This window comes from Micromonospora sp. WMMD754 (assembly GCF_049315235.1).
Lineage (GTDB): Bacteria > Actinomycetota > Actinomycetes > Mycobacteriales > Micromonosporaceae > Micromonospora > Micromonospora sediminicola.
Window position 1 is genome coordinate 227,938 of the sequence record NZ_CP186058.1, and the last position, 57,671, is coordinate 285,608.

Consider the following 57,671-nt stretch of genomic DNA (forward strand, 5'->3'; position numbering starts at 1 on the left):
GCTGGAGACCCCGGGCGGCCCGGGCCTGGCGCTGCGCGCCCAGCACACCCTGTTCGACAAGCTGGTCTACGGCAAGCTGCGCGCCGCCATGGGCGGGCGGTGCCGCGACGCCATCTCCGGCGGGGCGCCGCTCGGCGCCCGGCTCGGCCACTTCTTCCGCGGCGTCGGGGTGACCATCTGCGAGGGGTACGGCCTCACCGAGACCTCGCCGGCCGCCGCCGCCAACCTGCCCACCGGCACCCGGATCGGCACGGTCGGCCGGCCGCTGCCCGGCGTGACCATCCGGATCGACGACGACGGCGAGATCCTGATCTCCGGCGACATCGTCTTCCAGGGCTACTGGCACAACGAGGCGGCCACCGCCGAGGCGCTGACCACCGACGGCTGGTTCCGCACCGGCGACCTGGGCCAGCTCGACGAGGACGGCTACCTGAGCATCACCGGCCGCAAGAAGGAGATCATCGTGACCGCGGGCGGCAAGAACGTCGCCCCCGCGGTGCTGGAGGACCAGGTCCGGGCGCATCCGCTGGTCAGCCAGTGCGTGGTCGTGGGCGACCGGCAGCCGTTCATCTCGGCGCTGGTCACCATCGACGAGGAGGCGCTGCCGAAGTGGCTGGCCGCGCACGGGCGCCCGGAGACCACCACCGCGGCCGAGCTGCGCGAGGACGAGGCGTTGCGGGCCGAGGTGCAGAGCGCGGTCGACCAGGCCAACCTGTCCGTCTCCAAGGCCGAGGCGATCAAGGTGTTCCGGATCCTGCCCCAGGACTTCACCGAGACGACCGGCGAGCTGACCCCCTCGCTGAAGGTCAAGCGACAGGTCGTGCACAAGACGTACGCCACGGAGATCGCGGAGATCTACCAGCGCTGACTACCATCCGTCAGGTGCCCGCCTCCACATCCGGCCAGCCGCAGACGCAGCCCCTCGCGGTCGCGGCCCGCGCGGTCCTCCTCGCGCTGGTCGCCGCCCTGACCCTGTTCGCCACCCGCGACGCCAGCCAGCTCTGGTGGATCGCCCTGCTCGGCGTCGCCGGCCTGCCCGCCGTGCTGGCGCCGCAGCACCGGCTGCTCGCCCCGATCAGCCGCTTCGCCGAGGTCGTGGTGCTCGGCCTGGCCGCCAGCCAGGTCGCCGCCGACACCCAGCTCACCGGTGTCACCGGCGGGCTGGGCGCCTCGGCCGTGCTGCCCTACCTCGCCGTTCCGGTCACCGTGACCGCGCTGCGCCGCCGGTTCCGCGAGGGCGCCGCGCTGCTCGCCGTGGCGGCGGCCACGCTGCTGGCCAGCGCCGCGTTCACCGAGGTGGGCGGCGAGCCGCAGCTCGGCCAGCTCGGCTACCTCGCGGTCTGCGCCCAGTGGCTGATCCTGGCCGGCCTCGGCCTCTACACCGCCGGCACCCTGCAACGCGTGATCCGGGTCCGCAACGCCGGCAAGCCCCAGCCGTACGCGGAGGCCACCCGCCTGCTCACCCAGCTGCGGACGGTCGCCCGTCAGCTGCCCGGCGCCACCCTGGACCCGGGCGGCATCTCCGAGCACCTGCTGGAGGAGCTGCGGGTGGTGGCGAAGACCGACCGCGGCGCGGTGCTCTCCGCCAGCGGCGGCGGCCGGCTGGTCGTGCTCGCCCAGATCGGCGCGGACCGGGTCGACTGGGAGACGACGCTCGACGCCGACTCGGCCATCGCCGACGCCTGGGCCAGCCAGCAGCCGACCGTCTCGGCCCGCTCGCAGGCCCGGTCCCGGCGCTCCGGCGAGGTCTCCGCGCTGATCGTGCCGCTGGTCGCCGGCGTGCGCACGGTCGGCCTGGTGGTGGTCGAGGCGGACACCGCCGCCGCGTACCCGCCGCCGGTGGTGTCCCGGGTGACCGCGCTGACCGGCCCGGCCGCGCTGCGGCTGGAGGCCGCCCTGCTCTTCGACGAGGTGCGCTCGCTGGCCACCAACGAGGAGCGGCAGCGACTGGCCCGGGAGATCCACGACGGGGTCGCCCAGGAGCTGGTCATGGTCGGCTACGGCATCGACAACGCCCTGGCCACCGTGCACGACGACGCCGAGGAGACCGCCGAGTCGCTGCGCACGCTGCGCCACGAGGTCACCCGGGTGATCACCGAGCTGCGGCTCAGCCTGTTCGAGCTGCGCAGCGAGGTGGACCGGCACGGCGGCCTGGCCGCGGCCATCGCCGAGTACGCGCGCACCGTCGGCGCGGCCGGCGGCCTGCGGGTGAACCTGTCGCTGGACGAGTCCACCGCCCGGCTGCCGGCCGCCACCGAGGCCGAGTTGCTGCGCATCGCGCAGGAGGCGGTGACCAACGCCCGCAAGCACGCCGGCGCGTCGAACCTCTGGGTCACGTGTGAGGTGGATCCCCCGTACGCCCGAATCGAAGTGTCGGATGACGGTCACGGCATCGGTGACCAGCGCCCGGAGGGGCACTATGGTCTTGCGATCATGGCGGAGAGGGCGGAACGTATCCGGGGCCGGTTGGAGATCAGGCCGCGGCAACCCAGCGGCACAACCGTGGCGGTGGTACTCGGCTCGTCGCCCCGGCGCGATAAGGTGCGCGGCAGCGCCGCAGCAGCAGAAGGGGAGTAACCCGAGGATGACCACTAGCCCGACACCGGCCACCCGTACCAAGGTTCTCCTTGTCGACGATCACGACCTGATCCGCAAGGGTCTGCGGCACGCCTTCGAGAGGGACCGGCAGTTCGAGGTCGTGGGCGAGGCCGCCACGGCCGCGGAGGGCGTGCGCCAGGCCGGCGCGCTCCAGCCGGACGTGGTGATCATGGACCTGCGGCTGCCCGACGGCAGCGGCCTGGAGGCGACCCGCGCGCTGCGCAAGTCCAGCGCGTCGATGGGCATCGTCGTGCTGACCATGTACGCCGGCGACGACCAGCTCTTCGGCGCCCTGGAGGCGGGTGCCAGCGCGTTCGTGCCGAAGACCGCGCCGGCCGACGAGGTGGTGGCCGCCGCCCGGCACGCCGCCTCCTCCCCCAGCGCGTTCACCGCAGCCGACCTGGCCGAGGCGATGAAGCGCCGGCTCGCCCCGTCCGGCCCGCAGCTGTCCCCGCGCGAGGGCCAGGTGCTGCGCCTGCTCGCCGACGGCATGAGCGTCGCCGGCATCGCCAAGCAGCTCTTCGTCAGCGAGTCGACCGCCAAGACCCACATCTCCAAGCTCTACGAGAAGCTGGGCGCGGCCAACCGCGCCCAGGCGCTGATGACCGCGCTGCGGCTGGGGCTGCTGGAGGCCCCGGACGCGCCGAAGTTCTGACGCCGTCGCCGGAGAGGCCTGAGTCCGCACGCCGGACGCGGGCCTCTCCGGCATTCCGGGCGCACGTGACCGCGTACGGTGAAGGGCCGGACGCGTAGCGACGGCGGTCTTTGCAGCACGACGGCGGGCAGGCAGAATACCCGGGTGATCCGCGCGGCGGTGACGGCCGCGCGTCGCCGACACCCAAAGGGCAGGGACATGCAGCGGCCGGACTGGGCACCCGAGACCATCGACATCGAGCGCCCCAGCGTGGCCCGCATGTACGACTACTACCTCGGCGGCTCGCACAACTTCGCGGCCGACCGGGCCGCCGCCCGGGCGATGGTGGAGGCGGTGCCGGAGGCCCCGCTGATGGCCCAGGCCAACCGGGCCTTCCTGCGCCGGGCGGTGCACTACCTCGCCGAGGCCGGCGTACGCCAGTTCCTGGACATCGGCTCCGGCATCCCGACCGTGGGCAACGTGCACGAGATCGCCCAGCGGATCGACCCCGAGTCCCGGGTGGTCTACGTCGACGTGGACCCGGTCGCGGTGGCGCACAGCCAGGAGATCCTGGCCGGCAACGAGCGGGCCGCGGTGGTGCGCGAGGACCTGCGCGACCCGGAGGCGATCCTGGGCCACCCGGACGTCAACCGGCTGCTCGACTTCTCCCAGCCGGTCGCCGTGATGATCGTGGCGGTGCTGCACTTCGTCCCCGACGCCGACCGCCCGGAGGAGATCCTGCGGACGCTGCGCGCGGCGCTGGCCCCCGGCAGCCACCTGGTGCTCTCCCAGGCCAGCGACGACGGCCGGGACTGCACCGGCGAGCGGGCCGAGGCCGAACGGGTCTACCGGCGCACCGACAGCCAGCTGTTCATCCGCGGTCGGGCCGAGCTGACCGCGCTCTTCGACGGCTTCGAGCTGGTCGACCCGGGCGTGGTGTGGGTGCCGCAGTGGCGTCCGGATGCCCCCGACCAGGCGGAGAACGCCGAGCGGGCGGTCTTCATGGGCGGGGTCGGGCGGCTCGGTGGCTGACGACGTGGCCGCCACCGCCGGCCGCCACCGTCCCAGCGTCTTCGCCCGCGCCTGGGCCAAGGCGGTCTCCGGCACCAGCTACCTGCCGATGACCCAGGCGCAGCTGGAGGAGGTGCTCCAGCGGCTCACCGAGCGGCTCGCCCAGGCGCTGCGGGCCGACCCGTTCGACCTGCGGATCGGCCAGCAGGTGGGCGCGGAGCTGGTGCAGTCGCACATCGCCTCCGCCGAGGGGTTGGGCCGCACCGTCGAGGTGATCCAGCTGCGCCTGGTCCGCGACCTCGACCTGGTCGTCGACGACGTCGAGGACCGGATGGCCCGGCTGCTCGCCACCGTCGCCACCGGGTACGCCCGCGCGCTGCGCGACCGTACGCTCGACGAGCAGGAGTCGATCCGCCGGGCCGCGATGATGGCCCGGGCCCACGCCGAACGGGCGCTGCGCGACAGCGAGGCCCGGTTCCGGCACCAGGCCACCCACGACCCGCTGACCGACCTGCCCAACCGGACGCTGTTCACCGAGCGGCTGACCGCCGCGATCGACACCCCGGGCCGGGGCGCCGACCGGGTCGGCGTCTGCTTCCTCGACCTGGACCGCTTCAAGGTGGTCAACGACTCGCTCGGCCACCAGGTCGGCGACTCGTTGCTGGTCGCGGTGGCCCAGCGGCTGCGCCGGGCGCTCGGCGAGCACATGGTGGCCCGCCTGGGCGGCGACGAGTTCGTCGTCCTGGTGGAACGCACCGCCGGCACCGACGACGCGGTCAAGGTGGCCGAGGCGGCGCTGGCCGCGGTGCGGGAGCCGGCGCTGGTCGACGGGCACGAGCTGACCGTGTCGGCCAGCATCGGCATCGTGGAGCGGCCCGTGGCCGGCACCTCCCCGATGGAGCTGATGCGCGCGGCGGACAGCACGCTGCACTGGGCCAAGGCCGCCGGCGGGGCGCGCTGGTCGCTGTTCGACGCCGACCGCAACCGCCGCGAGCTGGCCCGGTACGCGCTCTCCGCGGCGATCCCCGCCGCGCTGGACCGGGGCGAGTTCTACCTCGACTACCAGCCGCTCACGTCGCTGCGCGACGGCCGGGTGCTCGGCATGGAGGCGCTGGTGCGCTGGCGCCACCCGGAGCTGGGTGTGCTCCGGCCGGACAGCTTCATCCCGCTGGCCGAGGAGACCGGCCTGATCGTCCGGCTCGGCAGCTGGGTGCTGGCCGAGGCGTGCCGCGAGGCGGGCACCTGGCGGGCGACGGACGGCGCCGCCCCGTTCGTCAGCGTCAACCTGGCCGTCCGCCAACTGCACCGGGCCGATCTCGTGCCGGAGGTGCGAGGCGTGCTCGGCCGCACCGGCCTGGCGCCGGAACGGCTGCAACTGGAGATCACCGAGAGCACCATGATGAGCACGGTGGTCGAGCCGGTGCGGGCGCTGCGGGTGCTGGGCGACCTCGGTGTCCGGGTGGCGATCGACGACTTCGGCACCGGCTACTGCAACCTCGCCTACCTACGGGACCTGCCGGTCGACGAGCTGAAGGTGGCCGGTGAGTTCGTGACCGGGCTGCGGGCCCCGGCCGGCGACCCGGGCGGCCGTACCGACGAGCGGATCCTCGGCTCGCTGGTCTCGCTGGCGCACGCGCTCGGCCTCACCGTCACCGCCGAGGGGGTGGAGACGGCGCACCAGGCGGACCGCCTGCGCGCGATCGGCTGCGACGCCGGGCAGGGCTGGCACTTCGGCCGCCCGGGACCGGCCGTGCAGCACCTCAGCCACGCGCCCGCCGCGTAAGGAAGGGCCCCCTCTTAACGCCTGCGGCATAGGAGGGGGCCCTGCTTGACACGTGAGGGCGCGGGGCCCCACGCCACACCGCGGCGCGGTCAGCTCGGAAGGCGTCGGGTGTCCGCTCCGTCCAGGTAGGCCAGGACCGCCAGCACCCGCCGGTTGTCGTCGCCGGACGGCGGCATCCGCAGCTTGCTGAAGATGCTGTTGATGTGCTTGTCGACGGCCTTCTCGGTGACGAACAGCCGGGCGGCGACGGCCGCGTTCGACCGGCCCTCGGCCATCAGGCCGAGCACCTCCCGCTCACGCGGGGTCAGCTCGTCGAGCGGCTCCGCGCCGGCCCGGCGGGCCAGCAGCTGCGCGACCACCTCCGGGTCCATCACGGTGCCGCCGGCGGCGACCCGGCGCACCGCGTCGACGAACTGGTCCACGTGGGACACCCGGTCCTTGAGCAGGTAGCCGACCCCGCCGCGCCGGTCGGCGAGCAGCTCCCGGGCGTAGAGCTGCTCGACGTGCTGGGACAGCACCAGCACCGGCAGCCCGGGCAGCTCGGCGCGGGCCCGCACCGCCGCCTGCAGCCCTTCGTCGGTGAACGTCGGCGGCAACCGGACGTCGATGACCGCGACGTCCGGCCGGTGCGCGGTCAGCGCCGGCAGCACCGACGGTCCGTTGTCGACGGCCGCCACCACCTGACAGCCGAACGCCTCCAGGATCCGGGTCAACCCGTCCCGGAGGAGGGCGAGGTCCTCGGCGATGACAACTCGCACGGCAGCTCCATGCTGATGACGGTGGGCCCACCCACCGGACTGGTCACCGTCATCGTCCCATCGAACGCGGCCAGCCGACGCCCCGTCCCGGCCAACCCGCCGCCCGCCGCCGCCTCCGCGCCGCCCCGGCCGTCGTCACCGACCACGACCGACAGCCGTCCGCCGGCGTGCCGCAGCTGCACCCAGGCGCGGGTCGCCCCGCTGTGCTTGCCCACGTTCGCCAACGCCTCGGCCACCGCGAAGTACGCGGCCGACTCGACCGGGGCCGCCGGCCGGCCGGGCAGGTCGACGGTGACGTCCACCGGCAGCGGTACGGCCAGCGCCAGCGCCCGTACCGCGCCGGGCAGGCCCCGCTCGGCGAGCACCGGCGGGTGGATGCCGCGCACCAGCCCACGCAGCTCGGCCAGCGCCTGCCCGCTGCTCTCCCGGGCCTCGGCGAGCAGTCGACGGACCGCCTCCGGGTCGTCGCGCACCAGCTGCTCGGCCAGGCCGATGCTCATGCTCAGCGCGACCAGCCGGGCCTGCGCGCCGTCGTGCAGGTCCCGTTCGATCCGGCGCAGCTCGGCGGCCTGCGCGTCCACCGTCTCGGCCCGGGTGACGGTCAACTGCCGCACCCGCAGGGCCAGCTCGGCGCTGCGCGTCGGCGGCAGGAAGAACCCGGCGAACGTGACGTGCAGCCAGACCAGCCAGCGCCCGGCCGCAACGCCGACGGCCAGCAGCAACGCGCCGAGCGGGAAGCAGAGCAGCGCCTCCACCAGGTTGTCGACCGGCCAGAACGGGCCGTAGCCGTACCAGACGTCGACGGTGTGCAGCACCAGCGGGACGCCGACCAGCCCCTCCAGGCCGTACAGCGGGAGGGCGAACGCGGCCAGGCACACCGCGCCGGTGACCGCGCCGGGCAGCAGCCAGGCCAGGTCCCGCCAGGTCGCCGGGTCGGCCACCACCCAGCGGAACCGCCGCCACGTGCCGAACTGCGCGCCGGCCGGCGCCGGCAGGTACGGCGTGGCCATCCCGACGCCGCCCCACCCGGCCAGCCGACGGTGCAGCCCGGCGCAGACCCGTACCCCGGCGGTGACCACCGGGAAGAGGGCGAAGCCGACGCCGAACGCCGGGATCAGCACCAGCGCGGCCAGCGACAGCACGAACAGGGCCACGTGCGTGGTCAACGACAGCAGCGCGATCAGCAGCCCCTGGGCGGCGGTCACCGCGCCGGGCCGCAGCCAGGTCCGAAGCAGTACGCGCACCGATGCGTCCACGGACCTCATTCTCCGGCACCGCCGCCGCGGATCCGGTGGTGCTGGCCCCACCCGTGGAGTCGGGGCGGCACCCCTGACCGGTGGGCCGCCGGCGGCGAAGGATCGCAGACAGGGCCCGCGGTCCGCGCCGGGCACGAGTGAGAGGAAACCGGATGTCCCCGTACCGAATGGCCGGGCTGCCCGCCGGCCGCCGCGGCAAGTACGCCGTCCTCGTCCTCTGGTTGGTGCTGCTCGCGGCCGCCGGGCCGCTCGCGCTGAAGCTGGGCGAGACGCAGGACAACTCGACGCTCGGCGCGTTGCCGCCCGGCGTCGAGAGCAGCCGCGCCGCGCAGCGGGCCGAGGCCGCCTTCCCCGAGGCCCGCCGGCAGCTGGCCGTCGCCGTCTACGTCCGCGACACCGGCCTCACCGCCGCCGACCGGGCCCGGGTCGACGCCGACCGGGCGGCCTTCGCCGGGTACGCCGACGGCGGCGCGGTCTCCCCTCCGGTGCCGAGCGCGGACGGCCGGGCGCTGCTGTTCTCGCTGCCGGTCACCGCCGACGAGCAGCGGCGCGCCGACGCGGTGAGCGCCATGAAGGACCGCCTCGCCGAGGGCGTGCCGGGGCTGCGGACCGCGCTGACCGGCGACGCGGCCGCCGAGAGCGACATCTGGGACGCGTTCGACGGGATGGACGGCGCGTTGCTGCTGGCCACCGCCGTCACCGTCGCCCTGCTCCTGCTGGTCACCTACCGCAGCCCGGTGCTGTGGCTGGTGCCGCTGCTCGCGGTGGGCGTCGCCAACCAGCTCGCCGGCGCCACCGTCTACCTGCTGGCCCGGCACGCCGGCCTGGCCGTGGACTTCCAGAGCCAGACCATCCTCACCGTGCTGGTCTTCGGCGTCGGCGTGGACTACGCCCTGCTGCTCATCGCCCGCTACCGGGAGGAGCTGCGCCGGCACGCCGACCGGCACGCCGCGATGGCGGTCGCGCTGCGCCGGTCGTACGGCGCGGTCTGCGCCTCCGCGGCGACCGTCGCGCTCGGCCTGCTCTGCCTGGTCGCGGCGGACCTGCCCGCCACCCGCGGCCTGGGACCGGTCGGCGCGGTCGGCATCGTGGCCGCGCTGCTGGCGATGACCACGTTGCTGCCGGCGGTGCTCGTCCTGTGCGGCCGGTGGCTGTTCTGGCCGTTCGTGCCGCGCCACACCCCCGGCGCGGACGAGCGGGACCGCACCGCCGACCACGGGGTGTGGCGGCGGGTCGCCGGCCTGGTCGGTCGCCGGCCGCGCCTGGTCTGGGTGGGCACCGCCGCGGCCCTGGTCGCGCTGACCCTCGGGATCGGCAACCTCGCCCTCGGCCTGCCCGACGACGAGTCCTTCACCACCGAGGTCGGCTCGGTCACCGGCCAGCGGCTGGTCGCCGCCCACTACCCGGGCGGGTCGACCGCGCCGGTCGAGGTGCTGGCCGCCGCCGGCGCGGCCGACCGGGTGGTGGACGCGGTCCGCGCGGTGCCGGGCGTCGCGGAGGTGGGCGGCCCGCGGCGGTCCGCCGACGGCCGTTGGGTACGCGTCACCGCGGTGCTCGCCGCCGCCCCGGACAGCGCCCCGGCCCGGGACACCGTGAGCCGGCTGCGGACCGAGGTGCACGCGGTGCCCGGCGCGCAGGCGCTGGTCGGCGGGCGCACCGCGACGCTGCTCGACGAGCGGCGCACGGTGGACCGGGACAACCGGGTGGTCATTCCGCTGGTGCTCGCCGTGGTCCTGGTGATCCTGGTGCTCCTGCTGCGCGCGCTGGTCGCGCCGCTGCTGCTGATGGCGAGCGTGGTGCTGTCGTACGCGGCGGCGATGGGCGCGGCCGGGCTGCTGCTCGACGCGCTGGGTCACCCACGGCTGTTCGTCGGGGTGCCGCTGCAGGCGTTCCTGTTCCTGGTCGCGCTCGGCGTCGACTACACGATCTTCCTGATGACCCGGGCCCGGGAGGAGACCGCGTCGATCGGGCACCGGCCCGGGATGCTGCGGGCGCTCACCGTCACCGGCGGTGTGATCACCAGCGCCGGGGTGGTGCTGGCGGCCACCTTCGGCGCCCTGCTGGTGCTGCCGCTGGTGCCGTCGGTGCAGATGGGGGTGATCGTGGCGGTCGGCATCCTGCTCGACACGCTCCTGGTGCGCAGCCTGCTGATCCCGGCGCTGACCCTGGACCTGGGCGCGCGTACCTGGTGGCCGGGGCGGCTGTCCCGTCGGCGGGTGGCCGCGGCACCGTCGCCCGCGGCCGAGCGGGCCGCGCTGCGGGTCTGACAGTTTGGTGGCCGCGCTGGTCAGCCGGCGAGCAGGGCGGCCATCCGCTCGGCCTGGGTCTCCCAGCGCCACTCCCGCTCCACCCAGGCGCGTCCGGCCGCGCCGAACTGTTGCGCCAGGTCGCGGTCGGCGAGCAGGGTGGACACCCGGTCGGCGAGCTGGGCCACGTCCCGGCCCCGGACCACGTACCCGGTCTCCCCGTCGCGGACGGCGTCCGGCGCGCCGCCGGAGTCACCGGCCACCACCGGCAGCCCGGTCGCGCTCGCCTCCAGGTAGACGATGCCGAGGCCCTCCACGTCCAGGCCCCGGTTGCGGGTGCGGCAGGGCATCGCGTAGACGTCACCGGCCGCGTAGTGCGCGGGCAGCTCGGCGGTGGGCACCGAGCCGGTGAAGACCACGTCCCGCTCCACCCCGGTCTGTCGGGCCAGCTTCTCCAGCGTCGCCCGGTAGGGCCCACCGCCGACGACCAGCAGCGCGGCGTCCGGCACCCGACGGCGGATCTCGGGCATCGCCCGGATCAGCATGTCCTGTCCCTTGCGCGGCACCAGCCGGGACACGCACACCACCACCGGCCGATCGGCGAGCCCCAGCCGCAGCCGGACCTGCCCGCCGTCCACGCCCGGGTGGTAGGTGTCCACGTCCACCCCGGGCGCGAGCCGCCGCAGCTCGGTGAGCCCGTCCAGCGCCCGGGCCAGCCGGACCCGGGTGTACTCGCCGAGGTAGGTGGTCACGTCGACGCCCCGGCCGATGCGGCGCAGCGCGGCGCGGGCGCCGGGCAGCGCGGCCCAGCCGACCTCGTGCCCGTGGGTCAGCGCCACCGCCCGGCGGATCCCCGCCCGCCGGCGCAGCCCGGACGCCAGCAGCCCCAGCGGGGCCGCCGCGCCGAACCACACCGTGTCGCAGCCGTACGACCGGGCCAGTCGAGCCGCCCGCCGCGCCACCAGCGGGGTGGGCAGCAGCACCTTGGTGCGTTCGCGAACCACCTCGAACGGCTGGTCGGCGTCGAACTTCTCCGCGCCGCGCCAGCTCGACGCGTAGACCACCACCGAGCCGGCGGGCTGCCGTACGGCCAGGTTGTGCACGAAGGACTGGATGCCGCCGGGGCGGGGCGGGAAGTCGTTGGTGATCAGCAAGGTGCGGCTCATCGGCCGGTCTCCCTGGCGTAGGCGCGGGCGGCGGCCATCCGCTCCACGGTGGACGGGTGGGACGCCGACCACAGGTACTCCCAGCGCGGCGGGTCGGGGTCGGACAGGTTGACCCCGGCCAGGCGGCGCTGCATCGCCTCGAACGTCGTCGGGTCGCCGGTGAGCGCCAGCGCATGCGCGTCGGCGCGGGCCTCCACCCGGCGGGAGACCAGCGCCTGCACCGGGGTCGCGAGCAGACCTGCCACCGTGACCAACGCGATCAGCAGCGGGAACGCGCGGGGCTGGGCGATGGACTCGACGCCGGCCAGCCGCAACAGCGGCGTCCACGAGCCGACCAGGTAGAGGGCCACCACCGCGGCGGCGGCGCCGAGCGCGCCGAGCACGGTGCCGGTCCAGACGTCCCGGTCCTTCGCGTGCCCCAGCTCGTGCGCGACCACGCTGGTCACCTCCGCCGGCTCGGCCTCGCGCAGCAGGGTGTCGTAGACCACGACCCGCCGGGTCGGTCCGAGCCCGGAGACGTAGGCGTTGACCGCCCGGGTCCGTCGGGAGGCGTCAGCGACCAGCACGTCGCGCACCGGGACACCGTCCCGGGCGGCCATGCTGGTCAACTCCGTACGCAGCGGGCCCGGCTCCATCGGGGTGAACCGGTTGAAGACCGGCTCGACCAGCACCGGCAGCACGAACGACAGCACGACCACCAGGGCGGCGGCGCCGGCCGCGCCGAACGCCCACCACCAGCGGGGGGCGAGCCGCACCACCGTGTAGAAGCCGAGCAGCACCAGCGCCCCGATGACCGCGCTGACGGCGTACGACTTGAGCAGGTCGACCGCCCAGCCGCCCCAGCCCTGGGTGCTCAGCCCGTAGCGGACCAGCACGGTGCGGCGCCAGGCCGAGAAGGGCAGCGTGAGCAGGTCGGCGAGGAACATGACGGCCAGCCCGCCGAGCACGGCCTGCGCGACCCAGTGGCCGCCGAAGGGCCGGCCGGCCAGCTCGACCAGGCGCCCACCCAGCGGGGTGAGTCCGAGCAGCAGCGCCACCACCAGCCCGACCGCGAGCGCCGACCAGCCGGCCGGACGCAACGCGTCGTGAAACGCCCGACCCCGGGCGACCTGGTCGACCGGGAGCGACCGCAACGCCGCGAGCTGGTCCGCCCGTGGGGCCGGCGGCCGGCCCCACGGCACCAGCAGCACGACGGCCACGACCAGCGCGACCGCCAGCCCGGCCAGGCTCAGCACCGCCCAACCGCGCGGGGTCACCAGCCCACCCCGCCGTCGCGACCCGTCCGCGTCATGCCGCTCCCCTCCACCGTGACCGCCCATCCTATTGCCCGATCCGAGCGGATCCGCTCCGGTGCCCGACCGCACACCGCCGCCGCCCACCCCGCCCGGTCACACCCGCCCCGCCCCGGCCCGCGCCGGCGCACGTCGCCCCGCTCCCCGCGTCAGCCCTGGGGCGGCAGCGGGCAGCGGGCAGCGGCTGACGGCGGTGGCACGGCAGCGGGCGACAGGAGCCGGCGGCATGCGCGGACGCGGGCGGTGGGCGGCAGGTGGCCGGGGCGGGGACAGGCGTCCCGGGCCGAGCGGCCGGCGCGGGTGGTGGGTGACCGACGCGGGTGGGGGTGACCGGCGCAGGTGGGGGTGACCGGCGCGGGTGCGGGCGGCCGGCGCAGGTGGGGGCGGCCGGCGCAGGTGGGGGCGGCCGGCGCAGGTGGGGGCGGCCGGCGCAGGTGGGGGCGGCCGGCGCAGGTGGGGGCGGCCGGCTCGGGCAACGGCTCCGGACTACTGGCGCTCGGGCGACGGGCGCTCCGCGGCGCGTCGTGGGCGGGTCGCATGCGCGGGCGGCGAAAGGCAGGGCCCGAGAGCGATATGCCTCTGAGTCATATTTATGACCAGGAGTCATATCGCTCCTGATGCATGCGTCTGGCGGGCGCGACACGCCCAAGGGAACCGGGCTCGGGATCATGCCGGAGGGAACAGCCAGTCGACAGCAGCGGAGCGGACCCGTGGCGGGCTGAGCCGGGGCCGGCCGGCAGGACAGCGGCGCCGCCGACCTCGCGATGGGCGGTCATCGCCGCAAGCCGGAAGCAGCAGCAGCGGCAGCAGCAGCGGCAGCGGCAGCAGCAGCGGCAGCAGCAGCAGCAGCAGCGGCAGCAGCAGCAGCAGCAGCGGCAGCGGCAGCAGCAGCGGTAGCGGCACGTGCAGCCCCATGTCGGGGTTGGCAGCCGCGCGTCCACGCCCGACGGCGCGGTGGCGCGAGGTCGACAGTGGTCCGCCCGGCAGGATCGGCCGTCGGCCGTCGGCCGTCAGCCGTCAGCCGTCAGCCGTCAGCCGTCAGCCGTCAGCCGTCAGCCGTCAGCCGTGGGCCGTGGGCCGTGGGCGGTGCTCGGGCGCCGGACCGGCGAGGCCGGCGGAGTCGGCCCGAGGGCCGGCCGTCACGGGCTCAACCCGGAGTGCCCGCCCGGCCGGCCTGGAACGCGACGGACTCAGCGAGCCGGACCGATGGACGGGGAGAGTCCGGGCGCGGGGGTCGGGCCGCCCGGAGGCAGGCGGTGGTCAGGCGACGCGGCGGCGGGCGGAGCGGCGGGGCGCCGGGGCCGGCGCGGACGGCAGCACCTGCACGTCGAAGCCGGCCCGGGCGAACACCTCGACCGCCCGGTGCTCGGCGGGGCCCAGGTCGGCCGACGGCGAGTCGGGGTCGAGCAGCGCGGTCACCAGACAGCCGGAGCAGCCGGCGCCGCGGATGCCGCAGGTGTCGCAGTCGATGAGCATCAACGCCTCCTGACGGGTCGCCGGTGGCGGTCGGGGAAGGGACCACCACCGTCGGTCACCGAAAGGCTATGCCTGGGGTGTGACAGAATCGGACAACGAGGCAGTACCCATCTCGAAAACGATCATCCGGCCACCAGTACGCCGAAGTGGCGCGATCGGAACGCCGCCGTCGAGTCGGGTCAGGAGCGGGCGAGGCGGCGCAGCAGGGAGTCGGCCCCGAGCGGGTACGCGCCGTGGCGGCGGACCCCGTCGGCGACCTCCCGGTCCGAGGAGACCACCACCACCGGGCGGCCGGCCGGCTCGGCGCGGACCAGCCGTCGGATCAGCTCGTCGGCGGTCTCCCCCTTGCGGGAGAAGAGCACGCGTACGCCGCGCGGCGCCGGGGGCAGGCCGTGGATCCGCTCGGCCCCGTCGAAGACGACGGTGACCTCGTCCCCGGTCTGCGCGGCGATCCCGCCCAGGCCGGTGATCAGCCGCTTGCGCTGCTGCTCCAGCGACATCTCGCCGAAGCCGCGTTTGGTGACGTTGTAGCCGTCCACCACCAGGTGTGCCCGGGGCAGGGCGAGGAGCTGGTCGAGGCGGGCCGGGTCGTCCGTGTCGCGGGCCCGGGTCGCGGCGCCGGCCGGCGCGGCTCCCGGCTGGTCGGCGAACGCGTCGGCGACGAAGTCGGCCGGCAGCGCGTCGACCGGGTCGAGCGCCAGCTCCCGGCGCAGCCCGACCGCGGCCTGACCGATCGTCTCCAGCAGCAGCCACAACCGGGCGTCGTCGACGGAGCGGGCCTCCTTGGCGCTGGCCCGGGCCACGCCGGCGGCGGCCTCCGCCTCGGCCAGCCGGGCCCGGGCGCGGCGCAGCTCGGCGTCCGCGTCGGCCGCCGCGCGGGCCGCCCGGCCGCGCTCGGTGGCCAGCAGTTCGCTGGCCTTGCGCTCCCGGGCCTGGGTCTCCCGCAGGGTACGGGCCAACTGGCGCGCCTCCTCGCGGAGCTGGCCCAGTTCCTCCCGGACCCGGGCCAGCTCGTCGCGCAGCTTGTCGGCCTCGACCCGGGCCACCGCCCGGTCGTGCTCGGCCCGGGTGGCCCGCTGTTCGGCCTCCCGCACCAGCTCGGCCACGACCGCGCTGTCCGCCTCGGCGCGTACCGCCTCGCCGCTGGCGTCGATGAGTTCCCGCCAACCCCTGGGTCGGGCCAGGTAGGCCAGGGCGGCCACCTCGACCGGGTCGGCCGCGGCCGGCGCGGTGCCCTCCACCACGGCCGCGCCGAGGTCGCCGGCGTCGGCCAGCACCCGGGCGGTGACCCGCTGCCGGAACAGCGGGTCGGCGGTGAGCTGGGCGGCGATCACCGGGGCGCCGAGCCGGGCCCGGCGGTTCGGGGCGAACTTGGCGACCCGGCGCAGCGGCACCGGCACCTCGTCGGCGGGCAGGCCGGGCAGCACGGCGGCGGTCAGCGTGACGATCCGCTGGCGGACCGGCTCGGGAAGGGTGGGCTCGGGCTCGACCGTGGTCGACGGTTCCTCACCGGCTCCGGGCGCACCGACCACCGGCTCCTCCGGGGAGGTGCGGTCGTCGTGCGGCTCGGTGAGGGGCATGTGGCAAGTCTCCCACCCCGAACGGGCCCACCGCCCGGTGAGTGAGCCGATCTCTCATCGTACCCCCGTGGTAACGGAAGGGGCCGGAGTGACCGGAGTGTCGGACCGTGCCGTTACCGTCCGGCGGGTGACGCGAGCGGAGTACGTCCAGGAGGCGTTGGCCGGTCTGGACCGGGCGGCGGGCAGCGGGGTCGACCCCGCGTTGCCGCTCTACGCGACCACCTTCGTGGTGGTCGACCTGGAGACCACCGGCGGCGCGCCGGACGGCGGGGGGATCACCGAGATCGGCGCGGTGAAGGTCCGTGGCGGCGAGGAGCTGGGCGTGCTCGCCACGTTGGTCAACCCCGGGGTGCCGATCCCGCCGTTCATCACCGTGCTGACCGGCATCACCCAGGCGATGCTGCTGCCCGCCCCGCCGATCGAGCAGGTGTTGCCGAGCTTCCTGGAGTTCGTCACCGACGCCGTGCTGGTCGCCCACAACGCCCCCTACGACGTCGGCTTCCTCAAGGCCGCCTGCGCCAAGCACGGCTACGCGTGGCCCAACCCCCGGGTGCTGGACACCGCCGCGCTGGCCCGGCGGGTGCTCACCCGCGACGAGGTGCCCAACCGCAAGCTGGGCACCCTGGCGGCCTACTTCCGCACCGCCACCCAGCCCACCCACCGGGCCCTGGACGACGCCAAGGCCACCGTCGACGTGCTGCACGGGCTGATCGGCCGCCTCGGCGGGCACCGGGTGGACACCGTCGGCGAGGCGATCGAGTTCGCCCGCGCGGTCACCCCCACCCAGCGGCGCAAACGGCACCTGGCCGAGGGGCTGCCGAAGGCCCCCGGGGTCTACATCTTCCGGGCCGCCGACGACCGTCCGCTCTACGTGGGCACCTCCGGCGACATCGCCACCCGGGTCCGCAGCTACTTCACCGCGGCGGAGAAGCGGGCCCGGATCTCCGAGATGCTGGCCGCCGCCGAGCGGGTGGAGGCGGTCGAGTGCGCCCACTCGCTGGAGGCGGAGGTCCGCGAGCTACGGCTGATCGCGGCGCACGCGCCGCCGTACAATCGCCGGTCGAAGTATCCCGAGCGCCAGGTGTGGCTGAAGCTCACCGACGAGGCGTACCCCCGGTTGTCGATCGTGCGCGACCTCGCGCCCACCGACTCGGCCTACCTCGGCCCGTTCCGGTCCCGGCAGGCGGCCGAGCTGGCCGCCGCCGGCTTCCACGACGCGGTGCCGCTGCGCCAGTGCACCCACCGGCTCTCCCGGCGCACCACCATGCCGGCCTGCGCGCTGGCCGAGCTGGGTCGCTGCCCGGCGCCCTGCGAGCACCGGATCACCCCGGAGGAGTACGAGCACCGCGCGGCCACCCCGTTCCGCACCGCCACGCGCGACGACCCCGGGGTGGTGGTCGAGGCCCTGCTCGCCCGGATCGAGGTGCTGTCCGCGGCCCAGCGCTACGAGGAGGCCGCGGTGGCGCGGGGCCGGCTGGTCGCGGTGCTGCGCGCGGCGGTCCGGATGCAGCGGCTGGCCGCGCTGACCGGCATCGCCGAGCTGGCCGCCGCCCGACCGGCCGCCCGGGGCGGCTGGGAGCTGGCGCTGGTCCGGCACGGCCGGCTGGCCGGGGCCGGGGTGTCCCCGCCGGGTGTCCACCCGCGACCGACGATCGCCGCGATCCGGGCCACCGCCGAGACGGTGCTGCCCGGGCACGGGCCGGTGCCGGCGGCCACCGCCGAGGAGACCGAACGGATCCTGTCCTGGTTGGAGCGACCGGAGACCCGGCTGGTCGAGGCGACCGACGGCTGGGCCTCCCCGGTGGGCGGCGCGGGGCGGTTCCGTGACCTGCTGGCGAAGGCGGAGAACGGCGGGTCCCACCAACTCTCGACCGAACGCTCATGACCAAGTGTCCGATCGGACTACGTCGACTCCCTTAGTCTGTTAAAGAAGTGCAGACCTGCCCGATTCGCGGGCCCGCTCCCGGTCGCCGGTCCCGGCGGTCGAGGGTCGGGGTGAGGAGGTGTCCCAGGTGGACGTCGACGCCGGACACGGCGCCGCCCTGGGCGGCGCCCTTCCGACCCAGGGCGAGCTGCCGCTCACCCGCCGCCTGCGCTCCCTGCTCACCTGGCCCACCACCGACGGCGACCCGGTCACCGCCCTGGTCCGCACCCACCGCGGGATCCACCCCAGCGCCGACGCCCCGGTGCTGCGCCGGGCCTACACGATCGCCGAGAACATGCACCGCGGCCAGTTCCGCAAGAGCGGCGAGCCCTACATCACCCACCCCCTCGCGGTGGCGCAGATCTGCGCCGACCTCGGCATGGACACCACCACCCTGGTCGCCGCGCTGCTGCACGACACCGTGGAGGACACCCGCTACACGCTCCAGGCGCTCCAGGAGGACTTCGGCCGCGAGGTGGCCCACCTGGTCGACGGCGTGACCAAGTTCGACAAGGCGTTCTACGGCAAGGCCGCCGAGGCGGAGACCGTCCGCAAGATGATCGTGGCGGCCGGCAAGGACGTCCGGGTCCTGGTCATCAAGCTGGCCGACCGACTGCACAACATGCGCACCCTCGGCGTCCGCTCGGCCGCCTCGCGGGAGCGGATCGCCCGCAAGACGCAGGAGGTGCTGGTCCCGCTCTGCGACCGGCTGGGCATCCAGACCCTGAAACGGGAGCTGGACGACGTGGTGCTGCTGCACCTCCAACCCGACGAGCACGCGCGGATCGAGCGGTTCGTGCACGACCGGCCGGGGTGGGACGCCTACCTGGGCGACGTGGTGGCCCGGACCCGGGCCGCGTTGCGCCGCAACCGGGTGGACGCCGAGGTGTCCCCCCGGCCGCGACACCTCTACTCGATCTGGAAGGACACGGTCGCCGGCGACCACGCCGCCCCGTACGACCTGCCGCGCATCGCGATCGTGGTGGACGGCCCACCGACCGACTGCTATGCCGCGCTCGGCGCCGTGCACGGCCTCTGGCGGCCGGTGCCGGGCCGGTTCAAGGACTTCATCGCCTCCCCGAAGAACAACCTCTACCGCTCGCTGCACACCAGCGTGTGCGGCCCGCAGGACCGCACCGTGGAGGTGCTGATCCGCACCAGCGAGATGCACCGTTCCGCGGAGTACGGCGTGGCCGCCCACTACCGCTTCCCCCGGGCCGCGGGCCGGGCCGCCGACCGGGCCGACGAGTTGGCCTGGCTGCGCCGGGTGCTCGACTGGGAGCAGGACACGGTCGACCCGACCCAGTTCATGGCGTCGCTGCGGTGCGACCTGGCCGAGGCGCAGATCCAGGTGGTCGCCGACGGTCGCCAGGTGGTGCTGCCGGCCGGGGCCACCCCGGTCGACCTCGCGTACGAGCTGGGCACCGAGCGCGGCGACCACTGTCTGGCCGCGCGGATCAACGGCCGGTTGGCCCCGCTCTCCTCCGAGCTGGAGGAGGGCGACGTGGTGGAGATCTTCACCGAGAGCGACGCGGAGAGCGGCTTCGAGGTGGACGTGGCCCCGCGCGGCCCGCGCCGGGAGTGGCTGGGCTTCGTCAAGTCCCCGCACGCCCAGATGCAGATCAACCGCTGGTTCGCCGAGCACACCGAGCCGGGCATCTCGATCGCCGACAAGGTCCGCCTCGGCCGCGCCTCCATCGGGCTGGCGCTGCGCAAGCACAACCGGGGCCTGGCCAGCGACCTGCCGCTGCTGCGGCTCTCCGAGGAGTTGGGCTACCCCGACCTGGAGACGCTGCTGGTGGCGGTCTTCGACCGCACGGTCGAGCCGGACACGGTGGTCCAGCAACTGATCGACCTGGTCGACCACCGGCAGTAGGGTGAAGGTCGTTCGCCCGCGTCCGCCCGGCGGCCACTAGCCTGGACGCATGATCCCCCGCGCGCGTGCCACCGGACGGGCCCTCGGCTACCAGCTCTTCTACCGGCTTCCGGTCCCGCTGCGGCGGCGACTGGTGCGGTTGGCCGTGCCGAAGTACATCGTGGGGGCGGTCACGCTGGTCCGGGACACGGAGGCCACCGGCGCCGGGCGGATCCTGCTGCTGCGCCAGCCGCCCGGCCACAGCTGGACCCTGCCGGCCGGTCTGCTGCAACGCGGTGAGGCGCCCGTGGTCGGCGCCGCCCGGGAACTGTACGAGGAGTCCGGCGTCCGCCTCTCCCCCGACGCGCTCCGGCCGGCCGTGCCGAACGCGGTCGTGCACGCCAAGGGCTGGGTCGACGTGGTGTTCGAGGCGGAGGTGCCGGCGTCGCGCACCGAGCTGGCGGTCGACGGGGCCGAGGTCTTCGAGGCCGCCTGGCATCCGCTGGACGACCTGCCCCGGCTCAGCCGCGCCACCGCCAACCTGCTCGGCTACTACGGCATCGGGCCGCGCGCCGGCGAGGTCCCGCCGGCGACGCCACCGGCCGCGTGAGCCCACCGGCGGCCGGAGCGACGACGGCCGGGGTCGAGGTGTGCGCGGTCGTGCTGGCGGCGGGTGAGGGCACCCGACTGCGCCCGCTCACCGAGCGGGTGCCCAAGGCGCTCTGCCCGGTCGGCAACGTGCCGCTGCTCGACCGGGCCCTGGCACGGTTGGCCGGCCTCGGCCTGACCGGCCCGGACCGGGTCGCGGTGAACGCCTGCTACCTGGGCGACCAGGTGGTGGCCCGGGTGGGTGACCGGGCGCACCTGTCGGTCGAGCCCGGCGACCCGCTGGGCACCGCCGGCGGGCTGGGGCGGCTGCGGGACTGGATCGCCGGGCGGGGCGTGCTCGTCGGCAACGCCGACGCCTACCTGGCCGACCCGGAGACCCCACCGGGCCCGGACGTGGCCGCGCTGCTGGACGGCTGGGACGGGCGGAGCGTACGCCTGCTCGGACAGCCGGCGGACGACCCGGCCGCCCCCGGCACGTTCGACGGGCACCGCTTCGTCGGTTTCTCGCTCCTGCCCTGGCGGATGGTCCGGGACCTGCCGGCCACGTTCGGCGACCTGGTCCGGGCGGTGTGGCGGCCGGCGGAGGCGGCCGGCGCGCTGACCGTGGTCCCCTACCGGGGCACCTTCTACGACACCGGCACACCGGCCGACTACCTGGCCGCCAACCTGCACACGGCCGGCCCGGACGGGCTGGTCGACCCGTCCGCCACCGTGGACGGCCGGGTCATCCGCTCGGTGGTGGGCGCCGGCGCCCGGGTCCACGGCACGGTCGACCGGTCGGTGATCTGGCCGGGCGCGACCGTCGCCGCCGGGGAACGCCTCGATCGCGTGGTCCGGGCCGGCGCCGACCTGACCGTCCCGGCCGCGCGGTGACCGCGCCGGGCTCTAGCATGGGCCTCGTCGCCGACGAACGGAGAAACGTCCCGTGATCACCGCGATCGTGCTGATCGACTGCGCCACCGACTCCATCCCCGAGGTGGCCGAGACCCTGGCCAACCTGCCCGGCGTCAGCGAGGTCTACTCGGTGGCCGGGCACGTCGACCTGATCGCCATGGTCCGGGTCCGCGAGTTCGAGCAGATCGCCCAGGTCATCGCCGGCAGCATCTCCAAGGTGCCCGGCGTGCTGAACACCGAGTCGCACATCGCGTTCCGTGCCTACTCGCAGCACGACCTGGAGGAGGCGTTCGCGATCGGGCTGGCCAACGCCGACTGAGACGGGCGGCCGGCCCGCCCCTGGTGGGGACGGGCCGGCCGACCTGGGTCGTGCGGTGCGTCAGCTCTGCGCGGGCGCCGGGGACTCGGTGCCCGGAGCGGGCTCCTCGGTCTCGGTGCCGCCCGGAGCCGGCGACTCGGTGCCGCCACCGCCCGGCGCCGGCGACGTGGTGCCGCCCGGGCTGGGCGTGCCGCTGGCGCTGGTCTGCGGAACCGGGATGCCCAGGGTCTGGGCCAGGGCCACCAACGCGTCGTAGTGCGCCTGGAGGACCGGCAGCGCGTCCTGGGCGATCTGCACCACCGACTGCTCGGAGCCCTGCGAGATCTCCGTCTGGGTGGCCTGGATTGCCTGGACGTGGCCGGCCAGCTGGGCGGTCACCCACGCCTTGTCGAACTCGGCCCCGCTGAGGTTGTTCAGCTTGTCGAGGACCTTCTGCTGGTCGGCGGTGGGGTCGGCCGGCAGCTGCACGTTCAGCTGCTGGGCGGTCGACTGCACCGTCTGGTCCAGCTGGGTGTGGTCCGTGACGAACATCTTGCCCAGGTCCTTGACCTGCTGGTTCTGGCCCTTCTGCTGGGCCAGGTTACCGGCGGTGATCTCGAACAGGTTGACCTGGTGCACCGCCTGCAGATACTGGGTGTCCTGCGTCGACGGCTGCGCCGCGGCCTGCGCCGCGGCGGCGGGCGCCAGCCCCACGACCACCAGCGCGGCCAGCAGGCCCAGGCGTTTGATTCCCAACATGCTTCCTCCCCCATGAGACGTCGGACCGCACGGATACCCGGCTGACCGGGGTTATTCCTGCGATTCCACCCGTCCGTGTCGGGGGGCGGCGGGGCACGGGGGCGGGGCCGCCGGGCGTCCGGCGGGCACAACCGGACGACAGTGCCGGAAACGGCCGTGGCGCCCGCCGGATGGTCCGGCGGGCGCCACGGTCAGTCGTACGCGACGGGGTCAGCGACGGCTCTCGCCGCTGCTGATCTCCTCCCGCTCCGGTCGGGGCTCGACCGGCGGGTGGCCCGGCGAGACCGGCGCCTCGGCCGGCTTCTCGATCGGGTAGAAGAAGCCCCGGATGGCGGGCCCGAGGGCGCCCAGCCGGTTCATCTTCTTCGGCACCACCCAGCCGACGTAGTCCAGCGCCGGCGCGTGACCGTCGTGGCCGTCCGCCGAGGTCAGCGGCTGGTGGACCTCGACGAACCGGCCGTCCGGCAGGCGTCGGATGATGCCGGTCTCCACGCCGTGGGCCAGCACCTCCCGGTCGTGCTGCTGGAGACCCAGGCAGATCCGGTAGGTGATGTAGTAGGCCAGCGGCGGGACGACCAGCAGACCGATCCGGCCGGCCCAGGTCATCGCGTTCAAGCTGATGTGGAACTTGTCGGCGATCACGTCGTTGCCGCCGGAGAGCGTCAGCACGACGTAGAAGGCGACGGCCATGGCGCCCACCGCGGTCCGGGCCGGAACGTCCCGGGGCCGCTGGAGCAGGTTGTGGTGCTTGTAGTCCTTGAGGCGGCGCGCCTCCAGGAACGGGTACATCGTCGACAGGCCCACCAGGATGCCCGGGAGCACGACCGTCGGCCAGAACAGCGGCGGGATGACGTACCCGTCGCCGATCGGGATGCTGATCTCCCAGCCCGGCATGAGTCGGGTCGAGCCGTCGAGGAACATGACGTACCAGTCGGGCTGGCTGGCCGCCGAGACGACCCACGCCTCGTACGGGCCGAAGTACCAGATCGGGTTGATCTGGAAGAGGCCACCCATCAGCGCGATCACGCCGAAGACGACCATGAAGAAGCCGCCCTGCTTGAGCGCGTAGCGCGGGAACATCCGCTCGCCGACCACGTTCTCGTTGGTCCGGCCGGGGCCGGGCCACTGGGTGTGCTTCTGCTTGAACACCAGGCCCAGGTGCACGCTGATCAGCGCCACCAGCAGGCCCGGGATGAGGAGCACGTGGGCGATGAAGAAGCGGCTGATGATGATGGTGCCGGGGAACTCCCCGCCGAAGATCGACGAGCTGACCCAGGAACCGATCACCGGGATCGACAGGATGATGCCGGAGGCGATCCGCAGACCGGTGCCGGACAGGCCGTCGTCCGGCAGCGAGTAGCCGGTGAAGCCGGCCAGGAAGCCGACCCAGAACAGCAGCGAGCCGATGATCCAGTTGGTCTCACGCGGCTTGCGGAACGCGCCGGTGAAGAAGACCCGGAGCATGTGCACCACGATCGCGGCCATGAACAGCAGGGCCGCCCAGTGGTGCATCTGCCGCATGATCAGGCCGCCGCGGACGTCGAACGAGAGGTCCAGGCTGGAGGCGTAGGCGGCCGACATCGGGGTGCCACGCAGCGGGGCGTAGCTGCCGTCGTAGACCACCTCGGTCATCGCCGGCTCGTAGAAGAAGGTCAGGAACACACCGGTCAGCAGCAGGACCACGAACGAGAAGAGCGCGATCTCGCCGAGCAGGAACGACCAGTGGTCGGGGAAGACCTTGTTCAGCAGCTTGCGCAGCGGCGTGGCGACCTGGAAGCGGTCGTCAACCGCCCCGGCGGTCTTGGCCGGCAGCGCGGCCCGATCGAACTTTCGGCGCTTCATGGCCGCTCCCAGAAGTCGGGACCGATGGTCTCGGTGTAGTCGGACCTCGCCACGAAGAAGCCCTCCTCGTCCACCTCGATCGGCAGCTGCGGCAGCGGCCGGTTCGCCGGGCCGAAGATCGGCTTGGCGTTGTCGGTGATGAGGAACTGCGACTGGTGGCAGGGGCAGAGCAGCCGGTTGGTCTGCTGCTCGTAGAGGCTGGCCGGGCAGCCGGCGTGCGTGCAGATCTTGGAGAACGCGACGTAGTTGCCCCACATGTAGTCGCCGCGACCCTTGCGCTCGTTCGCCTCGCGCGACTTCTGCGCGTCGTCCTCGCGCAGGTGGATGAGCAGGGTCGGCGAGTCGGCGTGCTTGTTGCTGACGCCACCCTCGATGCCGGGGAACACGGTGAGCTGACCGCCGACGCTGACGTCCGCGGGGCGGATCGGGCGGCCGTCCTCGCGGATCAGCCGGATCTTCTCGCCGCCCTCGGCCGGCTGGAAGCCGGTGGTGAACATCTGGTTGTTCTTGTGCGGCTGCTGGATCAGACCACCGACCAGCGGAGCCGCGACCACCGCGCCGACCGGCGCGAGACCGGCGAGCAGCGAGATGCCGAGCAGCGGACGGCGCTTCACCCCGAGCTCGTCGGCCAGGTAGAGCATGGTCTCACCGGTGATCTTGCGATCCTCCGGGTTGTCGACCTGGTCGTGCCGGTCCTGGATCGAGACCTCCTTGGGCAGCAGCTTCTTGCCCCAGGTCAGGATGCCGAAGCCGACGCCGAGGAGCGCCAGGCCCAGGGTCAGCCCGAGCAGCGGGGTGTAGAGCTTGTCGCCGCCCCGACCGGCCTCCCACTGCCACGGCCACCAGATGTAGATCGCCAGGAAGGCGGTGGCGAAGGCACCGGTCAGCAGGAACATCATGGCGACCGTGCGGGTCAGCCGGCGCTCGGCCTTGCTGCCCGGGACCACCTGCGCCTCGTAGTGGACGATCTCGATGTCGTCGCGCCGGGCGCCTTCCTGCACGATGTCGAACCGGGAGAGCCGGGGGTCGTTCACGTCGAGCGGCTCCGGGCCCGGCTGGGCCTGGTGCTCGGTGTGGGTGCTCATGCCGTCACCTCGCTACGCGTGGCGCCGGTGGCCGGCACCAGGGCAATGATACAGATGTTCGGCCGGGTCACGACTTGCCCGCAATCCACAGGCTCGCGAAGACCAGCGCGACGATGCCGACCAGGAAGATCGCCAGACCCTCGGTCGACGGGCCGTACCGGCCCAGGTTGAAACCGCCCTGGTCCTGGTCGTGCTTCAGGGTCTCCTGGATGTAGGCGATGATGTCCGCCTTCTCCTGCGGAGTGATCTGGTTGTCGCCGAACACCGGCATGTTCTGCGGGCCGCTCAGCATGGCGGCGTAGATCTGCCGGTCGCTGGCCGGCTTCAGGCTCGGGGCGTACTTGCCGGAGGAGAGCGCGCCGCCGCCACCACCGAAGGCGTGGCACTGCGAGCAGTTGATCCGGAACAGCTCGCCACCGGTGGACATGTTGGCGCCCTCACGCAGGTTGCCCGACGGCACCTGCGGGCCACCGCCCAGCTCCTGGATGTACTGGCCCAGCTGGCGCACCTGCTCGTCGGTGAAGACCGGCGGCTTGCGCATCGCCTGGGCCTCCTGCCGGGCCATGGGCATGCGGCCGCTGCTGACCTGGAACTCCACCGAGGCCGATCCGACGCCGATCAGGCTCGGACCCCGCCCCTCGACGCCCTGGGCGTTGCGACCGTGACAGGTCACACAGCTCACGTCGAACAGCGCCTTGCCCTCGTTGCCGGCGGCGCTCAGCGGCGGGTTGTCCTGCGCCTGCACGCCCGGGGCGAAGACGGTGTAGGCGCCGCCGGCCAGCATCAGCGCGGCGGCCAGCCGGACCGCGGCGCCCAGCCGGCGGCGGCCCCTGCTGCGCGCTACGGGCCGCCCGCGCAGCCGCGCGAGCAGACCGCGTCGGCGGTCGTTGTCAGAAGTCATGACCTGTGTCCTTAACCGGTTGGACCTTGTCTCAGGGGACGGAGCAGCGGCGCGGTTCGTGACGCGCCAAGATCACTGAAGCCAGTAGATCATGGCGTAGAGCCCGATCCACACGACGTCGACGAAGTGCCAGTAGTAGGACACGACGATTGCCGAGGTCGCCTGGGCCGGGGTGAACCGACCCATGGTGGTGCGGATCATGAAGATGATGAAGGCGACCAGACCGCCGGTCACGTGCAGACCGTGGAAGCCGGTGGTGAGGTAGAACATCGACCCGTAACCGTCTTCGTTGATCTTGACGCCCTCGTGCACCAGGTGGCGGTACTCGTTCAGCTGGCCGAGCACGAAGATCAGGCCCATCACGAAGGTGATCGTGAACCACCGACGCAGGGCGTGGACGTCGCCCTTCTCGGCCGCGAAGACACCGAGCTGGCAGGTCACCGAGGAGAGCACCAGGATCACCGTGAAGGTGGTCGCGTAGGGCACGTCGAGGGCCTCGGTGTGCTTCTCCCACAGCTCCGGCGCCGCCGCGCGGATCGAGAAGTACATCGCGAACAGCGCCGCGAAGAACATGAGTTCGCTGGAGAGCCACACGATCGTCCCGACGCTGACCATGTTGGGACGCGTCAGGGAGTGGATCCGGCTCTTGTCAATGGCTGGGGCCGCAGTCACGCGGTCATTATTGCCCTTGACCGGGACCGACGATCAGCGGGGTGGCAAACCGGTGCCCGCAGTGGCCCGATCGTGGTCGTCCGCTTCGCCTGACCTACCCTGAAAAGCGTGCTGCACGTCGATCAGATCCTCGCCGTCACCTCGGCGGCTCCGGCGACGCTCGCGGCGGGAGGCGAGGCCGCCCCGCCGCCGTTCACCGTCGCCCGGGTGCTCACCGAGACCCGGCTGGACAGCTGGCTCACCCTGGGCCTGGTACTCGCCGCCGGCCTCTACCTCTACGGGGTGCACCGGTTGCGGCTGCGCGGCGACCGGTGGCCGGTCATCCGCACGGTGGCGTTCCTCGGCCCCGGCCTCGGCGGTATCGCGCTCGTCACGCTCACCGGCCTCGGCGCGTACGACACCGCCCTGCTCTCGGTGCACATGGTGCAGCACATGGTGCTGTCGATGATCGCGCCGATCTTCCTGGCCCTCGGCGCCCCGGTGACGCTGGCGCTGCGCACGCTGCCGGTGCGGCCCCGCAAGCGGCTGCTGGCGATCGTGCACAGCCGGATCGCCCGGATCTACAGCTTCCCGCTGGTGGCGTTCACCATCTTCGTGGTGAACCCGTTCGCGCTCTACTTCACCGACCTCTACGAGTTCACGCTGCGGCACGAGTGGGCGCACGAGCTGGTGCACGCGCACTTCATCGCCACCGGCTGCGTCTTCTTCTGGCCGTTGCTCGGCCTGGACCCGCTGCCCGGTCGCTGGCCCTACCCGGCCCGCGCGCTGCTCATGGTGCTCTCCGTGCCGTTCCACACCGTGCTCGGGCTCACCATCATGCAGAGCACCACGCTGTTCGGCGGCGACTGGTACCCGTCGCTGAACCTGTCCTGGTCCGACCCCTGGGAGGACCAGGTGGTCGCCGGCGGCGTGCTCTGGGCCGGCGGTGAGTTCGTCAGCGTCACCATGCTGGCCGTGCTGGTGGTCCAGTGGATCAAGCAGTCCGAGCGCGAGGCCCGCCGGCTGGACCGGGAACTGGACCGCCAGGAGGCCCGCCAGAAGGCCGCGGAGGCCAGCGCCTGAGTCCCGCCCGGGCAGGGCGTCGGGTCGAATGTGACGCCCGCTACGATCAGCGGGCAGCTACGAGGTGGGAGCCACGTCACGATGAGCGATCGTCTTTGCACCGTCCTGCTCTACAGCGACGACCCGAAGGTCCGGGACCGGATGCGGCTCGCCGTCGGCACCCGGCCGGCGCCCGGCATCGAGATCGAGTTCGTCGAGGCCGACGACTACGCCGGCTGCGTCCGGCTGGTCGACGACTACGAGATCGACCTGCTGCTGCTCGACGGCGAGGCGAGCCCGGGCGGCGGCATCGGCATCGCCCGCCAGATCAAGGACGACCGCGACGACGCGCCGCCGACCTGCGTGGTGCTGGCCCGCGCCGCCGACCGCTGGCTGGCCGCGTACGCCGAGGTCGACGCCACGCTGACCCACCCGCTCGACCCGGTGACCGCCGGCAGCACCGTGGTCGAGCTGCTGCGCCGCACCCACGCCGCGGCCTGACCCATCCTGCGGCGCCACGGCGACGCGGCCGTGGCGCGCGCCCCCAACCGCTTCACTCACGCCGCTCGGGAGGCCCGCCATGGGCGAACGGACCTGGCCGCTTCTGCTCAACGCGCTGCTGCGCGGCGAGGAGCTCTCCACCGCCGACACCGCCTGGGCGATGGGCGAGATCATGGCCGGCTCGGCCACCCCGGCGCAGATCGCCGGGTTCGCCGTGGCGCTGCGCACCAAGGGTGAGACCCCGGCCGAGCTGGGTGGCCTGGTCGAGACGATGCTCACCCGGGCCGTGCCGGTACGCCTGCCCGAAGAGGTGCGCGCCACCGCGCTGGACGTGGTGGGCACCGGCGGGGACCTGGCCCACACGGTCAACATCTCCACCATGGCCGCCCTGGTGGTCGCCGGCGCCGGGGTCCGGGTGGTCAAGCACGGCAACCGGGCCGCCTCCTCCTCGTGCGGCACGGCCGACGTGCTGGAGCAGCTCGGCGTGCCGCTGGACCTGGAACCGGAGCAGGTGGCGCGCTGCGTCACCGAGGCCGGCATCGGCTTCTGCTTCGCCGCCCGGTTCCACCCCGGCATGCGCCACACCGGTCCGGTCCGGCGGGAGATCGGCGTACCCACCGCGTTCAACTTCCTCGGCCCGCTGACCAACCCGGCGCGCCCGCGCGCGGGCGCGGTCGGCTGCTTCGACCGGCGGATGGCGCCGGTGATGGCGGCCGTCTTCGCCGCTCGGGGCGACTCGGCGATCGTGGTCCGCGGTGAGGACGGGCTGGACGAGTTCAGCACCGGCGCGCCGACCCGGGTCTGGGTGGCCCAGCAGGGCGCCGTCAGGGAGGCCCTGCTGGACGCGGCGGAGCTCGGGGTGCCCCGGGCCACCCTGGCCGACCTGCGGGGCGGAGACGCCGTCTACAACGCCGACGTGGTCCGGCGGCTGCTGGCCGGCGAGACCGGCCCGGTGCGGGACGCGGTGCTGGTGAACGCCGCGGTCGCGCTGTCCACCCAGGGCCCGCTCGACGGCGACCTGCACGAGGCGCTGCGGGCCAACCTGGTCCGGGCCGCCGAGTCGGTGGACTCGGGCTCCGCCGCTGCCGCGTTGGACCGCTGGCTGGAGGTCGCCCGCACCGCCTGAACGGGTGTCTGTCATACCCGCGTGCCAAACTACACGGGAGTAATTTTCCGTTTTCGGTCGATGGCTTCCCCGCCGCGACCGGCACCGGTCCGAGAGGAGACGCCCGTGTCCGCCCGCGAGTTGCCCTGCGACACCTGTGAGGGCGTCGTGCTGTTCGAGGCGCCGCCCTGCGGCGACGGGCACGGCGTCGACTGCCCCGAGCTGATCTGCACCGGCTGCGGCACGGCGATCCTGATCGCCCCGCACGCGTTGCGCCCGTCCCGCCGCCCGGCCCGCCACGCCGCCCACCGCCACGCCGCCTGACCACCCCGGTTCCGCTCCCGCCGGATCGCCGATCTTCTTCTCGTCCGCCGGTCGGACCTCGGCAGGACGAGCCACCACCGAAAGGTCCGCGCCGCCGGCCAGCGGCGACCAGCGCAGCGACGTCACGCCCCTCCCACCCGCCAGCCGACCGTGGCCCCCCCTCGGCCACTGCCCCACAGCGCCGGGTAGGGCAGGACTGAGCGGGGCGCCGGCAGGGCCAGGCAAGGCCGCGATCGCCCGTCCGGGCCGAGCCGAGCCGGGCCCCCCTGAGCCGAGCCGGCGGGCAGACCCATGGCGGCAGCCGAGCCCCGGCAGGCAGGCACCCAAGCCTGTCCCACCGCGCCACCATCCAGCACCAGCCCGCCAGGCCCCCCCCCCCCCGACCCATCCCCCACCCACTCCCCTTCCACCCCAGCACCCGGTGATCAAGGAGTTGGCGTCAGGTGACGACGCCCCAGGCGACACAAACTCCTTGATCAACCTCAGACAGGTGGGTCAGGGCAGGCAGCGGGCGCACCGACAGGCGGCCCAGAGCCGGCGCTGGACGAGCGCGAGGCGGGCGCGAGAGGGGCAGGCGCGGGAGGGGCAGGATCGCCCGGCCATCCCGCACCAGGCGCCACCGCCCAGGTCCGGCCGAGACCTCGGCGACCCGTCGTCCAGAAGGAACACCAACCCGCCGTCACCCGCCACAGAGAGCCGTCGATCATGAAGTTGGCGGGGATGAAAGGGGCGGATCGCGCCGTCAACTTCATGGTCAACGGCGCCAGAGGGGAAGCAGTCAGGCCCGCTGCCCCGGAGGGGCGGCGGGCCTGACTGGTGGTTCGGGGGTCAGTGCTCGGCGGTGCGGCGGGTGCCGGAGTAGTACTCGAAGAGCAGCCCGCAGGTGGCGAAGACGACCGCCACCATGCCCAGGCCCAGCAGCCAGAACTGCCAGAACACGAGCCCGAGGCCGGCGATCGCGGCGGCCAGGGCCAGGCCGAACGGCCAGTAGCTGCCCGGGCTGAAGAAGCCGATCTCACCGGCGCCGTCGGCGATCTCACCGTCGGCCCGGTCCTCCGGCCGCAGGTCGATCCGGCGGGAGACGAACCAGAAGAAGCCGCCGCACATCGCGCAGAGCAGGAACGAGAGCAGCAGTGCCACGGTGCCGACCCACTCGACCCGGCCGTCGCTGTCGGCGTACGTCCAGGCGCCGTAGAGGACGGTCGCGCCGAGGAGGAACGTGGCGATGGTCAGGAAGATCTTCCACTCGGTCTTCATGCCGAACCCCTCAGTTTCCCGCGCCGGCCGTCGCGTCGGACGGGTTGAAGTTGTCCTTGGTGCGGCGGGTGTCGAACGGCTTCGTCTCGGTGGCGTACTCGGGCTCGCCGATCGCCTTGAGCGCGTCCTGGGTCGACTGGCCGCCCTTCTTGGCCGCCAGGAACTGCTCGTACTTCTCCGGCGAGACGACCCGCAGCTCGAAGTTCATGAAGGCGTGGTAGCTGCCGCACAGCTCGGCGCAGCGGCCGACGAACGCCCCCTCCTGGTCGATGCTGGAGACCTCGAACGTGTTGCGGATGCTGCCCGGCATCACGTCGCGCTTGAACAGCAGCTCCGGCACCCAGAACGAGTGGACGACGTCGCGGCTCTGCTCCTCGAACCGGATCGACCGGCCGCTCGGCAGCACCAGCACCGGGATGACCTCGCTGGTGCCCAGCACCGAGGCGACGGTGTTGGCGTCACGGCCCTGGCCGTCGCGGTAGTTGAACTGCCAGTTCCACTTGAAGGCGACGACCTCGACGGTGACGTCCGGGTTCTTCGACTCCTTGTTCACGTCGGTCTGCACGACCGCCGTGTAGTAGAAGAGCACGGAGACCACGAGGATCGGCGCGATGGTGTAGAGGAACTCCATCGGCAGGTTGTAGCGGGTCTGCACCGGCAGCTCGTTGCCGCGCTTGCGGTAGCGGATCACGCACCAGAAGATCAGGCCCCACACGAAGACGCCGACCGCGAGCGCCGCGATGCAGGACGCGATCCACAGGTCGTACATCCGGTGCGACTCGGGGGTGATGCCGCCCTGCGGCCAGCCGAAGCCGTCGAACGTCTTGCCGACGTCACAGCCGGTGAGCAGAACCAGCAGCGCCGCTCCGCCGAGACCGAGCCCGGCGATTCGACCAGCACCACGCCGCCGGCGCCCACCGGCCCCCGGGGAAGCGCTGTGCCGTACGGCCGACGGCCGTACCTCCGAACTCCTTGCGACCACCTGGTCCTGCCTCCCTAGCGCGCCGCGGCGATTCCGTGTTCTTGACACCGACGGCAAAGGCGTCACCGACGGTCGCAGATTACTCGACCATGGCGGGCCTGACCGTCTTGGGGTCACTGTCCGCCCCCATCGGGGGGATCTTGGGCGTACCCGAGCGATAGCGTGGAACGTCATGGACGCCTCCCCGGTCTACCTGGACGCCGCCAGCGCCGCTCCGCTCCACCCGGTGGCGCGGCAGGCGATGCTGGCCGCCCTGGACGACGGCTGGGCCGACCCGGCCCGGCTCTACGCGCCGGCCCGTCGGGCCCGTCAGCTCCTCGACGCCGCCCGGGAGGCCGCCGCGCAGACGCTCGGCGTCCGCGCCGACGAGCTCTCCTTCACCCCCAGCGGTACGGCGGCCGCGCACGCCGCCGTACTCGGTGGCCTGGTCGGGCGGCGGCGGGCCGGGGCGACGCTCGTGCACTCGGCGATCGAGCACTCGGCGGTGCTGCACGCCGCGCAGCGGCACACGGCGGCCGGCGGCGCGGCGGTGTCCGTACCCGTGGACCGGCTGGGCCGGCTGGACCTGGACGCCTGGGCGGCGGCGGTGGCCGCCCCCGGCGTGGCCCTCGCGGCGCTGATCGGAGCCAGCCACGAGGTGGGCACCGTGCAGCCGGTGCCCGCCGCGGCCGAGCTGTGCGCCGAGGCCGGGGTGCCGCTGTACGTGGACGCGGCGCAGCTGGTCGGCCGGGCGCCGCTGCCGGCGGGCTGGTCGGTGCTGACCGCCAGCGCGCACAAGTGGGGCGGCCCGCCCGGCGTCGGGCTGCTGGTGGTGCGCAAGGGCACCCGGTGGGAGTCGCCGTACCCGGCCGACGAGCGGGAGTCGGGGCGTACGCCGGGGGTGGTGAACCTGCCGGCGGTGGTGGCCGCGGCGGCGAGCCTGCGCGCGGCGGCGGCCGACGCGGCGGCCGAGGCGGCCCGGCTGGCGCCGCTGGTGGACCGGATCCGGACCCGGGTGGCGGCGGAGGTGCCGGACGTGGAGGTGGTCGGCGACCCGGTGGACCGGTTGCCGCACCTGGTGACGTTCTCCTGCCTGTACGTGGACGGCGAGGCGCTGCTGCACGCGCTGGACCGGCGTGGCTTCGCGGTCTCCTCCGGCTCGTCCTGCACGTCCTCGACGTTGCGGCCGTCACACGTGCTGGAGGCGATGGGGGTGCTGTCGCACGGCAACGTGCGGGTGTCGCTGCACCGGGAGACCACCGAGGCGGACGTGGAGCGGTTCCTCGCCGAGCTGCCCGGGATCGTCGCGGCCCTGCGTGCCGAGTCGGGGGTGACCGACCTGTGAGCGAACCGGACGAGGTGCTCGACTGTCGGGGGCAGCGCTGCCCGCTGCCGGTGATCAATCTCGCTCGCCGGGTGCCCGGGTTGCCGGCCGGCGCGGTGGTCAGGGTGCTCGCCGACGACCCGGCCGCCGCGGTGGACATCCCGGCGTGGTGCCGGATGCGGGGGCACGAGTTCCTCGCCGCCCACCCGCACGCCGGCCCCGCCTACGACGTCCGGGTGTAAGGAGGGGCCCCTTCTTAACGCCTCCGGTAGAGCAGGGGCCCCCTTTTAACGCCGGTGACGGCCGGAGCTCAGCCCAGGTAGGCGAGGATGCCGGGAAGCGGATCGACCGCCACGGCGGTGTCGACCACCAGGCGCGGGCCGATCAGCGGCTCGTACTCGGCCCGGCGCCGCAGCGTCTGTTCCCAGGTGACGTGCTCCTCGGGCGGCCGGGCCTCGACCCGGCGGCGGTGCTCCGCCTCGTCGCCGCAGTGCACCTCGATCACCCGCAGCGGCACCCCGGCCCGCTCGGCCAGGTCGTGCCAGAGCCCGCGCGCGCTGGCGACCGGGTTCACCGCGTCGACCACCACGCTGAACCCCAGGCCGAGCTGCACCTCGGCCAGCCCGGCGACCGCGCCGTAGGCGGCCATGCCGGACACGTCGCCGGTGAGGCCGTAGCGGCCCAGCGCCCGTTCGACCGGGTCGACCGGCAGCACCGGGGCGCGCAACGCCGCGCCGACCCGGGTGGCCAGGGTGCTCTTGCCCACGCCGGGCAGCCCGGCGAACGCGACCAGCAGCGGGCCGCCGGCGCCGGCGCGGACCCCCGGGTCCACCCCGCCGCCGGCCGGGCCCGCCACGCCGGTCACAGCAGGTGCGGCCGGACGTCCTCGGCGGCCGCGTCGCCGTACGACTCGGCGAGCCGCTTCACGAACAGGTCCCGGCGGACCTCGTACTCCTGGCCGCCGAAGTTCTCCAGCACGAGCGTGGCCAGCAGGCAGCCGACCTGGGCCGCGCGCTCCAGGCCGACGCCCCAGTCGAGCGCGGCGAAGAAGCCGGCCCGGAAGCCGTCACCGACGCCGGTCGGGTCGACCGCCTGGATCTCCCGCGCGATCGGCACCCGGATGGTGCCGACCTCCCGGCCGGCGATCTCCACGCCCTGCTTGCCCAGCGTGGTGACCCGCACCTTCACCCGGTCCAGCAGCTGCTCGTCGGTGAGACCGGCCTTGCTCTGCAGCAGCGACCGCTCGTACTCGTTGGTCATCAGGTAGTCGGCGCCGTCGATCAGGCCGAGCACGTCCGCGCCGTCCATCCGGGCGAGCTGCTGCGAGGGGTCGGCGACGAAGGAGTAGCCGCGGTCGCGGCACTCGGCGGAGTGCCGGATCATCGCGGCCGGGTCGTTGGCGCTGACCAGCACCAGGTCCAGCCCGCCGAGCCGCTGCGCGACCGGGGACAGCTCGATGTTGCGGGCCTCGCTCATCGCGCCGGCGTAGAACGAGGCGATCTGGCACATGTCGGTGTCGGTGGTGCAGACGAAGCGGGCCGTGTGCGCCACCTCGCTGACGTGCACCGAGTCGCAGTCCACGCCGTGCCGCTCCAGCCAGGAGCGGTAGTCGGCGAAGTCCGCGCCGACGGCGCCGAGGAGCACCGGTCGCAGCCCGAGCTGGGCCATGCCGAACGCGATGTTGGCGGCGGTGCCACCGCGCCGCAGCACCAGCTCGTCGACGAGGAAGGACAGCGAGACCTTGTCGAGCTGGTCGGCGATGAGCTGGTCGGCGAAGCGGCCGGGGAAGCTCATCAGGTGGTCGGTCGCGATCGAGCCGGTCACGGCGATCTTCATGTCAACCCTCGTGGTCGGGAGCACGGCGCGGTCAGCCTACCGGTCGGTCCGGTCGCCCGGACGGCGGTCGGCCGCCGACCGGTCGCTCCCCGCACATCCGGACGTCACCGCACGGACACCCACCGGTACGACGAAACGGCGGGACCACCCCGTCCGGGGTGGTCCCGCCGTTTCCGGTCGAGCGGGGCCCGCCGACTCAGCTGAAGGAGTCGCCGCAGGCGCAGGAGTTGCCGGCGTTCGGGTTGTCGATGGTGAAGCCCTGGGCGTCGATCCGGTCGGCGAAGTCGATGGTGGCGCCGGCCAGGTAGGGGGCGCTCATCCGGTCGACGACGACCTCGACACCGCCGAAGTCGGTGACGACGTCACCGTCGAGCGACCGCTCGTCGAAGAAGAGCTGGTACCGCAGGCCGGAGCAGCCACCCGGCTGCACGGCGACCCGGAGCCGCAGGTCGTCGCGGCCCTCCTGCTCGATCAGGGCCTTGACCTTCTGCGCCGCGACGTCGGTGAGGACGACGGTGCTGGGGGCCTGCGTGGCCTCGGTCGACTCGGTCTGCGCTGGCGTGGTCACGTGGAAGTCTCCCTGCGCGGTATGAGGTCCGGACGTACTGGCCAACGCCGCACGTCCGCCAGTATTCCCGGTGGTCCGTCTCCGATCGTACGCCGCTGCCGGCGTGACCACCCGGCGGCGTGACCAGCGGAACGCGCTCAGCGGCTCCACTGGCCGGCCAGGCGGGCCCCGAGCGCCCGCAGCCCCTCGGCCGGGCGCTCCATCGCCGCGGCCACTCCCCCGCGCTCCTCGCCGCCGAAGTGCTCGACCAGGCTGTGCGCCTCGGTCACGCCGGCCGCGGCGGCCTCCCGCCGGCCGGTGCTCACCCGTCCCGCCAGCACCACGCAGGGCACGCCGCGGTCGCGGGCCGCCCCGGCCACGCCGGCGACCACCTTGCCGCGCAGCGACTGGTGGTCGAACGAGCCCTCGCCGGTGACCACCAGGTCGACGGTGTCCAGCGCGGTGTCCAGGTCGACCGCCCGGGTGACCAGCCCGATGCCCGACTCACACCGGCCGCCCAGGGCCAGCACCGCCGCGCCGAGTCCGCCGGCCGCGCCGCCGCCGGGCAGCGCGCCGAGCCCGGACGGGCAGTCGGGCAGCCGCTCGACCAGCACGTCGGCCCAGCGCTCCAGCGCGGCGTCGAGCAGCAGCACGTCCGCCCGGGTGGCGCCCTTCTGCGGCCCGAAGACGCTGCTCGCACCGTGCAGCCCGAGCAGCGGGTTGTCCACGTCGGTGGCGGCGACCAGCGCCGCGCCGCGCAGTCGGGGAGCGCCGTCGAGCCCGGCCACGGCCGCGAGCGCCGCGCCGCCGTACGGGAGGGCCCGGCCGGCCCCGTCGAGCGCCGTCACGCCGAGCGGGACGAGCATGCCGGCGCCCCCGTCGTTGGTGGCCGACCCGCCCAGCCCGACCACGACGGTCCGCGCGCCCGCCTCGACCGCGGCGGCGACGAGCAGGCCCAGCCCGTACGAGGTGGTGGCCTTCGGGTCGCGCTCGGCGGGCGACAGCAGGTGCAGGCCGCACGCCTGCGCGCTCTCCAGGTAGGCCACACCGTCGTCGGTGAGCAGGATCTCACCGGCGGCCGGGCGGCCCAGCGGGTCGACCGTCGGCACCGGCAGCCGGCGTCCCCCGAGCGCCTCGGCGAGCACGGCGACGAACCCGGGGCCGCCGTCGGCGAGGGGTCGCAGCAGCAGTTCGTCGTCGGGGGCGACGCTCCGCCAGCCCTCGGCCACCGCGGCGGCGACGTCGGGGGCCGACAGCGTGCCGGCGAACTTGTCCGGGCAGAGCAGCACGCGCATGCCGAGCAGTGTGGCAGGCCACATCGGTGGCGGCTGCGCGGCGGCCGGGCTGTGGGACCATGGGGTCGTGACTTCGACCTGGGTTGAGCCCTCCAACACCGCCACTGCGCTGCTGCTCCTCGGCCGCGGCAGCGACCCCGCCACCGAGCGTGGCGTGGAGTGTCCGGGTGACCTCCCCGCGCCGAGCGACCCCCACCTGGTGGCCCGCGCGGCGGCGGCGAAGGCCGCGCTCGGCACGAAGGTGTTCGTGCTGGGCCACCACTACCAGCGCGACGAGGTGATCCAGTTCGCCGACGTGACCGGCGACTCGTTCAAGCTGGCCCGGGAAGCCGCGGCCCGGCCCGACGCGGAGTACATCGTCTTCTGCGGTGTGCACTTCATGGCCGAGAGCGCCGACATCCTCACCTCGGACGCGCAGAAGGTGATCCTGCCCGACCTGGCCGCCGGCTGCTCGATGGCGGACATGGCGGTGCTGACGCAGGTCGAGGCCGCCTGGGACACGCTGACCGACCTGGGTGTCGCCGCCGACACGGTCCCGGTGACCTACATGAACTCCTCGGCCGACATCAAGGGTTTCGTCGGCCGCAACGGCGGCGTGGTGTGCACCTCGTCCAACGCCAAGCGCGCCCTGGACTGGGCGTTCGAGCAGGGCCGCAAGGTGCTGTTCCTGCCCGACCAGCACCTGGGCCGCAACACGGCGGTGCTGGAGATGGGCTTCTCGCTGGACGACTGCGTGCTCTACGACCCGCACAAGCCGGGCGGCGGGCTGACCCCGGAGCAGGTGCGCGACGCGAAGATGATCCTGTGGCGCGGGCACTGCTCGGTGCACGGCCGCTTCACGCTCGACAGCGTGAACGACGTGCGGGCCCGGGTGCCCGGCGTCAACGTGCTGGTGCACCCGGAGTGCCGGCACGAGGTCGTCACCGCCGCCGACCTGGTGGGCTCGACCGAGTTCATCATCTCCACGATCGAGGCGGCCCCGGCCGGCTCGGCGTGGGCGGTGGGCACGGAGCTGAACCTGGTCCGCCGGCTCGCGCTGGCCCACCCGGACAAGCAGATCATGTTCCTCGACCGAGCGGTCTGCTACTGCTCGACGATGAACCGGATCGACCTTCCGCACCTGGTCTGGGCGCTGGAGGAGCTGGTCGCGGGTCGCGTGGTCAACCAGATCACCGTCGACCCCGACACCGCCCGACACGCCCGGACGGCGCTGGACCAGATGCTCGCCCTGCCGGGGGTCTGATCACCGTCGGTCACCCCGCTGGCACGGAAACGCACCGGACACCCCGGTTCGTGCCCTCGCTGGCGATGTGACCGATTCCATTCTCGTCACGGAGGGCTATGCTGCCGGGGCGACGACACACGCGGGCCGTTTTTCGATGACCGCGATTCGGGTAGCGATGTACTTCGCAGACCCCTCACCTACACGGCAGCACCCAACGCGCTGGAGGTTGCGTTGACCGACGACGTCCTGGTCGTACACGGAGGCACTCCGCTCGAAGGGCGGATCCGCGTGCGCGGCGCGAAGAACCTCGTGTCCAAGGCGATGGTCGCCGCTCTGCTCGGCGACACACCCAGCCGACTGTTCGACATGCCGCGGATCCGCGACGTCGAGGTGGTCCGCGGGCTGCTCGGCCTGCACGGGGTGAAGGTGACCGACGGCACCGAGGACGGCGAGCTGGTCTTCGACCCGTCCAACGTCGAGAGCGCCAGCACCGACCAGATCAACGTGCACGCCGGGTCCAGCCGGATCCCGATCCTGTTCTGCGGCCCGCTGCTGCACCGGCTCGGCCACGCCTTCATCCCCGACCTGGGCGGCTGCCACATCGGCCCCCGCCCGATCGACTTCCACCTCCAGGCGCTGCGCGAGTTCGGCGCCACGGTCGAGAAGACCCCCGAGGGGCTGCACCTGTCCGCACCGAACGGGCTGCACGGCACCAAGTTCGCCCTGCCGTACCCGAGCGTGGGGGCCACCGAGCAGGTGCTGCTCACCGCCGTGATGGCCGAGGGCGTCACCGAGCTGCGCAACGCGGCGGTCGAGCCCGAGATCATCGACCTGATCTGCATCCTGCAGAAGATGGGCGCGATCATCAAGGTCCACACCGACCGGGTGATCGAGATCCAGGGCGTCAAGAAGCTGCACGGCTACACCCACCGGCCGATCCCGGACCGGATCGAGGCGGCCAGCTGGGCGGCGGCGGCGCTGGCGACCCGGGGCCACGTCGAGGTGCTCGGCGCGCAGCAGGCCGACATGATGACCTTCCTGAACATCTTCCGGTCGGTCGGCGGCGAGTACGAGGTCACCGACGCCCGACCGCCGAAGCTCGGCGACCCGGGCCAGGAGGGTGGCATCCGGTTCTGGCACCCGGGCGGCGAGCTGAACGCGGTCGCGCTGGAGACCGACGTGCACCCCGGCTTCATGACCGACTGGCAGCAGCCGCTGGTGGTCGCGCTCACCCAGGCCCGGGGCCTGTCGATCGTCCACGAGACGGTCTACGAGCAGCGGCTCGGCTACACCGAGGCGCTGAACACGATGGGCGCCAACATCCAGGTCTACCGGGACTGCCTCGGCGGCACCCCGTGCCGCTTCGGCCGGCGCAACTTCAAGCACTCCGCGGTGATCGCCGGCCCGAGCAAGCTGCACGCGGCCGACCTGGTCATCCCGGACCTGCGGGCCGGGTTCAGCCACCTCATCGCGGCGCTGGCCGCCGAGGGCACCTCGCGGGTGTACGGCGTCGACCTGATCAACCGCGGCTACGAGGACTTCGAGGCCAAGCTGGCCGACCTCGGCGCGCACGTCGAGCGCCCCTGATCACACTCTCTCCGTCGGCCCGGTGCACCGCGTGTGCACCGGGCCGACGCGTTTGGCTACCCTTGCCGGCGTGCCGTCGTTGTTTCGTCGCAAGTCAGCCGACCTCGTCGAGGAGTCCGTCACCCCGGTGACGACCGACGAGGAGTCCTCCGCCCGTCCCCGGGGCTACACGCCCAGCAAGAAGGAACTCGGGCAGACCACCCCGAAGCGCCCCGCCGCCGGTCGCCGTCCGGCCGCCCCGGCCCGCGCGCTGACCAAGGAGGAGGCCCGGGAGCAGCGCCGCGCGGCACGCGCCGAGGCCGCGGCCGAGTTCCGCCGCGAGGGCGGGCCACGCGACCGGGGCCCGGAGCGGCTGCTGGCCCGCAACGTGGTCGACTCCCGGCGTACGGTCGGCACCTGGTTCTTCGGCGGCGCGCTGATCGTCCTGGTCGGCTCCAACCAGGCCATGCCGCCGCAGGTGCGACTGGTGTCGAACCTGCTCTGGGGCGCGCTGGCCCTCGGCGTGCTGATCGACTCCGTGCTGATCGCCCGGAAGATCAAGAAGCTGGTCCGCGAGCGCTTCCCGAAGAGCACCGAGAAGCTGGGGTCGCTCTACTTCTACGCGATCATGCGGTCGATCACGTTCCGCAAGATGCGCGCCCCCGCCCCCCGGGTCAACATCGGCGACAAGGTCTGACCGGCGCGCACACGTGTTAAGCGGGGCCCCTTCCTATACGCCAGGCGTTAAGAGGGGGCCCTTCCTTTCACTGCGGTAGAGCCGGGCGACGACCTCCTCGATGTCCGGCTCGACGATCGAGATGTCCCGCAACGTGGCCAGGCCGGCGAGCCCCGCCACCACCTCCGCCACGCTCGCCGCCTCCAGCGCGAAGACCAGCCGCCGGCCGTCCGCCTCCACCCGCTGCACCGGCGCGCCGGGCAGCACCGGCGGCTCCGGCAGCGCGGCGTCCAGTTCGGCGACCACCATCCGGCGCGACCCGTACCGGCGGTGCAGCTCGGCGATCGAGCCGTCGTGCACCACCCGCCCGTGGTCGATCACCACCAGCCGACGGCAGAGCCGTTCGATGTCGGCCAGGTCGTGCGTGGTGAGCACCAGCGTGGTGTCACCGGCCCGGCCCAGCTCGGCCAGGAAGCCACGGACCGCCTGCTTGCTGACCACGTCCAGCCCGATGGTGGGCTCGTCCAGGAAGAGCACCTCCGGGCCGTGCAGCAGCGCCGCGGTCAGCTCGCCGCGCATCCGTTGACCGAGGGAGAGCTGCCGGACCGGGGTGTCCAGGAACGCGTCCAGGTCGAGCAGGTCCCGGCACCGGGCCAGCCGGGCGGCGTGCGCGGCGGCCGGCACCCGGTAGACGTGCCGCAGCAGGTCGAACGAGTCCCGCAGCGGCAGGTCCCACCAGAGCTGCGAACGCTGCCCGAACACCACCCCGATACGCAACGCCAACCGGGTCCGGTCGGCCACCGGCCGCAGCCCGCAGACCCGGGCGTGGCCCGCCGACGGCGTCAGCACCCCGGTCAGCATCTTCAGCGTGGTCGACTTCCCGGCGCCGTTGGGCCCGATGTAGCCGAGCATCTCGCCGCGCTCCACCCGCAGGTCGACCCCGTCGACAGCGGTCACCGTCCGCTTCTCGCGGCGCAGCGCCCCGGCCCTGACCCGGACCGTGAACTCCTTGCGCAGCCCGTCCGTCTCGATGACGTTCATGACCCCGTACTCCGGTAGTGACGGATCCCGACCCGCCAGGCCAGGGCGGCGACCGCCGCCGCGACCAGCGCGACGCCCGGCGAGGCCCACCCCACCCAGGGCGGCAGGCCGAGCGGGTCGGCGCGGCCGAGCAGCGCCAGCGCCGGGTGGTAACTGACGAAGGCGAACCCCATCCCGTACGCGAACAGCGCGCGGAACCAGCCGCCGTAGACGGTGATCGGGTACGAGGTGAAGTCGCGCCCCCCGTAGGTCACCGAGTTGGCCATCTCCCCCGAGTCGACCCAGTAGAACGACACCGTGGCGGTGGTGACGAAGACCGACGCGAAGAACACCACAGCGGCCGGCGGGGCGACCACGGCCAGCGCCACCCGGCCCGGGGTCCAGTCGATCCCCGCCGAGGCGAGCGCGTACAGCAGCACGGCCAGCCCGAACACGGCCCGGGACACCTTGCGCAGCGGCAGGTCCATCAGCAGCAGCTGGGGCAGCGCCGCGAGCGGGCGGACCAGCACGGCGTCGAACAGGCCGGTGCGGACGTACCGGGGCAGCCGTTCGATGTTGCCGACCAGCAGGTCGGCGGCGGCGAAGGCGCACGACGACAGCCCGACCACGACGAGCGTCTCGCGCAGCGTGAACCCGCCCAGCTCACGGGTCACCCCGAAGATCACCAGGACGGTGACCACGTCGAACACGGTCGCGCCCAGGTTGCCGACCAGGTCCACCACGAACGAGGTGCGGTAGGCGGCCTGCGAGCGGGCCTGCGCCCCGAGCAGCGCCCGGTACGCCCGCAGCGCGCTCTCGCGCTCAGCCACCCTGGGCGCGCTGTCGCGCTCAGCCACCCTGGGCGCGCTGTCGCGCTCAGCCACCCTGGGCGCGCTGTCGCGCTCAGCCACCCTGAACCACCAGGCGGCGCTCGGCACGGCGCTGGACCAGCCGGCAGAGCGCCAGCAGCAGCACCGCCCAGACCAGTTGCAGCCCGACCAGGCCGAGACCGGTCGACATCGGCTCGCGCTCGACCAGCACGTCCAGCGGAACCTGCAGGATGCTGGGGAACGGAGTGGCGTACCGCAGGGTGGCCTCCAGCCAGCCGGGGAGGAAGCCCAGCGGGAAGTAGAGCCCGGCCAGCACGCCCGAGCCGAGCGTCCAGAGGATCATCGGACCGCGGACGTCCTGGAGCCAGTAGGCGGTGGCGTTGACCAGGTAGCGGCAGCCGAAGCAGACCACCACGGCAAGCAGCGTGGAGAGCAGGAACAACGGCACGGTGGCCCAGTGCCGGGGCAGGTAGACGGCGAAGAAGAGCGGGCCGACCACCAGCGGCGGTACCAGCCGGGCCAGCGCGGCGAACCCGGCCCGGCCGAGGTCGACCGCGAGGTAGCTGGTCACCGGGTGCACCGGCCGCAGCAGGTCGGCGGCCACCTCGCCGGTGCGGATCCGGTCGGCCAGGTCGGTCCAGCCCCAGATGGCGATCACCGCCAGCAGGCCCTGCCCGGCCCAGACGAACGTGGCGAGCTGCGTCCGGTCGTAACCGGCCACGGCGCCGGCCGCGCCGGTCGCGGCGAGGAAGATGTAGCAGCGCAGGAAGCCGAACACGGTGTTGGTGACGACGCCCGCCACCGCGGCCTGGCGGTAGGTCGCGTACCGGCGGAAGCCGGCCGCCACTATCGCGCCGAATGTCCGAAACCATGGGGTAACGTGTGCGTCCGTGGGTGGTCCCACAGTGGCGGTGACCGAGCCCACGCCGTTACCCTCCTTCCGCAGCCACGACGTGCTGGACCGGGCGACTCTACCGGCACGTCCGGTGCCCAGCGCGACAATTTCCAACGAGGTGACACCGCCGTGAGCGAGCGACGCGAGCCGGCCCCGGGGCCGCGCCGCGCGAGCGGCGGGAGGGGCTGCCGATGAGTGGCTGGGGCAGCTGGCGCGAGCCGGCCGAACCGGCCTGGGCCGCCGAGCCCACCCACGAGTGGGAGCCGCAGTTCCCCGGACAGCGCTACCCCGGCGACATCGGCCTCGAGAACCTGACGCCTCCGCCCCGCCGTCGCGCCGTGGTCGGACGCGCCGAGGTACGCCCGGTCAGCCCCGCTCCGGGTGTCGAGCACCCGGTCAGCCCCGCCGGTCCCCGCCCCGACGACGCGTACCCGGTGAGCCCCGCGAGCCCGCGTGGCTCGTACCCGGTCAGCCCCGCCGGACCGCGCGAGGCCCGTCCGACCAGCCCCGCCGGACCGCGCGGCACCTACCCGGTCAGCCCCGCCGGGCCGCGCGGTACCTACCCGGTCAGCCCCGCCGGACCGCGCGAGGCCTACCCGCTCAGCCCCGCCGGACCGCGCGAGGCCCGTCCGTCCACTCCGGCCGGCCCGGACGGGCGTCGTGCGTCGTACCCGGTGAGTCCGGCCGCCGCGGACGGTTCGCGCGGGTCGCACCCCGGCGGCGCGGGGCCGCGCGACCGGAACGGTCGTCCGGACGGACCGGGCCCGGACGACCGGCGGCCCTGGCCCGAGGAGCGGCACCGGCCCGGCCCGGAGCGCGCCGACCAGCGGTGGGTACGTCCCGCCGCGGCGTCGCACCGACCGGCCCCGCCCGGATCCGAGCCGGGTTGGGTGCCGGAACCGAACGAGGTCCCGCACGCCGGCCCGGGCTGGTCCGAGCGCCGCCGCCCGGTGGACGGCCGACGTGTCCCCGGGGACGACCACGAGGCCACCCCGGACGGTCGCCGCGGTCCGGCGTTCGACCCGCGTCGGGACGCCCTCCCCCACGGCCACCGGGAGGCGTCCCTCGACGGTCGACGTGAGGCCGGTCCCGGTCGGCCGGTCGACCGGCGGGACCATCCGATGGCGTCGCCGGAGCGGGACGGCCGCGACGGTTGGCGTGACCCCGGGGCCCGTCCCCCGGCCGAGCGGCGTGAGCCGGCGGGAAGCCGGTGGGACGGCGGCGCGCCGCGCCGCGATGCCGCCGCGTACCCCGAGACCCACCGCCAGGCGCCCGAGAGCGGGCGCCCCCGCACCGAGCCCGACCGGTACGGCCCTCCCCGCCCCGCCGCCGACCAGCGGTGGGACGGGCAGCGCCCGCCCGCCGACCGGGCCCGTTCCCACCAGGGCGAGTGGCCGGTCGTCGAGCCGCGTCCACGGGTCGAGCCCGCCGCCTACCGGCCCGACGAGCGGCACCGCCCGCCGGTGGCCCGCCCGACGCCGCCCGGATACCCGGTCCAGCCCGTCGACGGCGCACGCCCCGACGGTCGCCGCCCCGACCAGCCCGGCGCCGGCCGCCCCGAACCGCGGGACGTCCGGCCGCCCGCCGTGGACGCCCGTCCCGGTCAGGCCACCCCGCGTCCGGAACCACGCGATGCGCGACCGCCCGCCGTGGAAGGCCGCCCCGACCCGGCCGGCACCCGCGCGGAGCCGCGCGACCCTCGGTCCCCCGCCGTGGACGCCCGCCCCGGTCAGCCCGGCACCCGCCCGGAGCCGCGCGACCCTCGGTCCCCGGCCGTGGACGTCCGCGCCGGTCAGCCCGGCACCCGCCCGGAGGCGCGGGATTCTCGGCCGCCGGCCGCCTCGGGCCGGCCCGGGTCCGGCCGACCGCAGCCGGAGCAGGACGGCAGACGGTCCGACGTCGCCGCGAGCGCCGAGTACCGGCCCCGGTCCGAGCAGTGGACGGCACGGCCGGACGGGCATCCGTCGACCCGTGTCCCCGACGCCCGGGGTGCGGCTCCGGTCGAGCCCGCCGCTCGCACCCGCCCCGACGACGCCCGACCCCGGCCCGCCGCGGTACGACCGGACGGGATCACGCCGACGGCAGCACCGGTCCGCCCCGGCGAGGGACCGACCGTGCCCGGCGCCGAGAACGTGCCGGCACGTCCCGTACCGCCGGCGCGTCCGGAGGACCCGCACCGGTCGGAGGGACCGGGACGCTACGACGAGACCCGCCGTCCAGCCGCCGCTGAGCCCGACCGGCGGGTGGCCGCCGGCCCGACGCCGGCCGCGCCCGTCCGTGACACGCCCGGAACCGGACCCGTGCCGTCGATCCCCCGCCCCGGGGAGCCGGCCGCGCCGTCGATCCCCCGCCCCGGCGAGCCGGCCGCGCCGACGGACGCCGGCAGGTCCGCACCGCTGACGAACGGGTCCGGCGAGCCTGTCCCACCGGCAGCGCCGACCCGGCACGCGGATCGCCCGGACCCGCGCCCGACCGCCCGGCCGGGCCCGACCCAGGCCCCGCCGGCCCGCCCGGCACCGCCCGTCTACCCAGGCCCCTCGTCGACCCCGGCCGTCGGAAGCGGCGCGCCCCTGCCCGCACCGACCGGACCCACCGAGGCTCACCCGCGTCAGACCGTCCCGACACCACCCGCCGACCGCCGCCCGGAGACAGCGACCCCACCCGCCCCCCGAGCGCCTGGCGGGCCGCAGCCGGGTACGGATCAGCGGCCCGAGGAGGGCCCGGTCACCGGGGCGCGCACCGACACGACCCACAGCACGGTCACCGGGGCCGGGACCGACGCCACCCACCGCACAGTCGCCGGGGCCGGGACCGGGACCGGGACGACCCGAGGCCCGGTCACCGAGGCCGGATCCGATACGACCCACAGCACGATCACCAAGGCCGGGACCGACACCGCCTCGGGACCGGAGCGGGGACCGGCCACCGGCCCCCAGGTCGGCACGACCGACCATCCCGGCTCCGCGGCGGCGTCCGAGCCGCGCGCCGCCGCCGACCTTCCGCCCGGCCCGGAAACACGGCCGACCCCGCCGACCCCGCCGATGGACAACGGTCAACCTCCGACCGGCACGAACGCCGACCGGGTCGAGGAGCGGCCGGGCCGAGCGCAGGACGGCCGAGCGGTCGAGGAACGGCCGGAACGGGCCGGCAGCGGGCATTCCCCGGCGGGGGCAGGTCCCGCACCGCAGGCTGCGGGCGCGGGCGCGGAAGCCTGGTTCCGACCGAACCGACCGACGGCCACCGGGGACCAGGAGGCGGGTACGCGACCTGCGGACCAGGACGCGACGGTCGCCGGGTCCGCCGCGGCCGAGTCGGGGCCCGCGGACAGCGCCGACCGTCCCGGAGCCGACCGACTGGTCGAGGCCGACACCCACCATGCCGCGGAGCCGGCGGGCCTCCCGCACTCCGGCGACCGCTACAGCGGGGCCACCGTCACCGGCGTCATCCGGGAGGCCGACCAGCCGGTGACCGCCGCGACGAGGCCGGCCACCCCCGCGCAGTCGGGCCGCCCCATGCACCCGGCCGACCCCGGGCACCCGGCCGACCCCATGACGCCCGCCGACTCCCCGAACCCGGCCGACCTCGGTCACCCGGCCGGGCCCGCCGGCTCCGTGAACCTGGCCGAAGCGACGAAGCCGGCCGACTCCGTACCGCCGCCCGCTCTCGCGCAGCCCGTCGCTTCCGTGGAGCCGGTCGACCTCGCGGAGCCGGCTGCCCCGTCCACCTCCACCGGCCGGGCCGGAGCAGCCGGCCCGGCCCCCGCCGCGGAGGCAACACCGGAGATCTTGGAAGATTCCGGCCCCCATGAGGGCCCTTTCCTTCCAAGATCTCGCGCGGGTGAGGAGGCGGGGGCGGAGGGGCGGCTGGTCGGCCTCCGTGGAGCGGTCGAGTCGGGGGCCGCCACCGGTGGAGCGGGCGAATCCGGCGTCGACGCCCGTGATCTCGTGGCGTCCGTCGACACGGCCGGGCGCACCGGATCGGCGACGTCCGGCGGTACCGCGAACGGGGTGGACCGGGCCATCGCACCGGCCCACCCGGGGCAGGCCGCGACCGAGCAGGCCGCCGAGTTGCTCGCCGCGACGGCGGACACCGCGACGGAACGGGCCGCAACGGACGGGGCCCTTGCGGAGCGGGCGAGCGCCGAGGACACCGGCCCGGAACCGAGCGTCACGGACTCGCCCGTCAGCGAGGCGGGCGTCCCGCAACCTCCGAAACCGAACGCCGCCGGGGTGGCAGCCGCCGTACCGGACTCCGCGACCACGGTCGAGGCCCTGCGGACCGACGCGTCCCGGCCCGGCGTGGAGCCACGGCCGCCGACGTCCGGGCCCGGCACGCCGAGCCCCACCGGGTATGACGGGACGACGACCGAACCGGTCCTCGGCGATGGGCCGCGCGTCACCTCCGCACCACCCGCTCCGGCGTCGGCACCCTCGCCGTCGCCAGCGGGCCCGGCGCCGACGCCCGCCTCGTTGGCCTCGGCCGGTGCCACCCGTTCCGAGAGCACCGACGCCCCCACAGCACCCATCGGCACCACCACGAACCAGAACGCCCCGACAGCGCCGACCAACACCACCACGAAACACGACACCCCGACGACACCGGCCAGCACCACCGCAGGCCAGGACACCCCGGCAACAGCGCCCGGCACCACCGCGAAGCAGAGCGACACCTCGACCGACGGGACCGACGCCGGCGCGGGGCGGAGCGACACCTCGACCGACGGGACCGACGCCGGCGCGGGGCGGAGCGACACCTCGACCGACGGGACCGACGCCGGCGCGGACCGGGGCGCGACCACGGCCGAGGTCGGCACCGCCGGGGCCTCGGCGCGTACCGAGGACGACGCGGTGAGCGGCGCGCCCGGCGGTGAGCCGGACGGGGTCCCGGCGGAGCCGGTGCGGGGCGACGCGGCGGCGGGTGAGGGACCGACCGTCGACGCCGGCTCGGGCGGGGCGGCGGATTCGGGTGCCCGGGAGGCGGGACCGGAGGCCGGGGCGTCCGCTCCCGAGCCGGAGCCGCCGGTCGACCCGGAGCAGGCACTGGCCGCCGTGGGGTGGCGGCTGCACCCGGGGACGCTGCGCGAGGAGGCCCCCGACCCGGACGAGTTGCGGCGGATCCGGGACGGTCTCACCGGCAAGCTCGACACCGCGTTGGACAACCGCAGCCGGGCCCGGCTGCTCAGCCTCCGGTCGGTGGCGTCCCGGGTCCTCGGGGACCTGGACGACGCGGTCGCCGACGCGCGGCTCGCCCTCACGTACGCGGAGGCCACCGGTGAGTTGCGGCGGACCGCGCTGGCCCGCGCCCGCCTCGCCGAGGTGCTGCGCTGGCGTGCGGAGCACGCGGAGGCCGACCGGCTCTTCGCCGAGGCCAACTCGCCGGAGCTGCCCGACCGGCTGCGCGCGTTGCTGCACGAGCACGCCGGGCGTTCCTGCTTCGACCAGGGCCGGCTGACCGAGGCGTGCCTGCACTTCGAGCGGGCGCTGGACATGCGGCAGGGCGAGGACGGGCCGCTCAACGCGCGTACCGTGGTCGCGCTGGACGCGGTGGCCGAGCGGGCCGCGGACGGCGGCTTCGGTCCGGCGCCGCGCAGCCGGGAGGAGATCCTGGGCACGCCGCGCTACCCGGTGCCGACGTTCGACGAGGAGCAGCAGCTCTGGGGGTACGCGGACGCCGACGGCGAGCTGGTCGTCGCCTACCGGTACGCGGAGGCCCAGCCGTTCCACGAGGGGCTGGCCTGGGTGCGTCGGCCGGAGGCGTCCCGCTGGGCGCTCATCGACGGCACCGGCGCGGCGCTGATCGAGGCGAACAACGGCTACCGGGCGGTGGGCCCGTTCTCCGAGGGACTGTCCTGGGTGTCCATGGACGGCAAGGGCCGGTGGATGGCCGTCGACCAGATGAACATCGTGAAGATCCCACCCGGGTACGAGGAGGCCCGGCCGTTCCGCAACGGGCTGGCGGCGGTCCGGCAGAACGGCGGCTGGGGTGCGGTGGACCGGACCGGGGCGGTGGTGGTGCCGACCCGCTACCACGGTCTGGGCACGTCGCTGGCCGACGGCCGGCACCTGGACGGCTTCACCTCCGACGGTCTGGCCGTGGTCGAGCTGGCCGGCCGCCGGGGCGTGGTGGACCGGGGCGGCCGGGTGGTGGTGGCGCCCGCGTACCCGACGCTGGTGGTGCACCCGGTGGCGTTCCTGGTCACCACCGAGTCGGGGCGGTGGGGCGCGTTGGACCGGCGCGGTGAGCCGCTGATCGATCCGGTGCACCGGGCCCGCGCGGAGGTCGCCGCCGAGATCGACCGGCTGCTCACCGACGCCAGCCCGGTGCTCTGACCCGGTCTCACGCCGTCGGCGGGGGCCCCAGCAGCTCGATGCCGTTGCGGGCGGCGGCGTGCCCGAGCGCGGCCGGGTCGACCGGGCCGGGGTCGGGCAGCCGGCGTTCCGGCGCGGGTACGCCGGCCTCGGCGGCGAACCGCTCGAACCCGGCGGGTGTGGTGATCTGGAGCGCGCGCAGCGGCTCGTCGGGGCCGACCACGAAGCTGTGCGCGATCCCCACCGGCAGCAGGACGAAGTCCCCGGGGCCGGCGGTGAGGCTCTGCCCGTCGCAGTGGAACCGGGCGGTGCCGGAGAGCACGTAGAACATCTCGTCCTCGACCTGGTGGCGGTGCAGCGGCGGGGCGAAGCCGGGCGGGTTGACGAACTCGGCGACGGTGAGCCGGTCCCGGGTGTGCCGGCCACCTGCCTTCACGGTGCACAGGCTGCCGAGGAACCAGTGGGCCTCGCCGTCGTCGGGGCCGAGCAGGTAGGGGCGGATGGACATGGGGGCCTCCCGGCTCTCCGATGGACAGGCGGATATTCGATAGCCAGCAGTCTGGTGAATATACGGTTAGTATCGCGACGTCATGGCTGGAGTCAAGGACGGAAAGCGCCCCTACCGCTCCCCGGTGCGCGAGGAGAACGCCCGCCGCACCCGGCAGGCGGTGGTGCGGGCCGCGACCGAGCTGTTCGTCGCACGCGGATACGCGGCGACGTCGCTGGCCGACGTGGCGGCCGAGGCCGGCGTCGCCCGGCCCACCGTGTTCGCCGCGTTCGGGTCCAAGGCCGCGCTGCTGCGGCAGGTGCTCGACGAGGCGCTCGCCGGGGACGACGAGCCGGTGCCGGTGGCCCGGCGTCAGTGGTTCCAACCGGTCTGGGAGGCGCCCGACCAGGGCGGGGTGCTCGACGCGTACGCCGGGGTCTGCACGCTCATCGGCCACCGCGCGGCCGGCGCGTTCGAGACCGTGCGCCGGGCCGCGGACGAGGCGCCGGAGGCGGCCGAGCTGTGGGAGACCCTGCTGCGCAACCGCCGGGCGGGCGCCCGGATGGTGGTCGACCGGCTGCTCACCCTGGACGGACCGCTGCGGCCGGACACCGACACCGAGCGTGCCGTGGACGGCCTGTGGTTCTACAACGACCCGGCGCACTACGCGGCGCTGGTGCACCGGTGCGGGTGGACCGAGGAGAGCTTCCGCCGGTGGCTCGGCGCCCGGATGCGGGACGCGCTGCTGCCGGCGTGAACGCCGCGCGGCACCGGCCGGCGGGCCGGACTAGGGTCGGAAGCATGGAATTCCGACACCTGGGCCGCTCCGGCCTGATGGTCAGCGAGATCTCGTACGGCAACTGGATCACCCACGGCTCGCAGGTCGAGGAGGAGGCCGCCGTCGCGTGCGTGCGGGCCGCCCTCGACAGCGGCATCACCACGTTCGACACCGCCGACGTCTACGCCGGCACCCGCGCCGAGTCGGTGCTCGGCCGCGCGCTCAAGGGCGAGCGTCGCGAGGGCCTGGAGATCTTCACCAAGGTGTACTGGCCGACCGGCCCGGGCCGCAACGACCGGGGCCTGTCCCGCAAGCACATCATGGAGTCGATCGACGGCTCGCTGCGCCGCCTGCAGACCGACCACGTCGACCTCTACCAGGCCCACCGCTACGACTACAGCACCCCGCTGGAGGAGACGATGGAGGCCTTCGCCGACGTCGTGCGCTCCGGCAAGGCGCACTACATCGGCGTCTCGGAGTGGAAGGCGTCGCAGCTGCGCGAGGCCCACGCGCTCGCCCGTGAGCTGCGCATCCCGCTGATCTCCAACCAGCCGCAGTACTCGATGCTGTGGCGGGTCATCGAGACCGAGGTCGTCCCGGCCAGCGAGGAGCTGGGCATCGGCCAGATCGTCTGGTCGCCGATGGCCCAGGGCGTGCTCTCCGGCAAGTACCTGCCGGGTCAGCCGCCGCCGGCCGGCTCGCGCGCCACCGACGAGAAGTCCGGCGCCGACTTCATCGCCAAGTGGCTCACCGACGACGTGCTCACCCGGGTGCAGAAGCTCAAGCCCCTGGCCGAGCAGGCCGGGCTGACCATGCCGCAGCTCGCCATCGCCTGGGTGTTGCAGAACCCGAACGTCGCCTCCGCCATCATCGGCGCGTCCCGGCCCGAGCAGGTGCACGACAACGTCAAGGCGGCCGGCGTGAAGCTCGACGCCGAGCTGCTCAAGGCGATCGACGAGATCGTCGAGCCGGTCACCGAGCGGGACCCGGCGCAGACCGAGAGCCCGGCCCAGCGTCCGTGACGCCCGGTCCCGGGCCGGCGGTCACCGTCGGCCCGGGACGGCGCGTCAGCCCTGCCAGAAGCGGATCAGGTAGAACCCGAGCTGGTACAGCTCCCGGGGCAGGCCGAGCGCCTCGCCGACGGCGAAGACCCCGCCGAAGAACACCCGGTTGATCTGCGGGCTCCACAGCAGCGCGAAGAGCAGGATGAATCCGTACGGGGCGAACAGGTCGTACATCCGCCGGTAGGCGGGGCTGAGCCAGGGCTGGAGCATGTTGCCGCCGTCCAGGCCCGGCACCGGCAGCAGGTTGAGCACGCTGGCGGTGAGCTGGAGGAACGCGAGCAGCCCGACGCCGGCCCAGAACTCCAGCGGCCCGCCCAGGTCGGGCCCCCAGGTCAGCGCCGCCACCAGCACCAGCGTGAACAGCACGTTGGTGGCCGGCCCGGCCAGGCTGACCAGGGAGTGCCGCAGCCGGCCGGGAATGGCGTGCCGGTCCACCCAGACCGCCCCGCCGGGCAGGCCGATGCCGCCGAGCAGCACCACGACCACCGGCAGCACGATCGACAGCAGCGGGCTGGTGTACTTCAGCGGGTTGAGCGTCAGGTAGCCGCGGTGCGCGATGTCCCGGTCGCCGGCCCGGTAGGCGATCACGGCGTGGGCGTACTCGTGCAGGCAGAGCGACACCAGCCAGCCCGACACCACGAAGAGGAACACGTCGAACCGGACGTTGCCGTACCGGTTCCAGGTCATCACCCCGGCGGCCACGAAGAGCGCGACCAGCGCCAGGAAGATCGGGCTGGGCCGGAACGCCGCCCGGGGGACCCCGAGCACCAGCGGGTCGCCCGGGCGGTCGTAGCCGGTCATTCGGCCGGGGGCTGCAGGCTCATCCGGTATTCCACCCGGTCGTCCTCGACCAGTGAGACGGTGGTGACGCCGGACGTCGCGAGCTCCCGCCAGGTCTGGCCGACCCAGGACTCGGCGTCCGCCTGATTCGGGAACGACTCAGCCGGCCCGTCGACCGCTTCGCCGTTCGTGCCCTCGTACCGCCAGCTCCACGCCATGCCGCGTCTCCCCTCGCCGCCGTCGCCCCGTGGGACGCCAAACCCCCGCAAGCCTAGTCGGCCCGCCGCGCGACGGCCCGCCGCCACATGGATCATGCCGGTCGCCGGCCGGTACGGTGTCGCGGTGCTGACTTCGGGAGTGGTGCTCAGCGAGCGGTACCGGCTGGACGAACGCGTCGCCACCGGCGGCATGGGCGCCGTGTGGAGGTGCACCGACACGCTCCTGGACCGGGCCGTCGCGGTGAAGGTGCTGCTGCCGTCGCTGGTCGCGGACCCGGAGTTCACCACCCGGTTCCACGCCGAGGCCCGGATGCTGGCCGCGCTGCGCCACCCCGGCATCGTGCAGGTGCACGACTTCGGCTCGGCCGTGCTCGCCGACGGCAGCCAGGTCAGCTACCTGGTGATGGAGTACGTCGACGGCCAGCCGCTGTCGAGCTGGGTGCGGCAGGCCGGCCGGCTCGACCCGGCGTCCACCATGTCGGTGGTGGGGCAGGCCGCGCAGGCGCTGCACGCCGCCCACCTCGCCGGCATCGTGCACCGCGACGTGAAGCCGGGCAACCTGCTGGTGAAGCGGGACGGCACGGTGGTGCTCGTCGACTTCGGCATCGCCCGGGCCAGCACCATGGCCGGCATCACCGCCGCCCACATGGTGCTCGGCACCGCCTCGTACATGTCCCCGGAGCAGGCCGCCGGCCAGCCCGTCTCGCCGGTCACCGACGTGTACGCGCTCGGCGCGGTGGCGTACTTCTGCCTGGCCGGCCGCCCGCCCTTCGACGGCGACAACCCGCTGCAGGTGGCGATGCGGCACGTGCAGGACGAGCCGCCGCCGCTGCCGCCGACCACGCCCCCGGCGGTGGTCGAGGTGGTCCGACGCGCGCTGGCGAAGAGCCCACGCGACCGCTTCCCGACCGGGCTGGCCCTGGCCGAGGGCGCGCGGGACGCCCGGGACGCCACGCTGGCCGTCGTGCCGGTCCCGCCGCGCCCGCCGTGGGCGGTGAGCGGCCCCGCCGAACCAGGCCCGGCGTCCGCGCCGGCCGATCTCCCGAGCCCGGCGTCCGCGCCGATCGGCCCCCCGAACCCGGCGTCCGCGCCGACCGGCCTCCCGGGCCGGGGTACGGGCGGCGCGTTCCCGTCGCCCCGAGCGGGCGACCCGTACCCGAGGTCCGGCCCGGGTGGCCCCTCGTCGGCGGGGTCGGACCAGGGGCCGGCGACGCGGGAGGAGCCGGCGCGACGCGGGCGGCGGGCGGTGGCGCTGGCCGGCGCGGCCGGTGTGGTCCTGGTCGCGGTGCTGGTCGCGGTGGCCGTGACGGCGGTGCGCTCCCCCGACGAGCCGGGTCCGGGGCCCGGCCCGACCGCGGTGGCCGGGGAGTCGGCGGTCGCCGATCCGGTGGCGCCGACGACGGCCGACGCCGGCCCGGTGACGCCGAGCCCGAGCCGTGCGGGGCGGCCCGGCCGGTCCCCGTCGGCCACGCCGAGCCGCACCGCCGCGCCACCGAGCGAACCGGCGCCGAGCACCGGCGCCCCCGCCCCGACGAGCGGCCCGCCGGCGGCGCCGAAGGCGAACCCGTACACCGCGACGCAGGTGTGCGGCAGCGGCTACCAGGTGATCGATTCGGCCACGTTGACCGCCGGCGGGATCCGGCAGGGGCGGGTCTACCTGCTCTACCGCGCCGCGTCCGGCACCAACTGCGTGGTGACGCTCAAGGACGCCGACGTCGGCCGGGTGACCACGGTGACCACGTACCTGGAGGTCCAGGGCAGGGCCCGGCAGACCCAGAGCGGCGGCTACCAGTACTACGCCGGCCCGGTCCGGGCCACCGCCGCCGGCGTCTGCGTGAAGTGGGGCGGCTCCACCCCCGGAGCCACCTACGCGAGCCCCTTCGAACACTGCGACTGACCCCGCGCCCGCGATCGTGCGGTTGCCGCCCCGACAGAACCACCATTTCCGGCATCCCGAGGGCCGCAACCGCAAGATCGACGCGGGGAGGGGGCGGGGAGGGGCGGGGTGCGGGCGGGAGAACTAAGGTACGGGCATGTCCGTTGACGGGTGGCACACCCTCCTCGTGCTCGGCGGTATCCGCTCCGGCAAGTCCGAGTTCGCCGAGTCACTGGTCGCCGACGCGCCCACGGTCCGATACGTGGCCACCGCCCCCGCCGGGGAGCCGGAGGACACCGAGTGGGCGGGCCGCCTCGCGGCGCACCGCGCCCGCCGGCCGGGGAGCTGGACCACCGAGGAGACCGCGGCGGATCCGGGCCGGCTGGCTGAGCTGATCACCGCCGCCGGCCCGAACGACACAGTGCTCGTGGACGACCTCGGCGGCTGGGTCACCGTGCTGCTCGACCCGGCCCACCAGCCGGCCGACGACACCGCCACCGTCGCCGAGCTGGCCGCCGCGGTCCGCGCGAGCCAGGCGCGGCTGGTGCTGGTCAGCCCGGAGGTCGGCCTGTCGCTGGTGCCCACCACGCCGCTGGGCCGGGCGTTCACCGACGCGCTGGGCGCGACCAACCGGGCGGTCGCCGACGCCTGCGACGCGGTCGCGCTCGTGGTGGCCGGCCAGACCGCCTGGCTCAAGCCGCCCACCCCGGCCGCCGCCGCCCCGGCGACGCCCGGGTCCACCCCGGCGGCGCGGCCGGCGGCACCGGGAAGCCGCGGAGCCACGCCGGCGGAACCGACGACCGGCCCGGGAACGGCCGAGTCCCGCCCGGCCGACCGGCCCTGGGCTCCGTCCACCGCCTCCACGCCGGACCCGGGCGGTCGGGCCGTGCCGGACGTGGCGCTGCCCGAGGTGCTCACCCCGACCGCCGCGCCGGTGCCCACCCCGGGGCAGGGCGGGACGTCCGGCGCGGGCGACTGGGCGGCCCCCACCATGGCATTGCCGATGATCGCCACCGGGCTGGTCATCCAGCCCGGCATGGAACTGCCGATGCCGGACGACTACACCGGCCCGCAGGCGGTCGACCGGCTCGCCACGCTCGACGTCCCCGGCGCCGGGCTCGGCGTGCTGGAGCAGGTGGTCGGCTTCGCCGCCGCCACCCAGGGCACCGCCACCCCGCGCCCGTGGGACGCCGTCCGGGTGCTGCTGCTGCACGGCGACCACGACGGCGGCGCATCGGCCGGGGCGGCGCCCGGCGAGTCGGCCCGCCGCGCCCGGCAGGCCCGCGCCGGGCGGGGCGCGCTGGCCCGGCTGGCCGCCGAGAACGGCGCCAGCCTCCAGGTCGTCGAGGCACCCACCTCGGCGCCGTTCGAGGACGGTCCGGCGCTCCCCGCCGACCAGGTGGAGGCGGCGCTGCGCTACGGCTGGCGCCTGGCCGAGCAGGCCGCCGACGCCGGCGTACAACTGCTGGTGCTGGCGGCGTGCGGGGCCGGCGCCGAGGCGGCGGCCGCCGCGGTGCTGGCGGCCACGGCCGGCGCGGAACCGCCGGCCGTGCTCGGCCGGGTGGTGAACGAGCAGGGCGAGATCGACGACGCGGCCTGGATGGTCCGCTGCGCGGCCGTCCGGGACGCGCTGCACCGCACCCGGCGCTCGCCCCGCGAGGCGCACGACATCCTGTCCGAGCTGGGCGGCGGCGACATCGCGATGGCCACCGGCGTGCTGCTCGGCGCCACCGCCCGACGGGTCCCGGTGCTGCTGGACGGCCCGGTCGGCACCGCCGCCGGGATGGTCAGCCGCGACCTGGCCGGGCAGGCCCGGCACTGGTGCCTGCTGCCCGACCACGGCGGCCGTCCCGGGGTGCGGCTCGCCGCCGACGTCCTCGGCCTGACGCCGCTGCTGGACCTGCGCCTCGACCTGGGCGAGGGGGCGACCGCGTTGGCCGCCCTGCCGCTGCTGCGCTCGGCGTTGACGCTGGCCGCCACCCTGCCGGTGCACCCGTCACTCGGCGGCGGCGCGGAGGACGAGAGCTTCGCGGAGCCCGAGCCGGCCGGACCGGGACCGACCACGACCGGCGCGGACGAACCGGACTTCGCCGAACCGGAGCCGGCCGGACCGGGACCGACCACGACCGGCGCGGACGAACCGGTCCTCCCCGGCCGACGTGCCGACTGAGGCCCGGCTCGCCGACGGCGTCCGGCTGGCGCTGACCACGTTCACCACCGCGCCGCTGCGCGCCGGCCCGGTCGACCGGGCCACCGCCGGCACCGCGATGGCCCTGGCCCCGGCGGTCGGCGCGCTGCTCGGCGCGCTGCTCGGCGGGGTGCTGCTGCTCGCCGGCGCCGTCACCCCGCCGCTGGTCGCCGCCGGGCTCACCGTCGGGCTGGGCGCGCTGCTCACCCGGGGCCTGCACCTGGACGGGCTGGCCGACACCGTGGACGCGCTCGGCTCCTACCGCCGCGGCGCGGCCGCTCTGAAGATCATGAAACAGCCGGACGTCGGCCCGTTCGGGGTGGTCGCGCTGGTGCTCGTCCTCCTGCTCCAGACCGCGGTGCTCGCGGAGCTGGTCGGGCGGGACGCGGTCGCGGCGCTCGCCGCGGTGGTCGCGGCCACCGCGGCCGGACGGCTGGGGGTGACGCTGGCCTGTCGCCGCGGGGTGCCGGCGGCCCGACCGGAGGGCCTGGGCGCGCTGGTGGCCGGCACCGTGGGGTGGGTGGCGCCGACCGTCGGCGCGCTCGCCGTGGCGCTGCTGGCCGCGCCCGCCGCGCCGGGCCGCCCGTGGCAGGGGCCGCTCGCCGTGCTCGGCGCGCTCGCCGTCGCGGCCGGGCTCCTGCGACACCTGGTACGCCGCTTCGGCGGGATCACCGGCGACGTCCTCGGCGCCCTCGTGGAGATCGTCACCACGCTGTCCTACCTGGGACTGGTCCTGACCGGCTGATCGCCACCCGGTCGGACGGGTAGCGTTCGGGTTGGTGCACCGGCGCGGTCGAGGGGGACGACATGCTCATCACGGACGACTTCCTGCCCGTACCGGTGCCCGAGTCGCTCGACGCGACCTATCTGGTGCCGATCGCCGGGCTGCCCCGGGTCAGCCCGAAGACCGCGGTGGAGGGTCTGGCCGGC

The 57,671-nt window shown here is 74.7% G+C and carries 50 protein-coding genes and 1 pseudogene (2 of these 51 only partly in view); 27 read left to right on the forward strand and 24 right to left on the reverse strand.

From position 1 onward, the window contains the following. From ACN27B_RS01040 to ACN27B_RS01060, 5 genes are all read left to right on the forward strand, one after another. Positions 1-868 carry the 3' end of an AMP-dependent synthetase/ligase gene (locus ACN27B_RS01040; protein WP_099164990.1) on the forward strand. The gene continues 941 nt to the left of window position 1, outside the view, so the window shows 868 of its 1,809 coding nt (coding positions 942-1,809); the start codon falls outside the window, past its left edge; its stop codon occupies positions 866-868. Between the two features lie 14 nt (positions 869-882). Then, positions 883-2,577: a GAF domain-containing sensor histidine kinase gene (locus ACN27B_RS01045; RefSeq protein WP_091573221.1), complete on the forward strand. Its 1,695-nt coding sequence runs from the start codon at positions 883-885 to the stop codon at positions 2,575-2,577. A gap of 7 nt (positions 2,578-2,584) precedes the next feature. After that, a complete protein-coding gene (locus tag ACN27B_RS01050; protein WP_007072219.1) occupies positions 2,585-3,253 on the forward strand; it encodes a response regulator transcription factor in 669 nt (222 codons plus the stop codon). A gap of 198 nt (positions 3,254-3,451) precedes the next feature. Further along, positions 3,452-4,264, forward strand: a complete 813-nt coding sequence (locus ACN27B_RS01055) for an SAM-dependent methyltransferase (RefSeq protein ID WP_422743061.1) — start codon at positions 3,452-3,454, stop codon at positions 4,262-4,264. Continuing rightward, the gene (locus ACN27B_RS01060) at positions 4,194-6,026 is read left to right on the forward strand and encodes a putative bifunctional diguanylate cyclase/phosphodiesterase (protein WP_422743063.1); all 1,833 of its coding nucleotides are present in this window, start codon (positions 4,194-4,196) and stop codon (positions 6,024-6,026) included. The genes ACN27B_RS01055 and ACN27B_RS01060 overlap by 71 nt, the downstream gene beginning before the upstream one ends. 89 nt (positions 6,027-6,115) lie before the next feature. On the opposite strand, the gene ACN27B_RS01065 is transcribed toward ACN27B_RS01060, so the two are convergent. Continuing rightward, the gene (locus tag ACN27B_RS01065; protein ID WP_091573219.1) at positions 6,116-6,784 is read right to left on the reverse strand and encodes a response regulator; all 669 of its coding nucleotides are present in this window, start codon (positions 6,782-6,784) and stop codon (positions 6,116-6,118) included. Next, on the reverse strand, positions 6,736-8,028 hold the full coding sequence (locus ACN27B_RS01070) for a sensor histidine kinase (RefSeq protein ID WP_253866255.1): 1,293 nt from the start codon (positions 8,026-8,028) through the stop codon (positions 6,736-6,738). The genes ACN27B_RS01065 and ACN27B_RS01070 overlap by 49 nt, the downstream gene beginning before the upstream one ends. 164 nt (positions 8,029-8,192) lie before the next feature. Here ACN27B_RS01070 and ACN27B_RS01075 point away from each other — a divergent pair, with 164 nt between their 5' ends. Then, positions 8,193-10,307, forward strand: a complete 2,115-nt coding sequence (locus ACN27B_RS01075) for an MMPL family transporter (RefSeq protein WP_422743066.1) — start codon at positions 8,193-8,195, stop codon at positions 10,305-10,307. A gap of 20 nt (positions 10,308-10,327) precedes the next feature. Here the strand turns inward: ACN27B_RS01075 and ACN27B_RS01080 are convergent, their stop codons facing one another. The 5 genes from ACN27B_RS01080 to ACN27B_RS01100 all read right to left on the reverse strand — a co-directional run bounded on the left by ACN27B_RS01080 (position 10,328) and on the right by ACN27B_RS01100 (position 15,800). Then, the gene (locus ACN27B_RS01080; protein ID WP_099164240.1) at positions 10,328-11,452 is read right to left on the reverse strand and encodes a glycosyltransferase family 4 protein; all 1,125 of its coding nucleotides are present in this window, start codon (positions 11,450-11,452) and stop codon (positions 10,328-10,330) included. Continuing rightward, positions 11,449-12,708, reverse strand: a complete 1,260-nt coding sequence (locus ACN27B_RS01085) for a M48 family metallopeptidase (protein WP_099164239.1) — start codon at positions 12,706-12,708, stop codon at positions 11,449-11,451. Before ACN27B_RS01085 ends, ACN27B_RS01080 begins: the two co-directional genes overlap by 4 nt. A gap of 702 nt (positions 12,709-13,410) precedes the next feature. Further along, positions 13,411-13,659: a hypothetical protein gene (locus ACN27B_RS01090; protein ID WP_422743069.1), complete on the reverse strand. Its 249-nt coding sequence runs from the start codon at positions 13,657-13,659 to the stop codon at positions 13,411-13,413. 345 nt (positions 13,660-14,004) lie between these two features. Then, the gene (locus ACN27B_RS01095) at positions 14,005-14,220 is read right to left on the reverse strand and encodes a hypothetical protein (RefSeq protein WP_422743071.1); all 216 of its coding nucleotides are present in this window, start codon (positions 14,218-14,220) and stop codon (positions 14,005-14,007) included. A 179-nt stretch (positions 14,221-14,399) separates the two neighbouring features. After that, positions 14,400-15,800 (reverse strand): NYN domain-containing protein, encoded by a 1,401-nt coding sequence (locus ACN27B_RS01100; RefSeq protein ID WP_099164237.1) that lies wholly within the window; start codon positions 15,798-15,800, stop codon positions 14,400-14,402. Positions 15,801-15,927: 127 nt separating this feature from the next. On the opposite strand from ACN27B_RS01100, the gene ACN27B_RS01105 reads away from it, so the two are divergent. From ACN27B_RS01105 to ACN27B_RS01125, 5 genes are all read left to right on the forward strand, one after another. Further along, a complete protein-coding gene (locus ACN27B_RS01105; protein ID WP_422743073.1) occupies positions 15,928-17,685 on the forward strand; it encodes a DEDD exonuclease domain-containing protein in 1,758 nt (585 codons plus the stop codon). A 127-nt stretch (positions 17,686-17,812) separates the two neighbouring features. Further along, positions 17,813-19,600: a RelA/SpoT family protein gene (locus ACN27B_RS01110; protein ID WP_091577163.1), complete on the forward strand. Its 1,788-nt coding sequence runs from the start codon at positions 17,813-17,815 to the stop codon at positions 19,598-19,600. 49 nt (positions 19,601-19,649) lie between these two features. Beyond that, positions 19,650-20,189: an NUDIX hydrolase gene (locus ACN27B_RS01115; protein WP_098746719.1), complete on the forward strand. Its 540-nt coding sequence runs from the start codon at positions 19,650-19,652 to the stop codon at positions 20,187-20,189. After that, positions 20,186-21,061, forward strand: a complete 876-nt coding sequence (locus ACN27B_RS01120; RefSeq protein ID WP_422743076.1) for an NTP transferase domain-containing protein — start codon at positions 20,186-20,188, stop codon at positions 21,059-21,061. The genes ACN27B_RS01115 and ACN27B_RS01120 overlap by 4 nt, the downstream gene beginning before the upstream one ends. Before the next feature lie 52 nt (positions 21,062-21,113). Beyond that, the gene (locus ACN27B_RS01125) at positions 21,114-21,401 is read left to right on the forward strand and encodes an Lrp/AsnC family transcriptional regulator (RefSeq protein ID WP_013287689.1); all 288 of its coding nucleotides are present in this window, start codon (positions 21,114-21,116) and stop codon (positions 21,399-21,401) included. A gap of 60 nt (positions 21,402-21,461) precedes the next feature. Here ACN27B_RS01125 and ACN27B_RS01130 read toward each other — a convergent pair whose 3' ends face one another. The 5 genes from ACN27B_RS01130 to ACN27B_RS01150 form a co-directional block, all read right to left on the reverse strand. Continuing rightward, positions 21,462-22,139, reverse strand: a complete 678-nt coding sequence (locus ACN27B_RS01130) for a DUF4142 domain-containing protein (RefSeq protein ID WP_091573209.1) — start codon at positions 22,137-22,139, stop codon at positions 21,462-21,464. 210 nt (positions 22,140-22,349) lie between these two features. Further along, the gene (locus ACN27B_RS01135; protein ID WP_281593361.1) at positions 22,350-23,981 is read right to left on the reverse strand and encodes a cytochrome b N-terminal domain-containing protein; all 1,632 of its coding nucleotides are present in this window, start codon (positions 23,979-23,981) and stop codon (positions 22,350-22,352) included. Next, complete coding sequence (locus ACN27B_RS01140) at positions 23,978-25,066, reverse strand: ubiquinol-cytochrome c reductase iron-sulfur subunit (protein ID WP_099164235.1); 1,089 nt, start codon at positions 25,064-25,066, stop codon at positions 23,978-23,980. The genes ACN27B_RS01135 and ACN27B_RS01140 overlap by 4 nt, the downstream gene beginning before the upstream one ends. A gap of 67 nt (positions 25,067-25,133) precedes the next feature. Then, positions 25,134-25,967 (reverse strand): cytochrome c, encoded by an 834-nt coding sequence (locus ACN27B_RS01145; protein WP_091573206.1) that lies wholly within the window; start codon positions 25,965-25,967, stop codon positions 25,134-25,136. Between the two features lie 72 nt (positions 25,968-26,039). Next, positions 26,040-26,639 (reverse strand): cytochrome c oxidase subunit 3, encoded by a 600-nt coding sequence (locus tag ACN27B_RS01150; RefSeq protein WP_091573205.1) that lies wholly within the window; start codon positions 26,637-26,639, stop codon positions 26,040-26,042. Between the two features lie 108 nt (positions 26,640-26,747). Here ACN27B_RS01150 and ACN27B_RS01155 point away from each other — a divergent pair, with 108 nt between their 5' ends. The 4 genes from ACN27B_RS01155 to ACN27B_RS01170 all read left to right on the forward strand — a co-directional run bounded on the left by ACN27B_RS01155 (position 26,748) and on the right by ACN27B_RS01170 (position 29,610). After that, complete coding sequence (locus ACN27B_RS01155) at positions 26,748-27,701, forward strand: cytochrome c oxidase assembly protein (RefSeq protein ID WP_099164234.1); 954 nt, start codon at positions 26,748-26,750, stop codon at positions 27,699-27,701. 81 nt (positions 27,702-27,782) lie between these two features. Beyond that, positions 27,783-28,181 carry a hypothetical protein gene (locus ACN27B_RS01160; RefSeq protein ID WP_091573203.1) on the forward strand — a complete coding sequence of 133 codons (399 nt, stop codon included), beginning with the start codon at positions 27,783-27,785 and terminating at the stop codon, positions 28,179-28,181. Between the two features lie 79 nt (positions 28,182-28,260). Next, the gene (gene trpD / locus ACN27B_RS01165; RefSeq protein WP_091573202.1) at positions 28,261-29,307 is read left to right on the forward strand and encodes an anthranilate phosphoribosyltransferase; all 1,047 of its coding nucleotides are present in this window, start codon (positions 28,261-28,263) and stop codon (positions 29,305-29,307) included. A 105-nt stretch (positions 29,308-29,412) separates the two neighbouring features. After that, a complete protein-coding gene (locus tag ACN27B_RS01170) occupies positions 29,413-29,610 on the forward strand; it encodes a hypothetical protein (protein ID WP_396824203.1) in 198 nt (65 codons plus the stop codon). An 828-nt stretch (positions 29,611-30,438) separates the two neighbouring features. On the opposite strand, the gene ACN27B_RS01175 is transcribed toward ACN27B_RS01170, so the two are convergent. Further along, positions 30,439-30,867 (reverse strand): cytochrome c oxidase subunit 4, encoded by a 429-nt coding sequence (locus tag ACN27B_RS01175; RefSeq protein WP_099164230.1) that lies wholly within the window; start codon positions 30,865-30,867, stop codon positions 30,439-30,441. A gap of 10 nt (positions 30,868-30,877) precedes the next feature. Beyond that, the gene (coxB, locus tag ACN27B_RS01180) at positions 30,878-31,849 is read right to left on the reverse strand and encodes a cytochrome c oxidase subunit II (RefSeq protein ID WP_099164229.1); all 972 of its coding nucleotides are present in this window, start codon (positions 31,847-31,849) and stop codon (positions 30,878-30,880) included. A gap of 172 nt (positions 31,850-32,021) precedes the next feature. Between coxB and ACN27B_RS01185 the strand changes: the two genes are divergently transcribed. Beyond that, positions 32,022-33,173: a cysteine desulfurase family protein gene (locus ACN27B_RS01185; RefSeq protein WP_422743082.1), complete on the forward strand. Its 1,152-nt coding sequence runs from the start codon at positions 32,022-32,024 to the stop codon at positions 33,171-33,173. Further along, positions 33,170-33,394 (forward strand): sulfurtransferase TusA family protein, encoded by a 225-nt coding sequence (locus ACN27B_RS01190; RefSeq protein WP_091573197.1) that lies wholly within the window; start codon positions 33,170-33,172, stop codon positions 33,392-33,394. Before ACN27B_RS01185 ends, ACN27B_RS01190 begins: the two co-directional genes overlap by 4 nt. Positions 33,395-33,462: 68 nt before the next feature. Here the strand turns inward: ACN27B_RS01190 and ACN27B_RS01195 are convergent, their stop codons facing one another. The 4 genes from ACN27B_RS01195 to ACN27B_RS01210 form a co-directional block, all read right to left on the reverse strand. Further along, a complete protein-coding gene (locus ACN27B_RS01195) occupies positions 33,463-34,008 on the reverse strand; it encodes an AAA family ATPase (protein ID WP_255292725.1) in 546 nt (181 codons plus the stop codon). Between the two features lie 5 nt (positions 34,009-34,013). Next, positions 34,014-34,988 carry a carbohydrate kinase family protein gene (locus tag ACN27B_RS01200; RefSeq protein ID WP_091573195.1) on the reverse strand — a complete coding sequence of 325 codons (975 nt, stop codon included), beginning with the start codon at positions 34,986-34,988 and terminating at the stop codon, positions 34,014-34,016. A gap of 196 nt (positions 34,989-35,184) precedes the next feature. Further along, a complete protein-coding gene (gene erpA, locus ACN27B_RS01205) occupies positions 35,185-35,556 on the reverse strand; it encodes an iron-sulfur cluster insertion protein ErpA (protein ID WP_091573194.1) in 372 nt (123 codons plus the stop codon). 137 nt (positions 35,557-35,693) lie between these two features. After that, positions 35,694-36,854, reverse strand: a complete 1,161-nt coding sequence (locus tag ACN27B_RS01210) for a glycerate kinase (RefSeq protein ID WP_099164226.1) — start codon at positions 36,852-36,854, stop codon at positions 35,694-35,696. Between the two features lie 43 nt (positions 36,855-36,897). Here ACN27B_RS01210 and nadA point away from each other — a divergent pair, with 43 nt between their 5' ends. The 3 genes from nadA to ACN27B_RS01225 all read left to right on the forward strand — a co-directional run bounded on the left by nadA (position 36,898) and on the right by ACN27B_RS01225 (position 40,318). Next, positions 36,898-38,073: a quinolinate synthase NadA gene (gene nadA, locus ACN27B_RS01215; protein WP_422743086.1), complete on the forward strand. Its 1,176-nt coding sequence runs from the start codon at positions 36,898-36,900 to the stop codon at positions 38,071-38,073. 213 nt (positions 38,074-38,286) lie between these two features. Then, positions 38,287-39,642, forward strand: a complete 1,356-nt coding sequence (murA, locus tag ACN27B_RS01220; RefSeq protein ID WP_422743088.1) for a UDP-N-acetylglucosamine 1-carboxyvinyltransferase — start codon at positions 38,287-38,289, stop codon at positions 39,640-39,642. A gap of 70 nt (positions 39,643-39,712) precedes the next feature. Continuing rightward, a complete protein-coding gene (locus ACN27B_RS01225; RefSeq protein ID WP_099164225.1) occupies positions 39,713-40,318 on the forward strand; it encodes a DUF3043 domain-containing protein in 606 nt (201 codons plus the stop codon). A gap of 33 nt (positions 40,319-40,351) precedes the next feature. Here ACN27B_RS01225 and ACN27B_RS01230 read toward each other — a convergent pair whose 3' ends face one another. From ACN27B_RS01230 to ACN27B_RS01240, 3 genes are all read right to left on the reverse strand, one after another. Then, complete coding sequence (locus ACN27B_RS01230; protein ID WP_099164224.1) at positions 40,352-41,338, reverse strand: ABC transporter ATP-binding protein; 987 nt, start codon at positions 41,336-41,338, stop codon at positions 40,352-40,354. Further along, positions 41,335-42,147, reverse strand: coding sequence for an ABC transporter permease (locus ACN27B_RS01235; protein WP_253866238.1), 813 nt, complete (start codon positions 42,145-42,147; stop codon positions 41,335-41,337). Before ACN27B_RS01235 ends, ACN27B_RS01230 begins: the two co-directional genes overlap by 4 nt. Positions 42,148-42,220: 73 nt before the next feature. Continuing rightward, on the reverse strand, positions 42,221-43,072 hold the full coding sequence (locus ACN27B_RS01240) for an ABC transporter permease (protein ID WP_422743091.1): 852 nt from the start codon (positions 43,070-43,072) through the stop codon (positions 42,221-42,223). A 4,439-nt stretch (positions 43,073-47,511) separates the two neighbouring features. Here ACN27B_RS01240 and ACN27B_RS01245 point away from each other — a divergent pair. Then, entirely contained in the window at positions 47,512-49,371 is a 1,860-nt protein-coding gene (locus tag ACN27B_RS01245; RefSeq protein WP_422743093.1) for a WG repeat-containing protein, read from the forward strand. 7 nt (positions 49,372-49,378) lie between these two features. Here ACN27B_RS01245 and ACN27B_RS01250 read toward each other — a convergent pair whose 3' ends face one another. Further along, positions 49,379-49,858 (reverse strand): quercetin 2,3-dioxygenase, encoded by a 480-nt coding sequence (locus ACN27B_RS01250; protein WP_357961409.1) that lies wholly within the window; start codon positions 49,856-49,858, stop codon positions 49,379-49,381. Between the two features lie 82 nt (positions 49,859-49,940). On the opposite strand from ACN27B_RS01250, the gene ACN27B_RS01255 reads away from it, so the two are divergent. Continuing rightward, on the forward strand, positions 49,941-50,594 hold the full coding sequence (locus ACN27B_RS01255) for a TetR/AcrR family transcriptional regulator (RefSeq protein WP_099164221.1): 654 nt from the start codon (positions 49,941-49,943) through the stop codon (positions 50,592-50,594). Between the two features lie 44 nt (positions 50,595-50,638). Then, positions 50,639-51,637, forward strand: coding sequence for an aldo/keto reductase family protein (locus ACN27B_RS01260; RefSeq protein ID WP_099164220.1), 999 nt, complete (start codon positions 50,639-50,641; stop codon positions 51,635-51,637). Positions 51,638-51,682: 45 nt separating this feature from the next. Here ACN27B_RS01260 and ACN27B_RS01265 read toward each other — a convergent pair whose 3' ends face one another. Then, entirely contained in the window at positions 51,683-52,480 is a 798-nt protein-coding gene (locus ACN27B_RS01265) for a site-2 protease family protein (protein WP_099164219.1), read from the reverse strand. Then, complete coding sequence (locus ACN27B_RS01270) at positions 52,477-52,677, reverse strand: hypothetical protein (protein ID WP_422743096.1); 201 nt, start codon at positions 52,675-52,677, stop codon at positions 52,477-52,479. The genes ACN27B_RS01265 and ACN27B_RS01270 overlap by 4 nt, the downstream gene beginning before the upstream one ends. Positions 52,678-52,801: 124 nt before the next feature. Between ACN27B_RS01270 and ACN27B_RS01275 the strand changes: the two are divergent. From ACN27B_RS01275 to ACN27B_RS01290, 4 genes and pseudogenes are all read left to right on the forward strand, one after another. After that, positions 52,802-54,100 (forward strand): annotated as a pseudogene (locus tag ACN27B_RS01275) (protein kinase domain-containing protein); the annotation flags it as partial. 610 nt (positions 54,101-54,710) lie between these two features. Then, positions 54,711-56,723, forward strand: a complete 2,013-nt coding sequence (locus ACN27B_RS01280) for a bifunctional adenosylcobinamide kinase/adenosylcobinamide-phosphate guanylyltransferase (RefSeq protein WP_422743098.1) — start codon at positions 54,711-54,713, stop codon at positions 56,721-56,723. Continuing rightward, positions 56,713-57,486, forward strand: coding sequence for an adenosylcobinamide-GDP ribazoletransferase (locus tag ACN27B_RS01285; protein ID WP_422743100.1), 774 nt, complete (start codon positions 56,713-56,715; stop codon positions 57,484-57,486). Before ACN27B_RS01280 ends, ACN27B_RS01285 begins: the two co-directional genes overlap by 11 nt. Positions 57,487-57,548: 62 nt before the next feature. Continuing rightward, positions 57,549-57,671, forward strand: the 5' portion of a protein-coding gene (locus tag ACN27B_RS01290; protein WP_091573183.1) for a DUF2314 domain-containing protein. Its footprint extends 1,170 nt past the window's final position; only the first 123 of its 1,293 coding nucleotides appear in the window; it begins with the start codon at positions 57,549-57,551; its stop codon lies beyond the right edge, outside the window.

Bases quoted from the DNA above. Each gene is read 5' to 3' on its own strand.
- ACN27B_RS01095 (WP_422743071.1), bottom strand. From the start codon at position 14,220: ATGCTCATCGACTGCGACACCTGCGGCATCCGCGGCGCCGGCTGCTCC.
- ACN27B_RS01280 (WP_422743098.1), top strand. From the start codon at position 54,711: ATGTCCGTTGACGGGTGGCACACCCTCCTCGTGCTCGGCGGTATCCGC.
- ACN27B_RS01055 (WP_422743061.1), top strand. From the start codon at position 3,452: ATGCAGCGGCCGGACTGGGCACCCGAGACCATCGACATCGAGCGCCCC.
- ACN27B_RS01250 (WP_357961409.1), bottom strand. From the start codon at position 49,858: ATGTCCATCCGCCCCTACCTGCTCGGCCCCGACGACGGCGAGGCCCAC.
- ACN27B_RS01060 (WP_422743063.1), top strand. From the start codon at position 4,194: ATGCCCCCGACCAGGCGGAGAACGCCGAGCGGGCGGTCTTCATGGGCG.
- ACN27B_RS01080 (WP_099164240.1), bottom strand. From the start codon at position 11,452: ATGAGCCGCACCTTGCTGATCACCAACGACTTCCCGCCCCGCCCCGGC.
- ACN27B_RS01145 (WP_091573206.1), bottom strand. From the start codon at position 25,967: ATGACTTCTGACAACGACCGCCGACGCGGTCTGCTCGCGCGGCTGCGC.
- ACN27B_RS01210 (WP_099164226.1), bottom strand. From the start codon at position 36,854: ATGTGGCCTGCCACACTGCTCGGCATGCGCGTGCTGCTCTGCCCGGAC.
- ACN27B_RS01160 (WP_091573203.1), top strand. From the start codon at position 27,783: ATGAGCGATCGTCTTTGCACCGTCCTGCTCTACAGCGACGACCCGAAG.
- ACN27B_RS01230 (WP_099164224.1), bottom strand. From the start codon at position 41,338: ATGAACGTCATCGAGACGGACGGGCTGCGCAAGGAGTTCACGGTCCGG.
- ACN27B_RS01270 (WP_422743096.1), bottom strand. From the start codon at position 52,677: ATGGCGTGGAGCTGGCGGTACGAGGGCACGAACGGCGAAGCGGTCGAC.
- ACN27B_RS01200 (WP_091573195.1), bottom strand. From the start codon at position 34,988: ATGAAGATCGCCGTGACCGGCTCGATCGCGACCGACCACCTGATGAGC.
- ACN27B_RS01135 (WP_281593361.1), bottom strand. From the start codon at position 23,981: ATGAAGCGCCGAAAGTTCGATCGGGCCGCGCTGCCGGCCAAGACCGCC.
- ACN27B_RS01175 (WP_099164230.1), bottom strand. From the start codon at position 30,867: ATGAAGACCGAGTGGAAGATCTTCCTGACCATCGCCACGTTCCTCCTC.
- ACN27B_RS01130 (WP_091573209.1), bottom strand. From the start codon at position 22,139: ATGTTGGGAATCAAACGCCTGGGCCTGCTGGCCGCGCTGGTGGTCGTG.
- ACN27B_RS01255 (WP_099164221.1), top strand. From the start codon at position 49,941: ATGGCTGGAGTCAAGGACGGAAAGCGCCCCTACCGCTCCCCGGTGCGC.
- ACN27B_RS01140 (WP_099164235.1), bottom strand. From the start codon at position 25,066: ATGAGCACCCACACCGAGCACCAGGCCCAGCCGGGCCCGGAGCCGCTC.
- trpD (WP_091573202.1), top strand. From the start codon at position 28,261: ATGGGCGAACGGACCTGGCCGCTTCTGCTCAACGCGCTGCTGCGCGGC.
- ACN27B_RS01075 (WP_422743066.1), top strand. From the start codon at position 8,193: ATGTCCCCGTACCGAATGGCCGGGCTGCCCGCCGGCCGCCGCGGCAAG.
- ACN27B_RS01260 (WP_099164220.1), top strand. From the start codon at position 50,639: ATGGAATTCCGACACCTGGGCCGCTCCGGCCTGATGGTCAGCGAGATC.
- ACN27B_RS01090 (WP_422743069.1), bottom strand. From the start codon at position 13,659: ATGGGGCTGCACGTGCCGCTACCGCTGCTGCTGCCGCTGCCGCTGCTG.
- ACN27B_RS01050 (WP_007072219.1), top strand. From the start codon at position 2,585: ATGACCACTAGCCCGACACCGGCCACCCGTACCAAGGTTCTCCTTGTC.
- ACN27B_RS01115 (WP_098746719.1), top strand. From the start codon at position 19,650: ATGATCCCCCGCGCGCGTGCCACCGGACGGGCCCTCGGCTACCAGCTC.
- ACN27B_RS01265 (WP_099164219.1), bottom strand. From the start codon at position 52,480: ATGACCGGCTACGACCGCCCGGGCGACCCGCTGGTGCTCGGGGTCCCC.
- ACN27B_RS01100 (WP_099164237.1), bottom strand. From the start codon at position 15,800: ATGCCCCTCACCGAGCCGCACGACGACCGCACCTCCCCGGAGGAGCCG.
- ACN27B_RS01185 (WP_422743082.1), top strand. From the start codon at position 32,022: ATGGACGCCTCCCCGGTCTACCTGGACGCCGCCAGCGCCGCTCCGCTC.